Origin of the sequence: Pseudomonas sp. A-R-19 (assembly GCF_019956575.1) — a bacterium.
Classification (GTDB): Bacteria; Pseudomonadota; Gammaproteobacteria; order Pseudomonadales; family Pseudomonadaceae; genus Aquipseudomonas.
This window is the reverse complement of the sequence record NZ_JAHBDR010000082.1, coordinates 1-55,988: the sequence shown is the minus strand read 5'-3', so window position 1 is coordinate 55,988 and position 55,988 is coordinate 1. Positions and strand designations below refer to the sequence as shown.

Below are 55,988 nucleotides of genomic sequence, written 5' to 3'. Positions count from 1 at the left end.
GCGATGGCACTGGTGTAGCTACTGTTGTCCAGGTCATTTTGAGCCTGTTGGTACAGCTCGACTTCACTGAGGTTTTCGTCTACGACTTCCTTCGATGAGCAAGCAGCGGTCAATGCGAGGATGGCGATCAGCAGCAGGTGTTTCACTTGCATGGCGGCTTGCGTCCCTATGACGGCCGCTGTCTTGGGCGTGGCCGTCCTGTTATGATGAGCGCCCCGTTGAATAGCCTCGGGGCAAAAGACGCCGTATTTAACCACAAGCGCGCAGCCGAAACCAAAGGCTGTGCCGACGCCTAGTCTGAGCATGTCCGATAAAATTGAACTTCGCGCAGAGGTGCCGTCCGAATTGGGCGGCCAACGCCTCGATCAAGTCGCCGCACAATTATTCGCTGAGCACTCGCGCTCGCGCCTTTCCGCCTGGATCAAAGACGGCCGCCTGACTGTGGATGGGGCGGTTATCCGCCCGCGAGACATCGTCCATGGCGGCGCCATCCTTGAGTTGACTGCCGAGCAGGAAGCTCAGGGCGAATGGGTCGCTCAAGACATTGCCCTGGACATCGTCTACGAAGACGACGACATCCTGGTGATCAACAAGCCTGCGGGCCTGGTGGTGCACCCGGCTGCCGGTCATGCCGACGGCACCTTGCTCAACGCCTTGCTGCACCACGTGCCGGACATCATCAATGTGCCCCGCGCCGGTATCGTGCATCGCCTGGACAAGGACACCACCGGTCTGATGGTGGTGGCCAAGACCATTCAAGCGCAGACGCAGCTGGTTACACAGTTGCAGAGCCGCAGCGTCAGCCGGATCTACGAGTGCATCGTGATCGGTGTGGTGACAGCCGGTGGCAAGATCAACGCGCCGATCGGTCGTCATGGCCAGCAACGCCAGCGCATGGCCGTGATGGAAGGTGGCAAGCAAGCCGTCAGCCATTACCGCGTGCTCGAGCGTTTCCGCTCCCACACCCATGTGCGGGTGAAGCTGGAAACCGGCCGTACGCACCAGATTCGCGTGCACATGGCGCACATCAACTACCCGTTGGTCGGAGATCCTGCCTACGGTGGTCGTTTCCGTATCCCGCCGGCAGCCAACCCAACCATGGTCGAGTCGCTGAAAAACTTCCCGCGTCAGGCGCTGCATGCGCGTTTCCTGGAACTGGATCATCCGACCACCGGTCAGCGCATGAGCTGGGAGTCGCCATTGCCGGAAGATTTCGTCTGGTTGCTGACCCTGCTCAAGCAAGACCGTGAGGCGTTCATCGGATGAGTGACTGGCTGATTCCTGACTGGCCCGCGCCGGCCGGGGTCAAAGCCTGCGTCACCACCCGTGCGGGCGGCGTCAGTGTGGCGCCGTTCGACAGCCTCAACCTCGGTGATCACGTCGACGACAGCCCTGAAGCTGTTGCCGAGAATCGCCGTCGTCTTACCGATCATTTCTCGATTCAACCGGCCTGGCTGCAGCAGGTCCACGGCATCGTCGTGGCCCATGCCGACCCTGGCCGGGTGGATACGGCTGATGCCAGTTGGACATCAACGCCAGGCGTCGCCTGTGCGGCGATGACCGCCGATTGCCTGCCTGCGCTGTTTTGCGACCGTGCCGGCACCCGTGTCGCTGCAGCTCATGCCGGTTGGCGCGGGTTGGCGGCTGGTGTGCTGGAAGCCACCCTCGACAGTCTGGCGGTGCCACCTGCCGAGGTATTGGTCTGGCTCGGCCCGGCCATCGGTCCGCAAGCCTTCGAAGTCGGCCCGGAAGTTCGCGAAACCTTCGTGCAGCAGTTGCCGCAAGCGGCTGAAGCCTTCGTGCGGAGTCAAAACCCCGGCAAGTTCATGGCCGACATCTATATGCTGGCGCGTCTGCGCCTGGCAGCTCGTGGCGTCACAGCTGTCTACGGTGGCGGTTTCTGCACCGTGACCGATCCACGTTTCTTTTCCTATCGCCGCGCCCCTCGCACTGGCCGATTTGCCTCTCTTATCTGGCTCGCCCGCTAAGCTTCCCTGACCTGCATCAACGTCACGACGCTTGAAACTCCCAGAATCGACCACATCTATTGTGGTATCTGGCAGGTTTCTTCATTCAGGATGTTTTATAGGTCCGGCCTGCTCAAAAGGAAGGTGACCCATGCGTATAGACCGTTTAACCAGCAAATTGCAGTTAGCGTTGTCCGATGCCCAATCCCTGGCTGTCGGCCTCGATCATCCGGCCATTGAACCGGCGCACTTGATGCAAGCCTTGCTCGAACAGCAGGGCGGCTCGATCAAGCCCCTGCTGATGCAGGTGGGCTTCGACGTCAACAGCCTGCGTAAAGAGCTGACCAAAGAGCTCGACCAGCTACCGAAAATCCAGAATCCGACCGGTGACGTGAACATGTCGCAGGATCTGGCGCGGTTGCTCAACCAGGCCGACCGTCTGGCCCAGCAAAAGGGCGACCAGTTCATCTCCAGTGAGCTGGTGCTGCTCGCGGCCATGGACGAGAACAGTAAGCTCGGCAAGCTGTTGCTCGGCCAGGGTGTGAGCAAGAAAGCCCTGGAAAATGCGATCAACAACCTGCGTGGTGGCGAGGCCGTCAATGATCCGAACCACGAAGAAGCGCGACAGGCGCTGGATAAGTACACCGTCGACCTGACCAAGCGCGCCGAAGACGGCAAGCTCGATCCGGTGATCGGCCGTGACGACGAAATTCGCCGGACCATCCAAGTGCTGCAACGTCGCACCAAGAACAACCCGGTGCTGATCGGTGAGCCTGGCGTGGGTAAAACCGCCATCGCCGAAGGCCTGGCCCAGCGCATCATCAATGGTGAAGTGCCGGACGGCCTCAAGGGCAAGCGCCTGTTGTCCCTGGACATGGGGGCGCTGATCGCCGGTGCCAAGTATCGCGGTGAGTTCGAGGAGCGCCTGAAATCCCTGCTCAATGAACTGTCGAAGCAGGAAGGGCAGATCATCCTGTTCATCGACGAACTGCACACCATGGTCGGCGCCGGTAAGGGCGAAGGCTCGATGGATGCGGGCAACATGCTCAAGCCGGCATTGGCGCGCGGAGAGCTGCATTGCGTTGGTGCGACCACGCTCAACGAGTACCGCCAATATATAGAGAAGGACGCCGCTCTCGAGCGACGCTTCCAGAAAGTGCTGGTGGATGAGCCTAGCGAAGAGGACACCATCGCCATCCTGCGTGGCCTCAAAGAGCGCTATGAGGTTCACCACAAGGTGGCGATCACCGACGGCGCGATCATTGCCGCGGCCAAGCTCAGTCATCGTTACATCACTGACCGGCAGCTGCCCGACAAGGCCATCGACCTGATCGACGAGGCCGCCAGCCGCATCCGCATGGAGATCGACTCCAAGCCGGAAGTGCTGGACCGTCTGGAGCGTCGCCTGATTCAGTTGAAGGTGGAATCCCAGGCGCTGAAGAAAGAAAGCGACGACGCGGCGAAGAAGCGTCTGGAAAAATTGCAGGAAGAAATCGCTCGTCATGAGCGTGAGTACTCGGATCTCGAAGAAATCTGGAACTCGGAAAAAGCCGAAGTCCAGGGTTCTGCGCAGATCCAGCAGAAAATCGAACAGTCCCGTCAGGAGCTGGAAGCGGCCCGTCGCAAAGGCGACCTGAACCGCATGGCCGAGTTGCAGTACGGGGTCATCCCGGACCTGGAGCGCAGCCTGCAAATGGTCGACCAGCATGGCAAAGCCGAAAACCAGTTGCTGCGCAGCAAGGTGACTGAAGAAGAGATCGCCGAAGTGGTGTCGAAGTGGACCGGTATTCCGGTGTCAAAGATGCTCGAAGGCGAGCGCGACAAGCTGATGAAGATGGAAAGCCTGTTGCACCAGCGTGTGATTGGCCAGGATGAAGCGGTCGTGGCGGTCTCCAACGCGGTGCGGCGTTCCCGCGCCGGGTTGTCCGACCCGAACCGGCCGAGCGGCTCGTTCATGTTCCTCGGCCCGACCGGTGTCGGTAAAACCGAGCTGTGCAAGGCCCTGGCCGAATTCCTCTTTGATACTGAAGAGGCGATGGTGCGGATCGACATGTCCGAGTTCATGGAGAAACACTCCGTGGCTCGCTTGATCGGTGCGCCACCAGGGTACGTGGGGTATGAAGAGGGCGGTTACCTGACCGAGGCCGTACGTCGCAAGCCGTATTCGGTGATCCTCATGGACGAAGTCGAGAAGGCGCACCCGGATGTGTTCAACATTTTGCTGCAAGTGCTCGAGGATGGTCGTCTGACCGACAGCCATGGCCGCACGGTGGATTTCAAGAATACCGTGATTGTCATGACTTCCAACCTGGGGTCGGTGCAGATCCAGGAGCTGGTCGGTGACCGTGAGGCGCAGCGTGCAGCGGTGATGGATGCGATCTCCACGCACTTCCGGCCGGAGTTCATTAACCGGGTCGACGAAGTGGTGATCTTCGAGCCGTTGGCGCGGGATCAGATTGCCGGTATCACCGAAATCCAGCTGGGTCGTCTGCGCAGCCGCCTGACCGAGCGCGAGCTGAAGCTCGATCTCAGCCCTGAGGCGATGGACAAGCTGATCGCGGTCGGTTACGACCCGGTATACGGCGCACGGCCGCTCAAGCGAGCGATCCAGCGCTGGATCGAGAACCCGCTGGCGCAGTTGATCCTGTCCGGTCGATTCATGCCGGGCGATACCGCTCACGGTGTGGTGGAAAACGACGAAATCGTCTTCGTCTGATCCATTACGGCGGCAAAATCGAAAAGGCCTCGCATAACGAGGCCTTTTTTTCGTTAGGCTGTTGAACTCAAAGGAAAAGGCTTGTAAAGTGCGCCCCGCAGTAAGTCACCCGCCAGGGTTTCCGCTCCCCAAGCAGGAATCCAAAATAAGTTGCAAATCATTAACTTGAAAGCAATTTAGGGGGTTGACAGAGGTGCTGAAGATTGTAGAATAGCGCGCCTCAGACACACGAACGCAGCGATGCGAACGGGTCGAAGAGAACGCAGTAAAGCTTCAAAGTTGTAAATTGAAATGTGTAGTTCCGTGATAGCTCAGTCGGTAGAGCAAATGACTGTTAATCATTGGGTCCCAGGTTCGAGTCCTGGTCACGGAGCCAATTTCAAACCGGGGTATAGCGCAGTCCGGTAGCGCGCCTGCTTTGGGAGCAGGATGTCAGGAGTTCGAATCCCCTTACCCCGACCATTTTTGGGTCGTTAGCTCAGTTGGTAGAGCAGTTGGCTTTTAACCAATTGGTCGTAGGTTCGAATCCCACACGACCCACCATTTTTGAAACCAGTTAACGCTGGAATCGAATCTTAAGATCAGAGGCCAAAAGCGCTGATCGAAGAAGGCGCCTTCAAGGGTGCCTTTTTTTTACCGGGGTATAGCGCAGTCCGGTAGCGCGCCTGCTTTGGGAGCAGGATGTCAGGAGTTCGAATCCCCTTACCCCGACCATATTAAAAATCCTCGTATCGAAAGATACGGGGATTTTTTTTGTCCATAGGAAACTCAAGAACGCCGCAAAGCCAATGTGGGAGCGGGCTTGCTCGCGAAGGCAGTGTGTCAGTCGACATAAAGTTGAATGACACGGCCTCTTCGCGAGCAAGCCCGCTCCCACAAGGTTCGTTTAGTGCAGTTTCAAGCGTGGCTCAGTCCCGCGCCCAATCTTGCTGCCCAGCATCAGCATTGCCGTGCGGAACGGCCCGTACAACGCCATCTGGTGCATGCGGTACAGCGACACGTAGAACATCCGCGCCAGCCAGCCTTCGAGCATCACGCTGCCGGTGAGGTTGCCCATCAAGTTACCCACAGCCGAAAAACGCGACAGCGAGATCAGCGAGCCGTAGTCGGTGTATTTGTACTCCGGCAGTGCCTTGCCTTCGATGCGCAGTTTCAGCGATTTGGCCAGCAACGACGCCTGTTGATGCGCGGCCTGGGCACGTGGCGGCACATTGCGGTCGGTGCCTGGTTGCGGGCAGGCGGCGCAGTCACCGAATGCAAAGATATTTTCGTCACGGGTGGTTTGCAGGGTCGGCAGCACCTGCAGCTGATTGATGCGGTTGGTTTCCAGGCCATCGATGTCCTTGAGGAAACCCGGTGCGCGAATCCCCGCGGCCCAGACCTTCAGGCTAGCGTTGATCACTTTGCCATCGGCGGTGATCAGGCTGTCGGCCGTCACTTCGCTGACCGCAGCATTGGTCATGACGTTGACCCCGAGTTTCTCCAGGGTTTTATGCACAGGTCCGCCAATCCGCTCGGGCAGCGCCGGCAGGACGCGTGGACCGGCTTCGATCAGGGTGATGTGCATGTTTTCCGGTTTGATCCGGTCCAGGCCATAGGCTGCCAATTCATGGGCGGCGTTGTGCAGTTCGGCGGCCAGTTCGACCCCGGTGGCGCCGGCGCCGACGATGGCCACGCTGATTTGCTCGATCGTGTCGGTCTGACCAGCGTGAGCGCGTAAATAGTGATTGAGCAGTTGCTGGTGGAAGCGCTCGGCCTGTTTGCGGGTGTCGAGGAACAGGCAGTGCTGCGCCGCGCCCTGGGTGCCGAAATCGTTGGTGGTGCTGCCGACGGAAATCACCAGCGAGTCGTAAGGCACTTCGCGGGCCGGTACCAGTTCCAGACCGGCTTCGTCATAGGTAGCGGCCAGCTGGATTTTTTTCTTCGCGCGATCGAGCCCGCTCATGCGCCCCAGCTGGAACTCGAAGTGGTTCCATTTGGCCTGGGCCACATAGTTGAGTTCGTCTTCGGAAGAGTTCAGGGAGCCGGCCGCCACTTCGTGCAACAACGGTTTCCAGATGTGGGTCAGGTTCGCGTCGACCAGCATCACACTGGCCGTGCCGCGTTTGCCCAGAGTCTTACCCAGACGGGTAGCCAACTCCAGACCGCCGGCGCCGCCGCCGACAATGACAATACGATGGGACATGGGGATAACTCGCAAGGCTAAAGGAAATCGGTACGGTTACCCAAGCGAGCGCAAGGCAGCTCATAGCGTCAGGTAACTGATAAGTCGGCTCAACAGGCCCAGACCAATGGTCACTGCCAATACCAGTACAAGGAGCATCCACGGCCGGAAAGGCCGGCGCTCGACTTGGTGCTGGGACAACTGCAGGTACTCTTCGACATGCTTTTGGTCGTCGGGGTTCAGGCGGCTGGTCATATCGGGCCTCGTCAGGGGTAGACGTTGCTGAATGTGTAGAAGCTACAGTGTTTTTATCCGGGATTGAACGCAGCATAGCCGCTGTCCGCAATGGGTTCGACGCTGACGATATCGTCCAGGCGAATGATTCCACTTTGTAACACCCGGGCGGTGATTCCGCCATGTCCGCGCACGGCCTGAAAGGTGCCGATGCCCAGGTTGCTTTCAAGGCGTGCACAGGGTTGGCACCAGCCAGTGGTTTCGAACGTTGCCTGGCCAATCCGGAAGCGACGGCCCTTGAGGCTGAATAGATTGATGCCACTGATAACGAGATTGCGCCGCAGATCTTCAGGCCGGACCGGATGATCCTGCGCTCGCCCCATCAATGAGCTGATCACAGCCAGGTGCTCCCACTGAATCAGCGTCACCTGCCGCGCATTGCGCACGCCGGCGCGGGCGTGGTCGCCGGTCAGGCCGGCCTCCAGGCGCGCTTCCACGGCATCGAGTTCAAACATCTGCGAACGTGATTGCGGGCGCACGCCGATCCAGCGCACACGACCTTGTTGCGGCACCTCGGCGATCAGTTCCTGCAGCGGGCTCACAAACTGATCCCGACGTCGAACACAATGCTGCGCCCCAGGTTGCTGCGCAAGAAGTCCGGTGCATCCGGGTGGGCGAACAGCACGCGGGCGAAGGTCGGTCCGACCAATGACAACGAACGCCAGCCCTGGCGCAGGTATTCGGTCGGCGGCGGGAAATGGCTGTTGAGATCCAGCACTTCGCGTTTGAGGCTGGCGAAGGCAATGATGTCCAGCTCACCCAGATCCATGCCGCGTTCTTTGTAGTTGTGCGCTTTTTTGCGCAAGGTCGGCGCCAATCGCAGCAAGAACTCGTTGGCGGGGATGCGTCGGGGCTTGGCCTCTCGGCGCACCAGCTGGCTTAGGGAAAAGGCGCTGCGGCGGCGCTGCAGTTCGTCGCGCCATTCGTCGTTGAGGCGCCGGCCTTCGTCGAGGACGAAGAACACCTCGAAACTGGCATCGCGAAACAGTACGTCCGGTGGCTCCCCGGCGGGGGCGAACTCATCGGCACGGTAGGGGATGTTCAAGCCTTGCAGCAGGCGCTGGCACACCCAACGCTCCCGCTCCCATTTGCGGGCATTGGACAGGAAGGCGTTGGCTTGCTCGGCCGCGATGGTCAGCAGGCGTAAGTAATCTGAGTCATCCATAGGCCCAAGCTTAGCGTTCAAATGTGATCGCAAAGAAGACAATTTGTCGGAGAGGCTCATGGCCTTCCGTTCCCATGCCCGTTTCAGGGCCCTGCACAAAACGGATAGTGATCTGCGCGCACTGGCTATTGCCACGTGTCGGGCGGCTCTACCCTCGGCTGTACGGACGTAAGCCGTGTTACCGACGCTCTAAAAAAACAACAACAAGAGATATATGCCATGCGCAAGATCGACGTACATGAGGTTATCGATAACGCTCGTTTCAACCGCTTTCACTGGATGGTGCTGTTCTGGTGTGCCCTGATCATCATCTTCGACGGTTACGATCTGGTGATCTACGGCGTGGTCCTGCCGATGCTGATGAAAGAGTGGGGGCTCAGTCCTTTGCAAGCGGGTGCATTGGGCAGCTATGCACTGTTCGGCATGATGTTCGGCGCGCTGTTCTTCGGCCCGTTGTCGGACAGGATCGGTCGCAAAAAAGCCATCACGATCTGCGTGATGCTCTTCAGTGGCTTCACCGTGCTCAACGGTTTCGCCCGCAACCCCACCGAGTTCGGACTGTGTCGCTTCATTGCCGGGCTCGGCATTGGCGGCGTGATGCCTAACGTCGTGGCACTGATGAACGAGTACGCGCCGAAAAAAATCCGCAGCACGCTGGTCGCGATCATGTTCAGCGGTTACTCGGTGGGCGGCATGCTGTCCGCCGGCCTGGGCATTGTGCTGATCCCGAGTTTCGGCTGGCAGTCGGTGTTTTACGTGGCGATCCTGCCGTTGCTGTTGTTGCCTCTGATCATGTATTTCCTGCCCGAATCGGTGGGCTTCATGTTGCGTCAGGGGCGTAATGAAGAGGCGCGCAACATTCTTCAGCGCATCGATCCGGCCTACGTCGCGCAAACCTCTGATCAATTGCACATGGCCGAAGTGAAAGGCACCGGCACACCAGTGTTGCAGCTGTTCCGTGAAGGCCGTGCGCTGCGCACGCTGATGTTGTGGCTGGCGTTTTTCTGCTGCCTGTTGATGGTGTACGCGCTGAGTTCCTGGTTGCCGAAACTGATGGCCAACGCCGGTTACAGCCTGGGTTCGAGCCTGTCGTTCCTGCTGGTGTTGAACTTCGGGGCGATCTTCGGCGCGGTCGGTGGCGGGGTGCTGGGTGACAAACTCAATCTGCCGCGGGTGCTGTCGGTGTTTTTCGCCATGGCAGCGGTGTCGATCACGCTGTTGGGCTTCAACAGCCCGATGCCGGTGTTGTACCTGCTGATCGCCATTGCGGGTGCCACCACCATTGGCTCGCAGATTCTTTTGTACGCCTGCGCCGCGCAGTTTTATTCCATGACGATTCGTTCTACCGGCCTGGGCTGGGCGTCGGGCATTGGGCGCAACGGGGCCATCGTCGGTCCGCTGCTCGGTGGTGCCTTGCTCGGGATCAGCTTGCCCTTGCAACTGAACTTCATGGCGTTTGCCTTGCCCGGTGCGGTGGCGGCCCTGGCCATGACCGTGTTCACCATCAGCAGCCGACGCAGCGCTGCTGGCGTCAACCCAGCGTTGTCAGCGACCGGTGCCTGAATCATGAAAGCGTTTTTCCAGGACTTCTCGTTGTCAGCCGCCGTGGCTGGATTGATTGCCGCGGTGATTTCCTATGCCGGCCCGTTGGTGATCATCTTTCAGGCGGCAGAAGCGGCACATTTTTCGCGGGAAGTGTTGTCGTCCTGGATCTGGGCGATCTCCATTGGCAGCGCCGTGCTCGGTATTGGTTTGAGCCTGCGCTACCGCGTTCCGGTGATCATCGCCTGGTCGGCACCGGGCTCGGCGTTGCTGGTGACGCTGTTGCCGGACATCTCCATGGCAGAGGCGGTGGGGGCATATCTGGTCAGCAGCCTGATCATTTTCGTGGTTGGCGTCTCGGGGGCCTTCGACCGGATCATCAGCAAGCTGCCCGCCGCCATCGCGGCGGCGATGCTGGCGGGGATCCTGTTCAGTTTCGGCAGCGGCTTGTTCGTGTCGATGCAGCACAAGCCGTTGCTGGTCCTGGCGATGTTTGCCTGCTACCTGATCTGCAAGCGTGTGATGCCACGTTATGCAGTGATGATGGTGCTGCTGGTGGGGTGTTCGATTGCCGCGTTCACCGGTGAATTGCATCGTGAAGCGCTGGTGATCGGCCTGGCCACGCCGGTGTGGATCGCGCCCGAGTTCAGCCTGGGTGCGATCCTGAACATCGCCTTGCCGCTGGTGATGGTGGCGCTGACCGGTCAGTTCGTGCCCGGCATGGCGGTGCTGCGCGCCAGTGGATATCCAACGCCGGCGAGCCCGATCATCGCCAGTAGCGCGCTGGGCACGGCACTGCTGGCACCGTTCGGGTGCCATGGACTGAATCTGGCGGCCATCACCGCTGCGATCTGCACCGGTCGCGAAGCCCACGAAGATCCTCGCAAACGCTACGTGGCCGGAGTTGTCGGTGGCCTGTGCTATCTGCTGTTGGGGATCTTCGGCGCCACGCTAGTCTCGCTGTTTTCAGCGTTCCCCAAGGAGTTGATCGCGGCGCTGGCCGGGCTGGCCTTGTTCGCCGCCATTGCTGGCGCGTTGACGGGCGCGATGGCGGTGCCGAGCGATCGCGAAGCCGCGCTGGTGACCTTCCTGGTCACGGCTTCGGGCATGTCGTTGTTCGGTTTGTCCGCAGCGTTCTGGGGGCTGATTTTCGGCATGGTCACCCATGTGCTGTTGAGCGCCCGTCGTCCCGTTCCCCTTCGAAAATCCACTGCAACTGAAGTCCTTCAACCCGTCGATCAAAAACAATAAGAGAAAAACGATGAAACAGATTCTCCCAACAACCGGTTCGGTGTTGTCCCTGGCTGTCGTCTCGAGTTTATCCACAGGCACGATGGCCGCTGAAAAAGGCTTTGTCGAAGACACCACCGCGACGTTGCAGGCGCGCAATTACTACTTCAGCCGCGACTATTCCGACATCGTCGGTGCCAACCAGCAATCGAAGGCTGAAGAGTGGGCCCAGGGTTTCATCCTCAACGTGAAGTCCGGATACACCCCGGGCACCGTTGGGTTTGGAGTGGACGTCATCGGCTTGCTCGGCCTTAAGCTCGACAGCGCTCCGGACCGGACCAATACCGGTTTGCTGCCGGTGCAGGACGACGGCCGCGCGGCGGACAACTACAGCCGCCTGGAAGGCGCGTTGAAGATGCGCTACTCCAAAACCGAGCTGAAAGTCGGTGAGCTGCAACCCAACCTGCCAGTGTTGGCCTTCAGCGATATTCGCTTGCTGCCACCGAGTTATCAGGGCGCAAGCATCACCTCCAACGAGATCAATGGCCTGACGCTGCAGGGTGGTCACTTGAGTTCGACCAGCCTGCGCAACGAGGCTGGCGACGAAAAGATGCAAGCGATGTTGGGCCATGTGCCGCAGCGCCAGGTCAGCAGTGACGGTTTCAATTTTGCCGGCGCTGATTATGTCTTCAACGACAAGCGCAGCTCGGTCAGCGCCTGGTACGGGCAACTGGAAGATATCTACAACCAGCGTTTTCTGGGTTTAAAACACAGTGAGCCGGTGGGCGACTGGGTCCTCGGTGCCAACCTCGGTTACTACGATTCGCGCGAGGACGGCAAGAAACTGCTGGGCAACATCGACAACCAGGCGTTCTTCTCGTTGCTGTCGGCCAAGCGTGGCGGCCATACGTTTTACGTCGGCTATCAGGGCATGTTCGGTGACAGTGCGTTCCCACGGGTGTTTGCCAACATCTCGCCACTGGGCAACGAAGTGCCGACCTACGAGTTCGCCTTCACCGATGAACGTTCCTGGCAGGCGCGCTACGACTACGACTTCGCGGCGCTCGGCGTACCTGGGCTGACCAGCACCGTGCGCTACATCAGCGGCAATAACGTCGATACCGGCAAGGGCTATGAAGGCAAGGACCGCGAGCGAGACCTGGACATCGGCTATGTGTTGCAGAGCGGCAGCCTCAAAGGCCTGGGCATCCGTGTGCGCAACGCGATGGCGCGTTCAAACTATCGCAGTGATATCGACGAGAACCGCTTGATCCTCAGCTACACGTGGACCTTGCTGTGAGCCATTGATCACAGGTTGCTGGTGCAATCACCCATGACGTTGTAGGTCACGCGGTGGGTCTGGCCCTGATGATCGACATACACCATGGTTGCCGGCACGACTCCGCACGCGGTCGCGGTGTCCGACACAGAAACCACGCTGGCGATGTCCAGTGGCTGCTCCGGGTTGTACAGGACCGCGAGGGGTTCGTTGTCGGCGGCCATGGCCGAGGTGGCGATAACGGTCAGCAACAGACTGATCAACGTTTTCATGTTGGCGTGCTCCGTGTCGGTTTTGATGTCTGAATTTTAGTCTTTGCCACCGAGGGATAAAGGGGCGAACGGCGGATGCAGCCTTACATAAAACGTAACAGTGATCGCCCGAGGGGGGCTTATGGACGTGCTTAATAACTTGCGCGTATTCATCCGCGTGGTGGACTGCGCCAGTTTCACCGGGGCTGCCGATGCGCTGGATCTGTCGACCGCGCAGGTCTCCCGATTGGTCGCGGATCTGGAGGAGCATGTTCAGGCGCGTCTGCTGCAACGCACCACGCGGCGCTTGAGCCTGACCGACGCCGGCGAGCGCTTCCTGCTGCGCAGCCGGCAAATCGTCGACGCCATGGATGAGGCGACGGCCGAGGCCCGTGGTGCTCATATCAATCCGGCCGGACGCCTGCGGGTGCACAGCATGAACGGCCTGGGTGTGCTGCTCACGCCCTTGATCGCCCGCTACAGCGAGCTTTATCCCGATGTGGTGTTCGAGCTGACCTTGTCGCAGCGCAATCCCGACCCGCTGGAAGAGGGGCACGATGTGGTGATTTCGATCGCTCCCGAACTGGCCGACTCGCAAATGGTTGCGCAAGCCGTCGGGCAGATCTACAGCGTGCCCTGTGCCTCCCCGGACTATCTGCAGCGTCGGGGCGTGCCGCAGCAGCCGCTGGCGCTGAGCGATCATCAATGCCTGCGCATGCTCGACCCGTTGTACAGCGATCAATGGCTTTTCCAGGACGAGCACGGCGAGCACGCCGTCTGCCCGGCCAAGACCTTTCAGTGCAATGTTGCCGAGTCGATGGTCAAGGCTTCGGAAGCGGGCATGGGCATCAGCCTGCTGCCGTTCTACACCGCGACGCGGCCCTTGAGCGACGGCACTTTGCTGCGCGTGTTACCAGCATGGCGCCTGCGCGAACGCAATGTGTATGCGCTGTATCCTTCGCGACGCTTTCTCGATGCCAAGGTGCGCACCTGGGTGGACTTTCTCAAGTCAGAGCTACCGAAGCTGTTCGCCGAACATGACGCGGTGATGAACGATTCGCGGCATTGGGCTTGAAGTCGAAGGGCAGGCGAGCGGCGGTGTAGACTGAGTGCCTGTTGTCTTTCGCCAAGGAGTCGCGCGTAGCCATGATCGGTGCAGAGTTGCTGTCATCGCAAACCCTTGCGGTCGGCTGGCTGATCTATGTGCCGGTGTTGATCTGGGCGATCTGTCGCGCGCCGTGGGTTGAACTGTTCACCGACAGCCGCCGTCAGCATCTGCTGTTCGGAACGGTGTTTGCGCTGTTTTTGCTGTGGCTGGTGCGGCGCGACTTTGATACCGGCGTGTCTTACCACTTCATCGGCATGACAGCGGTAACGCTGTTGCTGGACTGGCCGCTGGCGCTGATGGGCGGCTTGGTGGCGCAGATGGGGCTGGTGTTGCTCGGCCGACAGGATCTGGCGGCGGTCGGGGTCAATGGCGCGCTGTTGATTGCCCTGCCGGTGCTGGTTACCGAGTGCTGCGCCATTCTGGTGGAGCGCGCGCAACCGCGAAATCCCTTCGTGTATATCTTCGTTTCCGGATTTTTCGCCGCCGCGCTGTCGGCGCTGCTGTGCCTGCTGCTGGCACTGTGGTTGCTGTGGTTCGATGAGCGTTTCGAGATGCCGTATTGGCTGGAGGATTTTGTCGGTTACCTGTGGCTGATCATTTTCCCCGAAGCGTTTATCAACGGCATGATCGTCAGTGCGCTGGTGGTGTTCTGCCCGGAATGGCTGGAGACGTTCAACCGCACCCGCTACCTCTCGGCCCCCTGGAAAGATGACGATCCCAAGCCTTGATTCGCATCAAGGCCTGGCATCGCCATGATCGGGATCAGTGACGCGGGTCGAAGTCACCGCTGAACATCTCGTCCTCGGCATCGGGAGCCACTGGAATCTTGTGTTCTTCGGACGCCCAGGCGCCCAGGTCGATCAGTTTGCAGCGGTCGGAGCAGAAGGGCCGGAATTTGCTCTCGGCGGTCCATTCCACGGGGGCGCCACAGGTAGGGCATTCGACGGTTGTTGGTTGGCTCATGACTGGCCTCCACGCAAAGTAAGATAAAAGTGATGCAGGCGTTCGACCTCGCTGTGCAGCCAGGCAAGGTCGCGGTCATTGACCACGACGTCGTCGGCATGGCTCACGCGATCCTGGCGGCTGGACTGGGCCTTGAGGATCGCCTGGACTTGCTGTTCGCTGGTCTGGTCTCGTTGCAGGGTGCGTTCAATCTGCAATTGTTCCGGGGCATCGATCACCAGCACCCGTTGGGTCATGGCGTATTGTCCGGACTCGATCAGCAGCGGCGAAACCAGAATCGCATAAGGCGATTTTGCCAGCGCCAGGTGGTGAGCGATTTCCTCGCCGATCAGTGGATGCAGGAGGGCCTCCAGCCAGCGGCGCTCTTCAGGCACTTCGAAGATCAATTTGCGTAGCGCGGCGCGGTCCAGTTGCCCGTCGACCTGCAACACGCCTGGGCCGAAGTGCCCGGCGATTTGTGCCAGTGCCGGGCGACCAGGTTCAACTACCCAGCGCGCGGCATGGTCGGCGTCGACCACATGCACGCCCAGGTCGATGAAGTGTTGGGCGGCGGCACTTTTGCCGCTGCCGATGCCGCCGGTCAGGCCGAGAATCCAGGGTTTTTCCACAGGGGTATTCATTTCAAACCGACAAACTGCCAATAGAGATCGGTTATTTGACCACCCCAGAGCAACGCAATCCAGCCGGCAATGGCCAGATAGGGACCGAAAGGGATCGGCGTCGAGGTTTTTGCATTGCGCCAGCGCAGCATCATCAAGCCGATAATGGCACCCACCAGCGAAGACAGCAGGATGGTCAGCGGCAAAATCTGCCAGCCACCCCAGGCGCCCAGCATCGCCAGCAGCTTGAAATCACCGTAGCCCATGCCGTCCTTGCCCGTGATCAGCTTGAACAGCCAGAACACCGCCCACAGCACGCTGTAGCCGGCAATCGCCCCCCAAAGCGCCTCGTGCAACGACGCGAATAGGCCGAAACTGTTGATGATCAACCCCAGCCATAGCAATGGCAGCACCAGCACGTCTGGCAATATCTGATGTTCGGCGTCGATCAGGCTCATCGCCAGCAAACCCCAGCTCAGGACCATCACCAGGCAGGCTGGCCAACCGAAGCCGAAGTGCCAGGCGACAAACGCCGATAGCGCGCCACAAGCCAGTTCGGTTAACGGATAGCGCGGGCTGATCGCCGCCGCGCAGGCTGAACAGCGGCCGCGCAAAAACACATAACTGAGCAGCGGAATGTTTTCCCAGGCGCGGATCCGGTGAGCGCAGTGCGGGCATTGGGAATGGGGCAGCAGCAGGTTGTAGGTGGGCACCGGCGTTTCGCCAGGCAGCCCGAGAATGTCATGAGCCTGCTCACGCCAGTCGCGTTCGAGCATTTTCGGCAGGCGCCAGATCACGACATTGAGGAAACTGCCGACCAGCAGGCCGGTGATGCCTGCGAGAAGGACAAAGGCCAGCGGAAAGTGGGTCAGAATTTCATTCAAGGGCATGTCAGATCGCTGAGCCAAGTTGGAAGATGGGCAGGTACATGGCAACTACCAGTCCACCGACGATAACACCCAGCACCACCATGATGAACGGTTCCATCAGGCTGGTGAGGTTATCGACCATGTTATCGACGTTGTCTTCGTAGAACCCCGCGACTTTGTCGAGCATAGCGTCCAGGGCGCCTGACTCTTCGCCGATGGCGGTCATCTGTATCGCCATGTTCGGAAAGACGCCGGAGGTACGCATGGCGAAATTCAATTGCATGCCGGTCGAAACGTCCTGGCGGATGCGCAATACCGCACGCTTGAAAACGATGTTGCCGGTCGCGCCGGCCACTGATTCCAGGGCCTCTACCAGTGGCACGCCGGCCGCGAAAGTAGTCGACAGCGTACGGGCGAATCGGGCCACGGCGGACTTGTACATCAATGTGCCAACCAGCGGCAGTTTAAGCAGCCAGGTGTCCGTCCGGTCACGGCAGGCCGGGGATGTCCTGAGGGCGTGACGCATGCCGAAGGCCATCGTTACCAGCGCGCCGAGGACCACCCACCACCAGGCCTGCATGAATTGCGACAGGCCAATGACCATCACGGTGAAGGCCGGCAGTTCGGCGCCGAAGCCTTTGAACACCGACTCGAACTGCGGCACGACATTGACCAGCAGAATCCCGGTGACAATCGCCGCGACGAACACCACCACCAGCGGGTAGGTCATGGCTTTCCTGATCCTGGCCTTGAGACTTTCGCTTTTTTCCTTGTAGGTCGCGACCCGCTCCAAAAGGGTATCGAGGGCACCGGCCTGCTCGCCGGCATCCACCAGGTTGCAATACAGTTCATCGAAATACCGGGGTTTCTTGCGCAGGGCGGCGGCGAAACTGCTGCCTGCCGCGACTTCCTGTTTCAGTTCGTCCACCAGCGTGCGCATGGCCGGATTGTCAAAGCCTTCGCCGATGATGTCGAACGACTGCAGCAACGGCACGCCGGCCTTCATCATCGTCGCCATTTGCCGGGTGAACAGGGCAATGTCCTGGGCCTTGATGCGCTTGCCCATGTTGAAAACCGACTGGTTCTTTTTGCGAACCTTGCCGGGACTGATGCCTTGCCTGCGCAGTTTCGCCTTGATCAGCGCGGGGTTTTGAGCGCTGAGCTCACCGGTTACCTTTGTGCCTTTGCGGTCAATGCCTTCCCATGCATACACGCTGATTTTCGCTGCCTTGACCGCCATGTTCAGTCCTGGGTAATCCGCTTGAGTGGGTCTTATAGCCTAGTCAAACGATGGAGCCAAACCGGCAAGGGTGAGGTGACAAAAAACGTCAGATAGTGCTGATCCTAGTTGTGGGAAAGGGCTTTGCAGCCGCCCAGCCCCCTGCCAACAGGGGCTTCCGGCCTTGGCACAGGCTGTGCTGCCATGGGGCAGGTCATGAGCCTTCGACTCATGCATGGAGTCTGTATATGAATCAAAAAGGTTTTACCCTGATCGAGTTGCTCGTCGTGGTGGCGATCATCGGGATCCTGGCCACGCTGGGTTTGCCGATGTATTCCAAATACCAGGCTCGGGCCAAGGTCACTGCGGCGCTGGCCGAACTGACGGCGATGAAGGTGCCGTTCGAGGATGTGATCAATCAGGGGGACACTCCGACAATTACCAACGTGGCGCCTGCTGGCGAGACCTCAACCAACCACTGCGCCCTCGCTGTCACGGATACAACTGCGGCCGGAGGGGGATCAATCGTTTGTACGTTGCACAATGCCCCGGGGGTGGTCCAGGGCAAAACCGTCACCCTGACACGGGATGAAACCAAAGGCTGGTCATGCAAGAGCAGCGTTTCCGTGGATTACTTGCCTAAAGGGTGTTCCGGTTCTGGGGCATGAATGGCTGAATCAAATCCCCGCTTTGGCGGGGTTTTTCCTGTTTGTCGACCCATCGTCAAATGCCGCAGACAAAGCTCAGAAATTTCAGCATCTTAGGAACTTTCCATAAACCCGCAACTTGCATGCAGTGTTTGTGCTTCTCGTGCATTTTGCATGATTTCGAAAATTGACTGATTTTATAACTTATTGATTTATAAGGTTTTATCTTTTGTTTCAAAGTTGGCACAGCGTTCGCAATATCCCTGGTAACCCTGCCGACATGACACCCGGCAGACTTTTCAGAAAAACAGGAGTTACTCGTATGAAGAAGTTCGCTATCGCTGCCGCTACTGCTACCGCGCTGACCCTGACCATGGCAAACGCGGCATTCGCCCAGACCACTCAAGCCACCCAGGCTCCAATGACCCTGGCGGCGGGTGAAATGACCAAGGCTGAAGAAGCTACTTCCGATACCTGGATCACCACCAAAGTCAAAAGTGACCTGATGACCGAAAAAGGCATTCCTGGCACCGACATCAAAGTCGAAACCAACAAAGGCGTCGTATCGCTGTCGTCCACCGTGGCGGTCACCGAAGCGCAGAAAACCACCGCCGTGGCCATTACCAAGAAAATCAAAGGCGTCAAAGCGGTTTCCGCTGACGGCCTGAAAGCCGAGTAAGGCTAAGGCTTCTCGCCTGGACCGGGAGAAGGTGCGACAGACGGGCAGAGTCATACGTCTGTTGCAACCTGAGTGTTCATGCGAAAGGCCAAAAGGAGTTTGGCCAGCACAGGCCCCGCGCATTTTTGCCGGGGCCTGTTCTATGTGGGACGCTGAAAACCCAATGTGGGAGCGGGCTTGCTCGCGAAAGCGGTGTGCCATTCAACCAACAAGTTGACTGATCTATCGCCTTCGCGAGCAAGCCCGCTCCCACATTGGATAGTGCTAATCAATTGCCGCGCTTGCTGGTGATCTGTTTCAGCCGGTTGCCTTCAAATCGCAAGTATTGATACATGCCACCCTTCGGTCCGTAGGTCCATTCCTCGACCTGAAACTCCTCGCGCCGATCTGCACTGCGCTTGTAACCCAGCAGGTCGCGACTGATCGGCTCGCCGCATTTCTGCAGGACCTCACTCGAGCGGTCGCCGATGCTGATCAATTGGCTGCCACAGCGCAGGGTATCGGTCGCCCAGGCCTGACTGGCCGACAGCGCCAGAACCAGGCCTGTCAGCCACCACCGGATCATCACTCGGCATCCAGATGCATCGGCGTTACCACGCGGCCGTCACTTTCTGCCTCGCCCAGATTGGCGTCGATGAAGTACACCCGGTCGTCTTCCAGCTGGGCCTTGTCGACCAGGTAATCCTTGATGCTGCTGGCGCGCTCCTGGCCCAGTTGGCGTAACAACACGTCACTGGAGCTCCAGAACTTGATCACCTCGGCCCGCATTTTCGCGGTGCGATCTTCCTTGCCCAGATCCTTCCATTCGGCAGGGGGCTGGGCTTTCAGACGGGTGCGGTAGATACCTTCGAGCAGCGGGCCTTTTTCCCCGTCCGGCACTTCCAGCAACGAAGCCTGGGCCGGGACCTTGTCACCGCGGCGCTGGAGCATTTTGTAGTAGTTGTACTGGTATTCACGTTCCAGGCGTTGTTCGGCGATCAGCGGGCCATCACTGCTCTGGGCGGCGGTGCCTTCGATTTCCAGGCGCAGGGCCGGGCGTTCCTTGAGCGCCTTGGAGAGTTTGTCCAGAGCGCCTTCGGCGTCCTTGCTCAGGTCGCTGGAACCCGCTGCGAAGGAAACACTACCCAGGTCTTCCGCCCCACCACCGTTGACCAGCCCACCAATGAGCTTGAACGGCGCTGCCGCGGCTTTGACGATCAGGTTACGCAGGGTCTGCCAGACAATCGGCATGATGCTGAATTGCGGGTTGTTCAGGTCGCCGGTGACCGGCAGTTCGATGGAAATCTTGCCGTCGACGTCCTTGAGCAAGGCAATGGCCAGTTTCAGCGGCAGGCTCACGGCATCCGGGCTGTCTACTTTTTCACCCAGTTGCAACTGTTCAACCACCACTTTGTTTTCAGCTTTGAGTTGGCCCTTGGTGATCTGGTAGTGCAGGTCGAGATTGAGCCGGCCCTTGCGGATACGGTAGCCGGCGAACTTGCCGGAGTAGGGCGTCAGCGTGGTCAGTTCCACGCGTTTGAAGCTGGTGGCGATGTCGAGGCTGGCCATCGGGTCGAACGGATTGACGGCGCCCTTGATGGTCACCGGCGCGTAGCGATCGACCTTGCCCTTGATGTCGACACCGGCCGGTTTTGGCTGGCGGCTGTCGATGGTGCCGATCTGCCCGTTGAGTTGCTGGATGGCGGTGGCGAAGTTCGGTGTCAGGCTGAAGTCGGCGAAGTTGGCCGAACCGTCATTGATGAAAATGCCGCCGATGTGGATGCCCAGCGGCTTTTCCTTGCTGGCCGGTTTGCTCGCCGCGGTTTTTGCTCCGGAGTCCGCCGGCTGCGGAATCAGCAGGTCATCGATATTGGTGGTGCGATCATCGTTGATCATGAGGCGCGCATAGGGCTGGAACAGGTTGATCTTGTCGATCGACAGGCTGTCCCCATGCTGATAGTTCAGGCCTTCGACCACGACCTGTTGCCACTTGAGGAAGTCGCGGGTCTTCAGGGTGTCCAGGGTGTGCAACTGATCGACCTGGGCGCGGCCGGTGACGTTGAAGGCCAGGGGCTCGGTGCTTTTCAGGTTGACCGCCAGGTCACTGCCGAGCATGCCGCTGCGCAGTTCCAGGCGAATGAACGGCGTGATGTAGGACTGGGCAACCCGCAGGTCGATGTCCTTGGTCTGTACCTTCAGCGTGGCGCTGACAGGGGCCAGGTTAACCTCGCCATCGGCCATGATCTTGCCTTGCTTGCCCACGCCGGTATCGAGCTTGAGGGTAAAGGGCGAGCCGTTGAGGCTGTCGAAGTTTTGCAGGTCGAGGTTCAGCGGGCTCAAGTCGAGGGCGACGGCGGGTTGTGCCTTGCGGTCAGCCAGATGCACCGTGTAATCGCGCAACTGCACATCCTTGAGCAGCACCTGCCAGGGTTTGTCTGGCGCGGCCGGTTCAGGTTTCGGCGAGTCTGCCGCTGCCGGAGCACTGGCCGGTTCGGCATCCGCCTTGGCCTTGGCTTTGGCTGCGGGTTTGGATGGCTGGCTGGCGAACAGTTTCTGCCAGTCGAGCTGGCCGTCCGATTCCAGTGCGGCCCAGGTCTCCAGTTTGTTGCTGCGGATCTTGCCGACCACCACTTTCTGTTTGGCCAGATCCACCGTGGTTTCGCTGATGTCCAGGCGCTCAAGTTTCACCAGTGGCCGGCCATCCGGGGCCTTGATCGCGAAGGGGGCGATGTTGACCGCTACATTGTTCAGCAGCAGCTCGGTTTCCTTGGCCAGGTTGAGTTTGTAGTCGGTACTGATGCTCATCACGCCATGTTCGAGGTCCAGTGGTACGGCATCGCGCACATAGGGCCAAAAGGCTTTCATCTTGCCATCAGTGATTTTCAGCTTACCTTCGGAGGCAATCGGGATCAGGCTGAAGTTGCCGGTCCAGTCGATCTGTCCGCCGTTGGGACCGATGGCCACCAGGGTCATGTCGGCGCTGTCTTCGGGCAGGGTGCTGAGGTTTTTCAGCTCGAAATCGAGTGTGTCGTAGAGAAACTCGATGGGCTCGCTGGGCCGGGCGTCTTCAAAGTGTACGGCGCCGCCGGCCAGTTTGATCCGCTCGATGCGCAGCGGAAATGGCTTGGCATCCGGGTCGGCCGGTGTGGGTTCGCTCTCTGGCAGTTTGAACAGCCCAAGCAGATTGAGTTTGCCGTCCTTGCTGAAGAGGATCTCGGTCTTGGGCTTGTCCAGTTCGATATCGGCCAGGTGCACCGCCTTGGTCCACAGACTGTCGAGTTGCAGGTTGGCGTACAGGCGTTCGAAAGCGACCTGCTCCTTGCCGGGCTCGCCGATGTTCAGGCCCCAGAGGGTCAGTTCGAGGCTGAACGGATTGAACTCGATCCGCTGGATTGTGGCGGGGGTGGTGGCGTAGTTGGCCAGTTGCTGGTTGGCAACGCGCAACGCGACCCCCGGTAAAATCAGAAAGCCCAGCAAGCTGTAGAGGGCCAGAGCAGTCAACAAGGCGCCGATGGCGCGTATCAATCCTTTGTACATGTGTGGCTTCATCTGTCTGAATCGGAGTGCCTTGGAGTATGGCACGCGTTTCCGGTTCCGAAGTGATCGGCCTGTTCAGGAATTTTCAGATTTCTCCGACCACGGTCAGAGCTGCAGGATCAGGGTTTTCAGTGGTGGTTGCTGATCCATCGACGGAAAGTCGCCGCCCGGCTTCATCACGGTGCACTCACGCACTGGTCGTCCGGCTTTCTCTGCACAACGCAACACCTGCTCGCGCCAGTCGTCCATGCTGACTTTCGCCAGGTTGTTGCAGCAGATCAACACGCCGTTGTCGGCGGTGGTCAGCAAGGCTGGCTTGAGCAGGCTCTGGTAGTCGCGTAGCAGGTCGACGGTGCCGAATGCGCTCTTGGCCCAGGCCGGTGGGTCGAGCAGCACCAGATCGTACTGGCGCTGTTCCAGGCGCTGATAACTTGGCAGTTTTTGCCCGCGGCGCTGGCTGATCGGCAAGCCGGCCAGTTGGCGTATGGCCGGGAAGTAGTCGGACTGGATAAATTCCATGGTCGGCAACTGCGGGTTGAGCAAACCGTTCTCCCGACCGACCGCCAGGTTGCCTTCGGCGAAGTCCAGGTTACAGACCTCGCGCGCTCCGCCCGCAGCCGCACTGAGGCCGACACCACAGGTGTAGGCGAACAGGTTCAGTACGCTTTTGTTCTTGCTGTGATCCTTGACCCAGCCACGGGTGTTGCGCAGGTCGAGGAACAGCAGCGGGTCTTGTCCGGCATGGCGGCCACGGACCCGATAGTTCAGGCCCCATTCGTGGCCGACCAGGTCTTGCAGGGCGGCTTCGTCGGCACGGTAGACGATGTCTTCGCGGTCGATGCGCGAGTTGCCCCGGGAGCGGTCGTTGTAGACCAGCAGGGTTGCAAAACCCAGATGTTGATTGATCGTTTCGTGCAGTTGCAGCAGCGTCTCTCGCTCCAGCGCCTGGTGGAAACTTTGCACCAGCAACTGCGGGCCGTAACGGTCGATGGTCAGGCCACCGGCACCTTCCTGGCTGCCGTGGAACAGGCGATAGCAATCGGTGCCTTGCTGGTGCAGTTCGGCGAGCAGGTCCTGGCGTTGATCGAGGGCGGCGCGCAGCGCCTGATTCAAGGAAGACATGCTGGGCGCCTTGCAGGAGAGAATTGGGCGCGGGAGTTTAACAGTTTGAAGCTGAGATGAGGGGCTTGCCTGTGGCGAGGGAGCTTGCTCCCGCTGGGCTGCGAAGCGGCCCCACAATCCTGGTACGTTTCGATTTATAGGCGAGTGCTGCGCACTCGAACGGGAGCAAGCTCCCTCGCCACAGAGTGATCACATTCAAGAAGTTGTATTCAGGTCAGTAAACCCATCCGCCGCTTGGCCCGCTGCACCGAGCCATTACGCACCGCCCAGCGCAGCATAGGCGCGCTGCGATTGACGCTGGCGCGGATCAGCTTGCGTTGCAACGGGCTCTGGCTGACGCCGAGCATGTCGCTGGCCCAGTCCGGCAGCAGATCGATTCCAGCCTGCATCATCAACCCGCCGAATGGCTTGGCCAAACGACTGGGGGAGGGAGCGTTCAGCAACAGGCGCAGGACTTCCCGGCTGCGTTCGTCGCATAGTAACTGTGGGCGCATGCGCTCAAGGTAGTCGGCAATTTCCTGCCGCGAACGGGGCACATCCCGGGCGCCGAGGCGCTCGGCGATCATGGCAATTTCAGCGTAATAGCGATCCTGGTCGGCCGGGGACAGGTGCGGATTGCGATAGCGCAAATGCGCGGCGAGGAAGTTGCTGACTTCCGCCACATGCACCCACGTCAGCAATTGGGGATCGCTGGCGGCGTAGGGGCGTCCATCCGGCGCCGTGCCGGTAATCTGCAAATGAATGGTGCGGACTTTTTCGATCAGCCAGTCGGCGTCCTGCCGCGAACCGAAAGTGGTACCGGAGATGAACTGCCCGGTGCGGCGCAGGCGACCGAGCATGTCTTCACGAAAGTTCGAATGGTCCCAGACCCCGGCCAATGCCAGCGGGTGCAGGGCTTGCAGCATCAAGGCGCTGATGCCACCTATCAGCATGCTGCTGAAATCACCATGGACTTGCCAACTCACCGAGTCCGGCCCGAACAGGCCGGGGTCGCCCTTGGGGTTTTCCAGGTCGAGCTTGCCCAGGGACAGACCGGTCAGGCTCATGATCTGGGTTTCGATGCGGGTGCGAATGAATTCCATGGCCACTCTGTAGGCGCGAGCTTGCTCGCGATGGTCGTTAACGGTAACGCGTTTCTCCTGAATACACGCGGCGCGCTTGAGTTCATCGCGAGCGAGTTCGCTCCTACAAAGGCACGTTATTGATTCAGGCGTTTATCGATCAAGCCTTGTACCACGCTTGGATCGGCCAGGGTCGAAGTGTCGCCCAGGCTGTCGAGTTCATTGCAGGCGATCTTGCGCAGAATGCGTCGCATGATCTTGCCTGAGCGGGTTTTCGGCAAGGCCGGCGCCCACTGGATCAAGTCCGGCTTGGCGAAACTGCCGATTTCCTGGCTGACAAGGGCCAGCAATTCTTTCTTCAGTTCATCATTGGTTTCGACGCCGTTCATGGGCGTGACAAAGACATAGATGCCCTGGCCCTTGATGTCGTGGGGATAACCGACCGCAGCGGCCTCGGCGATGCTCTCGTGCAGCACCAGGGCGCTTTCCACTTCGGCGGTGCCGATGCGGTGGCCGGAAACGTTGATCACATCGTCGATGCGCCCGGTGATCCAGTAATCACCATCCTCATCGCGCCGCGCGCCATCGCCGGTGAAGTAGTAGCCGGGGTAGGGCTTGAAGTAGGTGTCGATCATGCGCTGCGGATCGCCGTAGACACTGCGGATCTGTGCTGGCCAACTGGACTTGATGGCCAGTACGCCACTGCCGGCGCCTTTGATTTCCTTGCCCTGCTCGTCGAGCAGTACCGGCTGCACGCCGAACATCGGTTGTGTCGCACAACCAGGCTTGATCCGCTGCGCACTGACCAAAGGGCTGAGCATGATGCCGCCGGTTTCGGTCTGCCACCAGGTATCGACGATCGGGCAGCGCTCTTCTCCGACCTCATGGAAGTACCACTCCCACGCTTCCGGGTTGATCGGCTCACCCACCGTACCGAGTAGCCTGATGCTGGCGCGGGATGTTTGCTGCAACGGTCCGGGGCCTTCGCGCATTAACGAGCGCAGGGCCGTCGGGGCGGTATAGAAAATGTTTACCTTGTGCTTGTCGATCACCTGCCAGAAACGCGAGGTAGTCGGGTAGCTTGGCACGCCTTCGAAGATCAGCGTGGTCGCGCCGTTGGCCAGCGGGCCGTAGACGATGTAGCTGTGGCCTGTGACCCAGCCGACATCGGCGGTGCACCAGAAGACTTCGCCGTCGCGGTAGTCCAGCACGTACTTGAAGGTCATTGCGGCTTGCAGCAGGTAGCCGCCAGTGGTGTGCAACACGCCCTTGGGTTTGCCGGTGCTGCCGGAGGTGTAGAGGATGAACAACGGGTCCTCGGCGTCCATCGGCTCGGGCGGGCAATCGGCGCTGGCATCGCGCAGGGCCTGCTGATACTTGATGTCCCGGCCTTCGACCCAGTCCACCTCACTCTTGGAGTGTTCGACCACGATGACGGTGCTGACATTCGGACAACTCTGTAGGGCCTTGTCGACCTTTTCCTTGAGCGGTACGGCCTTGCCGCCGCGTACTCCCGCGTCGGCAGTGATCACGGTTTGGCAGTCGGCGTCGAGAATCCGGTCGCGTACGGAGTCCGGGGAGAAGCCGCCAAATACGACTGAGTGCACTGCGCCGATACGGGTACAGGCCAGCATGGCGTAGGCGGCTTCGGGAATCATCGGCATGTAGATGCACACGCGGTCGCCTTTTTTCACGCCACGGCTTTTCAGCACGTTGGCCAGGCGGCAGACGTTTTCATGCAGTTGTTTGTAGGTGATCGAGGTCGAGTCGGCAGGGTCGTCGCCTTCCCAGATGATGGCGACCTGATCGCCGCGTTTTTCCAGGTGCCGGTCGATGCAGTTGTAGCTGACGTTCAGCTTTCCACCGGCAAACCAGCTGGCTTCTCCGGTTTTCAGGTTGTAGCGCTGGACGGTTTCCCAGGGCGTGCTCCAGTCGAGAAAACGCGTGGCCTGTTCGGCCCAGAACGTACTGGGGTGTTCAATGGATTCGCGGTACAGGCGCTGATAGTCGTCTTGACTCAATTGTGCAGCCCGGCGGACGGCATCGGCTTTGGGGAACGTGCTGATATCGAACATGACGGTTCCTTATTCTTGTTTTGCGACAAAGATAAAGATGCGCCAGGAGGTCAATGGGTTCAAGAGGGGAGCGGTGCGACCCTCGTAGGAGCTGGCTTGCCAGCGAAAGCGGTGGATCAGTCAAAATTTATTGGACTGACACACCGTCATCGCTGGCAAGCCAGCTCCTACAGGGGGCCATCAAATCACCCGCGGTGACGACCACGGAAGTAATTGATCAGCCCTTGGGTCGAAGCGTCCTCGGCCGGCGCCTCTTCGCTGCCGACCAGGCGGTTGTAGACGCCTTTGCCCAGCTCTTTGCCCAGCTCCACACCCCACTGGTCGAAGGCGTTGATGCCCCAGATCACGCTCTGCACGAAAACTTTGTGTTCGTACATCGCCACCAGAGCGCCGAGACGACGAGGGCTGATGCGCTCCACAACCAGGGTGTTGCTCGGACGGTTGCCCGGGATCACCTTGTGTGGCGCGAGTTTCTGCACTTCGTCTTCACTCAGGCCCTTGTCACGCAGCTCGGTTTCGGCCTCGGCCAAGGTCTTGCCGAGCATCAGCGCCTGGCTTTGCGACAGGCAGTTGGCGTACAGCCACTGGTGGTGGTCGGACACCGGGTTGAAGCTGACGATCGGCACGATGAAGTCGGCCGGGATCAACTGGGTGCCCTGGTGCAGCAACTGGTGGTAAGCGTGCTGACCGTTGCAGCCGACGCCGCCCCAGATCACCGGCCCGGTGTCGGTGGAAACCGGCTTGCCGTCCTGGCGCACGCTCTTGCCGTTGGATTCCATGTCCAGCTGTTGCAAGTGCTTGGTGATGTTACGCAGGTAGTGATCGTACGGCAGGATCGCGTGGCTTTGCGCGCCCCAGAAGTTGCCGTACCACACGCCGAGCAAGGCCAGCAGCACCGGCATGTTCTGTTCGAACGGCGCGGTCAGGAAGTGCTGGTCCATGGTGTAGGCACCGGACAGCAATTCCTTGAAGTTGGACATGCCGATGGCCAGGGCAATCGGCAAACCGATGGCCGACCACAGCGAGTAGCGGCCGCCGACCCAGTCCCACATCGGGAAGATGTTTTCTTCGCGGATGCCGAACGCTACCGCGGCGGCGTTATTGCTCGATACCGCGATGAAATGGCGATACAGCTCGGCTTCCGAACCACCCTGGGCCAGGTACCAGGCACGGGCGGCTTGGGCGTTCTTCAGGGTTTCGAGGGTGTTGAAGGATTTCGACGAGACGATGAACAGCGTGGTCTCGGCGCGCAGCTTCATGGTCAATTCGTGGAATTCGCTGCCGTCGATGTTTGCCAGGTAATGGCAACGCACGCCTTTCTGGGCGTAGGACAGCAAGGCTTCGGACACCAGTTCCGGGCCGAGGAAGGAGCCACCGATGCCGATGTTGACCACGTCAGTGATCGGCTTCTCGGTGTAACCGCGCCACAGACCATCGTGGATACGGCCCACGAGGTCGGTGATCTGGTTCAGCACCTTGTGCACTTCCGGCATCACGTTGACGCCGTTGACCGACAGCTTGTCGCCTACCGGGCGACGCAGGGCGGTGTGCAGGGCTGGACGACCTTCGGAAGCGTTGACGATTTCGCCGTCGAACAGCGATTTGATCGCGCCCTTGAGATCGACTTCGTTGGCCAGGCCCACCAGCAGATTGCGGGTCTCGGCGTTGATCAGGTTCTTCGAGTAGTCGAGAAAAAGACCGCAGCTGCTGAGGGTGAATTGAGTAAAACGCTGCGGATCGGCATTGAAGGCTTCGCGCATGCTGAAATCCTGCATGGCTTGGCGGTGGTCATTCAGCGCTTGCCAGGCAGGCAGAGCGGTAACGTCGTGAGGAGTGCGGTAATACGCCATCGCTGCGGGTTTCCTTATTACTTGAACGGCCTTTTGAACACTAAAAATCCCGGAGCGCTATGGATGGGCGTTCCGGTCAACTGCGTCGACACGATTTCATGGCGCAGGGCGACTACAGTAAACCCCGCGCAATGATCTGTCTTGACTTTGTCTGACCTGTTTCCGGTACTTTTTTAACATCGAAGTTAGGAATAGTCCGACAAACGGAAGAGACAGGACTCGGATCAGGCGACCTGGACCGGAATGGCGTTGCTGGTGTGACTCAATTCATTGCCCGGTGCCATGTAGAGCATGCGTGGCTTGAAGTTGAGCAGTTCGGCTTCGCTGTAATGGGCGTAAGCGCAGATGATCACGCGATCGCCGACCTTGGCCTTGTGTGCCGCGGCGCCGTTGACCGAGATCATGCGCGAACCTTCTTCGCCACGGATGGCGTAGGTGGTGAAGCGCTCGCCGTTGTCGATGTTGTAGATCTGGATCTGTTCGTACTCACGGATACCGGACAGGTCCAGCCATTCGCCGTCGATGGCGCAGGAACCTTCGTAATCGAGTACGGCGTGGGTGACTTCGGCGCGATGCAGCTTGGCTTTGAGCATGATGGCGTGCATGAGTATTTCCCAGGTCGGCGGGCAAATGGCCCGAAGGGTTTGTGGGGGACGAGCAGATCTGACTGTGGGAGCGGGCTTGCTCGCGATGGACGTTAACGATTACGCGTATTTCCTGAATGTACGCGGCGCGTCGGAGTTCATCGCGAGCAAGCTCGCTCCTACAGGTTTTTTCGGTGTTTAGATTGGCGCGTCGAGGTTCAGGTGCAGGTTGTCGATCAACCGCGTAGTCCCGAGGAACGCCGCCACCAGAATCACCAGGTCACGATCCTGCGCATTTGCCGGGCGCAAGGTCAGGGCGTGGCGGATTTCCAGGTAATCCGGGCGCAGGCCGGCAGCTTCGAGCTGTTGCAGCTTCATGCCGATCAACGCAGGAAAGTCGCGCTCACCTTGTTTAATCGCCCCGGCGATCTCGCTCAACGTGCGATACACCACCGGCGCCACGGCCCGCTGCTCTTCGTTGAGGAAGCCGTTGCGCGAGGACAGCGCCAGGCCATCGGCCGCGCGAACGGTCGGCTCTCCGATGATCTGGATCGGCATGTTCAGGTCATGTACCAGCGCGCGAATCACCGCCAGTTGCTGGAAGTCTTTCTCGCCGAAAATCGCCAGGTCCGGCTGGACCATGTTGAACAGCTTGCTGACCACCGTCGCCACACCTTCGAAATGCCCCGGACGACTCGCGCCACACAGGCCTTCGGACAATTGCGGGACGCTGACGCGGGTCTGGCCGGCCATGCCGTCGGGGTACATTTCTTCAACAGCGGGGGCAAACAGCAAATGGCAACCGGCCTGGAGCAGTTTTTCCTGGTCGGCGGCGAGAGTGCGCGGGTACTTGTCGAGGTCTTCACCCGCACCGAATTGCAGCGGGTTGACGAAAACGCTCGCGACCACGAAGTCCGCCCGCTGGGAGGCTTTGGTCACCAGTGCAACGTGGCCGCTGTGCAGGTTGCCCATGGTTGGCACAAAGGCGATGCGCTTGCCTTCGCTACGGGCACGGGCCACGGCGGCCCGCAGTTCGCGTACGGTTTTTACGGTGTTCATGCAGAGAATCCGTGTTCGATCCCAGGGAAGGTCGCCGCCTTGACTTCAGTCACGTAGGCATTCAGTGCAGCTTCAATGCTGGTCTGGCCAGTCATGAAGTTTTTCACGAACTTTGGCACGCGGCCGGTAATGGACAACCCCAGCATATCGTGCAGGACCAGCACCTGGCCGTCGGTACGATTGCCAGCGCCAATACCGATCACCGGAATCTTCACCGCCTGGGTGATTTCTTCTGCCAGTTCGCTCGGGACGCATTCGAGCAGCAGCATTGCCGCGCCAGCCTGTTCCAGGGAAATCGCGTCGGCACGCATTTGCCGCGCCTGGTTTTCATTGCGACCCTGGACCTTGTAGCCGCCAAGGATGTTCACCGATTGCGGCGTCAGGCCCATGTGCGCGCAGACAGGGATGCCACGTTCGGCCAGCAGGCGGATCGAATCGGCCAGCCACAATGCACCTTCAACCTTGACCATGTGCGCGCCGGCCTGCATCAACAGGGCGCTGTTGGTCATGGCTTGCTCGGTGGTGGCGTAGGCCATGAAAGGCAGGTCGGCGAGGATCAGGGCATCGCTGTTACCGCGTTTGACGGCAGCCACGTGGTAAGCCATTTCCGCGGTGGTGACAGGCAAGGTGCTGTCGTGGCCCTGCAAAACCATGCCGAGGGAGTCGCCCACCAGCAGCACTTCGACGCCAGCCTGATTGCAGGCATGGGCGAAGGTCGCGTCGTAGCAGGTCAGCATGGTGATCTTTTCACCTTTTTGCTTCAGACCTTGCAGGGTGGTCAGGGTGATGGCTGGCATGAAAAGTTCCTCATTCAGGCGCTGTGGAAACTACTGCGAGTAACGCGCGTGATTCTTCGTTGAATACAGGCGCACGCTCTTTTGTCGTGCTTTTAAGGCCTGGATTGCGCCCTTGAACGCCGTGTTGGCGGCAGCGGGACGCCTATAGTCGTGAGGAGAACGAGGGAAGTCAATTGCGTGTGTTACCGCATTGTTACGGGTGGGGTGTTACCGGGGTAACTGATGCGATTCAGCAGCAGATCTTGTGCGCGACACAAAACCAATGTGGGAGCGGGCTTGCTCGCGAAGGGGGCATCACATTCAACATTAATGTTGATTGATACACCGCTTTCGCGAGCAAGCCCGCTCCCACAGGGGGATTTGTGTCACATCGGGGGCAGGCGTTCCAGGCCGACGAACGGGCAGGCGGCGAGTAATTCACTTAGCTCGCGGCCATCGGCCAGGCGCAGATCCGCAGGTGCCAGTTCCGCCAGTGGGTACAGCACGAAGGCCCGTTCCTGCATGTGGTAGTGGGGAACCTTCAGGCGCGGTTCGTCGATCAGGCGGTCACCGAACAGCAAGATGTCGAGGTCCAGCGTGCGCGGTCCCCAGCGCTCAAGACGTTCGCGACCCTGGCCGTTTTCAATGGCCTGCAAGGCATCCAGCAGTTCCAGCGGCGTCAGCGTGCTGTCGAGGGCCGCCACCGCGTTGGTATAGCGCGGTTGCCCGGGTAGCAGCGAGTCGCTTTGGTAAAACACGGACACCCCGACCAGTCGTGATTGCGGCAAGTCCGACAGCGCCTCGACGGCGCTGCGCAATTGTTCGGCGGGGTCAGCCAGATTGCTGCCCATGCCGATGTAGATGCGTTCCATGGATTACTCGCCCGTGGTGCTCGAAGCGCCGGCGGCGCGTTTGCGCTTGGAACCACCGCTGCGGCGACGCTTGCGCGGGGCGCCGGTACCTTCTTCCTTGCCGCTGAGGTCGCGGATCATGTCGCGACGCTCGCTTTCGTTGGCGTCCTGATAATCGGTCCACCATTCGCCCAGGCCATCGGTCTGCTCACCGGCGCTTTCACGCAGCAGCAGGAAGTCGTAGCCAGCACGGAAACGCGGATTGTCCAGCAGCAGGTCGGCACGTTTGCCGCTGCGGCGCGGCAGGCGTTCCTGCATGTCCCAGATCTCGCGGATCGGCATGGTGAAGCGTTTTGGAATCGCGATTCGCTGGCACTGTTCGGCAATCAGCTCGTGCGCAGCTTCCTGCATTGCCGGAATCGGCGGCATGCCACGCTCCTGCAGGCGCAGGACGCGGGCCGGCAGGGCAGGCCAGAGCAGGGCCGCAAACAGGAACGCCGGGGTGACCGGTTTGTTCTGCTTGATCCGCAGGTCGGTGTTGATCAGGGCTTCGCTGATCAGGGTGTGGGTGTACGTCGGGTTGTACTCCAGTGCTTCGGCGCTGGCCGGGAACAGTGGATCGAACAATTGCAGGTCGACCAGCATTTCAAACGTATCGGCGGCGTGGCCGGAGAGGAACAGCTTGAGCACCTCTTCGAACAGGCGGGCCGACGGGATCTCGCGCAACATCGGCGCCAGGTCGCGGATCGGCATGGCGCTGTGTTTTTCGATGCCGAAGTTCAGCTTGGCGGCGAAACGCACGGCCCGCAGCATGCGTACCGGATCTTCCTGGTAGCGTTGCTTCGGATCGCCGATCAGGCGGATCAGGTGATTGCGGATGTCGTGTACGCCGTTGGCGTAGTCGAGGATGCGTTCACTGACCGGATCGTAATACAGGGCATTGATGGTGAAGTCACGACGTTGCGCGTCTTCTTCCAGGGTGCCATAGACGTTATCGCGCAGGATGCGCCCGCTTTCGTTGCGAGAAGACTGGTTGCTGTCTTCCTCGTCTTCGTTTTGCGGGTGGTTGGCGCGGAAGGTCGCGACTTCGATGATTTCGCGACCGAAGTGGATATGCACCAGTTTGAATCGACGCCCGATGATTCGCGCGTTACGGAATTCGGCCCGCACCTGCTCGGGTGTGGCGCTGGTGGCAACGTCGAAATCTTTCGGTGTGATGCCCAGCAACATATCGCGCACGCAACCGCCAACCAGGTAAGCCTGATAACCGGCGCTCTGCAGGCGTTCAACGATATTCACCGCATAACGGCTGAATTGCGCCTTTTGCAGCGAATGTTGGCCGCTGTTGAGCACTTCAGGCGTGCTGCGAATGTGTTGCGTAGGACGCTTGGGAGAACGGAATGACTGGAACAGCTTCTTCAGCATGGGATGCACTGTTTGAAGGAATATTCGGCCATAACAGAAGAATGACCGCATGATGGGCGGGGATTCTAGCATTTAGTCGGGGGATGGTGTAGGACACTGTAGGAGCGAGCTTGCTCGCGATGGTCGCGAACGATAACTCGTACATCCAGATACCCAACGACGTCCTCAGGTTCTTCGCGAGCAAGCTCGCTCCTACAGGAAGCGGGGGGATGGGGGGGTAGAAACTACAAGGGGAGCCGAAGCTCCCCAAGAAGTAGTTGCATGCTCTATTTTTATTTTTGGTTTCGGGCTTTTTGTTTTTGTTGAGTGCCCTCGCCATGAAGCTTCCTTCATGACCCTCCCAATCGGGAGCCAAGAGCAAACGGATTGCTTTGGTCGCTGAATTGCAGTGATCTTTCGATCCAACCAGTACAGGCTCTGTCTTAGGACAGTTTTTGTTGTTCTCGGCCTGGTCGTGGGGCTAGCCCCAAATACAACGCCTCTCCAAAAGAATCAGTTAGCTGCGCCTCTCGCCGTCTTGTTTTTATTGTGCGTGAGTCGATTCGTCTTATTTTTATTGTCTTGTGCATTGCTTGTTATTGTTCTTGTACCAAACATATAGCAGGGTGCGTGCCAACTTTTGCGAAACCCAATAAAACAAGGGGTTAGGCCGGCTGGCAGGTATTTCGAGGGCCAAAAAAAGCCGGGGCTTCGTTACCGTAAGCCCCGGCTTCTGTTACGTGAAAACGCTGAGGTAACAGTTTTTTCACAAAGTCACGTGTTACCCGCACATGTGACAGGTGCGGTTCAGCTTTCGCTGGCCACCCCGGTCTTGCGCCGCGGAATGCCCAGGCGTTGACGGCGCTCCCACAAGCATTTGCGGCTGACCCCGAGTTTGCGGGCCAGTTCGGTTTCGGTCATATGGTCCTGATGCTCAAGGACGAAATGCTGGAAGTAGTCTTCCAGGGAGAGGTCTTCGGTCGGCTCGTGGTTGTTGTTACTGGCGTTGCCGTTGCCCTGTTGTGGGGGCAGGCCAATGAACTCGTCGTCGTCCAGGTCGCCCAGCTCGATGTCGATGCCCAGCAGCTCGGCGGAGATTTCCGGGCTTTCGCACAGGATAACGGCGCGCTCGACAGCGTTTTCCAGTTCACGAACGTTGCCCGGCCAGGAGTAGTGACGAATGGCTTGCTCGGCATCCGCGGCGAATTTCAGGTCGGTGCGGTTGACTCGCGCACTTTGCCGCGCCAGGAAGGCGTTGGCGATTTCGTTGACGTCCGCACCGCGTTCGCGCAGGGCTGGCAGCTTCAGCGCGATAACGTGGAGTCGGTAATACAAGTCTTCGCGGAACTGGCCGATCTTCGCCAGGCTCTTGAGGTCGCGGTGAGTCGCGGCGATCAGGCGCACATCGACTTTCTGCGACTGCACGGAACCTACACGACGAATTTCGCCTTCCTGCAATACGCGCAGCAGGCGAGCCTGGGCTTCCAGTGGCAGTTCGCCGATTTCGTCGAGGAACAAGGTGCCGCCGTCCGCCGCTTCCACCAGGCCGGCGCGCCCGGCGCTGGCGCCGGTGAATGCGCCTTTTTCGTGGCCGAACAGTTCGGACTCGATCAGGCTTTCCGGAATGGCCGCGCAGTTCACTGAAATCATCGGTGCCTTGGCGCGCCTGGACAGGTTGTGCAGGGCGCGCGCCACCAGTTCTTTACCGGTACCCGATTCGCCCTGGATCAGAACGTTGGAGTCGGTCGGTGCCACTTTGCGAATCTTGCCGTACAGGTCCTGCATCGGCGGGCACGAGCCGATAATGCCGATTTCACCGTTGCTGTTGTCGGCACCGGATTTCGCCGCACCGTTGGTGGCTTTGCCGGTAACCACTTCACCACCGGTTTGTGCCGTTTGCCGGTCACGCAGGATTCGCGCGGCGGCTTGCAGCATTTCGTCGTGGTCGAATGGCTTGGCAATGTAATCAACCGCACCCATTTTCATCGAGTCAACCGCCGAGCGCAGGCTGGCGTAGCTGGTCATGATCAGCACCGGCGTGCCCTGGGCGAGCTTGATCAGCTCGGTGCCAGGCGCGCCCGGCAGACGCAGGTCACTGACGATCAGATCGAACGAGGGAATGGTGAAGCGTTCTTGTGCTTCCTGCACTGAACCGGCTTCGCTGACCTGGTACTGGTTACGTTCCAGCAGGCGGCGCAAGGCGGAGCGGATAATGGTTTCGTCTTCGACGATCAAAATGTGCGGCATTGATTCGATACTCTCGACGGTCTCAGTTCACAGCGGACGTCGCTTCGACATGACGCGGCAAGGTAACCCTGATTCGGGTGCCGCGTTGGCTTTGAACATCAGCCGGGCTGTCGATGGTGATTTGTCCATAATGCTCTTCAACGATGGAATAGACCAGTGCAAGGCCCAGACCGGTGCCTTCGCCAGGATCCTTGGTGGTGAAGAAAGGTTCGAACAATCGGTCCATGATGCTCGACGGAATACCGCTGCCTTCGTCCTCCACGATCAGGTCGACCGTGTGTTCGCCGGCTTCGCTCTTGACCCGTACCGCACTGCCGGGAGGCGAGGCGTCACGGGCGTTTGAAAGCAGGTTGATCAATACCTGGGCCAGCCGTTGCGGGTCGCCTTCGACCCAGTGTTCGGGGTCGCACAGGTTGTAGAACTGCACTTCGAAATTGCGTCGGTTCAAGGCCAGCAGGCCGATGGCATCCTGAGCCACTTCGGCCAGACAGACGGGCTCGTCGCTGTGCTGATGACTGCCGGCATGGGCAAAGCTCATCAGCGACTGGACGATGCGCGACACACGTTTGGTCTGCTCGAGGATCTGCCCGCTGATTTCCTTCAGCTCGCCGTCTTCTTCCCGCTCTTCGCGCAGGTTCTGCGCCAGGCACGCGATACCGGTAATCGGGTTGCCGATTTCATGGGCCACGCCGGCCGCCAGTCGACCGATGCTGGCCAGGCGCTCGGAGTGCACCAGTTTGTCTTCGAGCATCTGGGTTTCGGTCAGGTCTTCCACCAGCAGAACCAGGCCACTGTTGCCCGGCGCGAGCGGTTCGTCGATCGCCGCCTTGTGCAGGTTCAGCCAGCGGGTCTGGCCGTCGAGGGCCAGGTGCTGCTTGTGCAAGTGCTCGTCCGGCAGATTGATGAAGCCTTGCAGCAGTTCTTTCCATGGGTCGGCAATAGTACTCAGGCGCGAACCGACCACGCGCTGCGCGGCGATGCCGGTCAACTCCTCCATGGCCTTGTTCCACATGAGGATTTCCTGGTCCTTGGCCAGTGAGCAAACGCCCATCGGCAATTCCTGCAGGGTCTGGCGGTGATAGCGGCGCAGGGCGTCGAGTTCAGCGGCCAGGCCGGTCAGGCGCGAGTGGTAATCCTCGAGGCGGCTTTCGATGAAGTGAATGTCTTCGGTGACGTAGTTTTCACCGCCAGCCTTGTACGGCAGGAAGGTCTCGACCATGTCCTGGGCCACGCTCGGGCCCATCAGGCCGGAGAGGTTGGCCTCGATGCGGTCGCGCAGACGGCGCAGGGCATAAGGCCTTCGTTCATCGAAAGGCAGGTAGAGATCGCGCAGCGCTTGCTCGACTTCCTTCTGCGCAGCCTTGGCGCCCAAGGGTTTTGCCAGCTGCGTAGCGAATTCCTGAGGCGAGGCAGCGTGCAGTTCCCGGCGCTGCGGGCGGCGCACGTTATCCACGGCGCAGGCTTCGGCGGCGCTGGCCTCTTCGGTGCTGGCGTTGGTGAACAGCGAGATCAGGGTGAACATGAGTACGTTGGCTGCCAGCGAGGCAATCGCAGCCATGTGCCAACTGGTGTCGTCCAGCACGTAGATCATGTTCAGCAGCGGAATATAGAAGCCCTGGAGGTTGCCAACCAGTGGCAACAGCATGGTCACCAGCCACACCAGGATCCCCGCCAGCAAGCCGGCGATGAAGCCGCGACGGTTGGCGGTCGGCCAATACAGGACAGAAAGCACGCCCGGCAGGAACTGCAACGTGGCGACGAACGCGACAATACCGAGGTTGGCCAGGTCCTGCTCGGCACCGAGCATCAGGTAGAAGCCGTAGCCGGCCATGATGATCGCGACAATCAGCGCCCGGCGGGTCCACTTCAGCCAGCGGTAGATGTTGCCTTCGGCCGGTGGCTGATAAAGCGGCAGCACCAGGTGGTTCAAGGCCATCCCGGACAGCGCCAGCGTGGTGACGATGATCAGGCCGCTGGCGGCGGACAGTCCGCCGACATAGGCCAGCAACGCCAAAGCCTTGCTGTTGGCGGCGATGCCGATGCCCAGGGTGAAGTATTCCGGATTGGTGGTGGCGCCTAGCTTCAGGCCAGCCCAGAGAATCAGCGGCACCGCCAGGCTCATCAACAGCAGGAACAGCGGCAGGCCCCAGCTCGCACTGACCAGCGAGCGCGGATTGAGGTTCTCGGTAAAGGTCATGTGATACATGTGCGGCATCACGATCGCCGAGGCGAAGAACACCAGCAGCAGCGTACGCCACGGGCCTTCCTGCAAAGGCGTGTGCAGGGCAGCAAGGGCGGTCTGGTTTTGCAGCAGCCACAGTTCAAGCTGTTGCGGACCGTCGAACACGCCGTACAGCGCATACAGCCCGACACCGCCGAGGGCGATCAGCTTGATCACCGACTCGAAGGCAATCGCGAACACCAGGCCTTCATGCTTTTCGCGGGTGGCGATGTGGCGGGAGCCGAAGAAAATCGTGAACAACGTAATCAGGGCGCAGAAGCTCAGGGCCACGCGATGCTGCACCGGTTCGCGGGTGAGGATGCCGATGGAGTCGGCCACCGCCTGAATCTGCAGCGCGAGAAGCGGCAACACGCCGATCAGCATGAAAATCGTGGTCAGCGCACCGGCCCAGGTGCTGCGGAAGCGGAAGGCAAACAGATCCGCCAGCGAAGACAGTTGATAAGTGCGGGTGATCTTCAGGATCGGGTAGAGCAGCACCGGCGCCAGCAGAAATGCCCCGGAAACACCGAGGTAGCTGGACAAAAAGCCGTAGCCGTACTGATAGGCCAGGCCCACGGTGCCGTAAAACGCCCAGGCACTGGCATAGACGCCCAGTGACAGGGTGTAAGTCAGCGGGTGGCGAATGATTGCCCGGGGAATCATGCCCCGTTCACTGATCCAGGCCACACCGAACAGCACCGCCAGGTAGGCGGCGCTGATCAGGATCATCTGGGTCAGGCTAAAGCTCATCGGCATCTTTTTGGCTCTGCAGGATGAAGGTCACGACGATCAGAATCAGCCAGAGCAGATAAGGGCGATACCAGGCGCCAGTGGCGTCGATCCACCAATCCATGATGGCCGGGGAAAACAGGTAAATCCCCACTACCAAAAGCAGGACCAAGCGATAAATGTACATCCCGGCCTCTCTTTTTATGCGCGTGCCCGAAAACGTGCGGCGATGGTAACGGATGGGTGCGCCACTGCAAGTGCGATCACAATAGCTGTGCCTCGGGCAGGCTCAGTGTGCGCGGGATCAGCGAGGCATCCCAGTGGGCAATGCCCCAATTGAGCACTTCCCGTGGCGTTGCGTAAGTCAGTTCGGTTCCAGGGTTCTGCCCCAGCGCCCGCAGCGCCCGCAGCAATAGCGGCGTTGCCTGATCCTCGGTCAATGGCGGCGAACGGTAGGACTTACCGAGTTTATTGCCATCTGGCTGAGTGATCAGCGGGATATGCAGATAACGTGGCTGCGGCAGGCCGAGCAATTCCTGCAGGTAGAGCTGGCGGGGGGTGGAATCCAGCAGGTCGGCACCGCGAACGATATCGGTGATGCCCTGCCAGGCATCGTCCAGGACCACAGCCAATTGATAGGCGTAGAGCCCGTCCCGGCGGCGAATCACAAAATCGCCAACTTCCCGGCCCAGGTGCTGGCGGTATCCGCCCTGCACCCGGTCGAGGAAATGGTATTCCAGTTCCGGTACGCGCACGCGGATGGCAGCATCATCGGTGCCATGGCCGGCATTGCGGCACAGCCCCGGATAAATCCCGTGATATGGCTCCAGCTGTTTGCGCGAGCAGGTGCAGGCGTAGGCCAGGCCGTGACTGAACAGGCGATTGAGCACCTCGGCGTAGGCATCGTGCCGCTCGCTTTGGCGCACCAGGTCGCCATCCCACTCGAAGCCATAGCTTTCCAGAGCCTTGAGAATGGCTGCCTGGGCGCCAGGTTCCTCGCGGGGCGGATCAAGGTCTTCCATGCGCATCAGCCAGCGTCCGCCGACCGAGCGTGCGTCGAGGTAGGAGGCCAGTGCGGCGACCAGCGAGCCGAAGTGCAGATGGCCGCTGGGCGTGGGGGCGAAGCGTCCGATGTAGGTGGGGGAGGTGGCGGTCATGAATGCAATGTCACTTGTTCCGGGCTTGCGCACCCCTCCTGTGGGAGCGGGCTTGCTCGCGAAGGCGGTGTGTCAGCTAACGCTAATGTTGAACCACATGGCCCCTTCGTCGGAACGCCGCCCGGAGCAAGTCCGCTCCCACAGGTTTGCCGCCGGGGCGAATATCAGAAACAAAAACGGAGCGTTCGCACGCTCCGTTCTTCATTCAAGTCGCAATTATTTGCCGACTTGCTTTTCCTTGATTTCCGCCAGGGTCTTGCAGTCGATGCACAGGTCAGCGGTAGGACGCGCTTCGAGGCGTTTGACGCCGATCTCGATGCCGCAGGATTCACACCAGCCGTATTCTTCGTCTTCGATCAACTGAAGTGTCTTGTCGATCTTCTTGATCAACTTGCGTTCACGATCGCGGGCACGCAGTTCGAGGGCGAATTCCTCTTCCTGGCTGGCACGGTCTGCCGGGTCAGGAAAGTTGGCCGCTTCGTCCTTCATGTGGTCCACGGTCTTGTCGACCCCTTCCATCAGCTCTTTTTTCCACTGATTCAGGACCTTGGTGAAGTGCTTGCGCATGGGCTCGCCCATGTACTCTTCGCCGGCTTTCTGAACATAGGGCTCGAAGCCGCTGATCGTCTGGTTTTGCTGCTTTGCTTGGGTGGACATGAAATAGACCGCCTCTACTCTTGTAATCCATCTGCGCAGGATTGCTCCATCACCGACACCTGCCGGCCCTGCGGCTGCAAGCGGGCGAACTTACCAGATCAACTCGGGCCGCGCTACTCCCGGATGTCGAGCTCACGGCGCATGATGCTTGCAAATGATGGCAAACCGTTGTCTGGCGGCTCTGGAGTCCTGCTCAATTATTGATTTTAGTCAAACCTTGCGCGCGCGCTTGAGTCGTTTGTGTTCGGGGTTACAAGGCCTCTGACCGCTTTAGGTTCTCGCTCGTTCCTGCGCTTGGGTAGAATCGGTTCTTTTTCCGTTGAAGGAAGGCCAATGGCTCAGCCCTACAGTGCCCGCAGTCGTGCAATCGAACCTTTCCATGTCATGGCGCTGTTGGCGCGGGCCAATGAATTGCAGGCCGCCGGGCACGATGTGATCCACCTGGAAATCGGCGAGCCGGACTTCACCACCGCCGAACCTATCATCCAGGCCGGCCAGGCTGCACTGACAGCGGGGAAGACCCGTTACACCGCCGCGCGCGGCATTCCGGAGCTGCGCGAGGCTATTTCGGGCTTTTATCAGCAGCGTTATGGTTTGAACATCGACCCTCGACGCATTCTCATCACGCCCGGCGGGTCCGGCGCGTTGCTGCTGGCCAGCGCTTTGCTGGTCGACCCCGGTAAACACTGGCTGCTGGCGGACCCGGGCTATCCGTGCAACCGGCATTTCCTGCGGTTGGTCGAGGGTGCGGCGCAATTGGTGCCGGTCGGTCCGGATGTGCGCTATCAATTGACGCCAGGCCTGATCGAGCGTCATTGGGATCACGACAGCGTCGGTGCATTGGTGGCGTCGCCAGCCAATCCGACCGGCACGATCCTGACTCGCGACGAGCTGGCGAAGCTGTCTGTCGCGATCAAGGAGCGCCACGGTCATCTGGTGGTCGACGAGATTTACCACGGCCTGACTTACGGCACTGATGCGGCCAGCGTGCTGGAAGTCGACGACAGTGCATTCGTCCTGAACAGTTTTTCGAAGTACTTCGGAATGACCGGGTGGCGGCTCGGATGGCTGGTGGCCCCTGACGCTGCCGTCGGTGAGCTGGAAAAACTCGCGCAGAATCTCTACATCAGTGCTCCAAGCATGGCGCAGTATGCGGCGCTGGCCTGTTTTGAGCCGGCAACCATCAGCATTCTCGAGGAGCGTCGCGCCGAATTTGGCCGGCGTCGGGATTACCTGCTGCCGGCCTTGCGTGAGTTGGGTTTCGGCATTGCCGTGGAGCCGGAAGGGGCTTTCTACTTGTATGCCGATATCAGCAAGTTCGGCGGCGATGCCTTCGCGTTCTGTAAGTATTTTCTTGAAACCGAACATGTGGCGTTCACTCCGGGGCTGGATTTCGGGCGATATCAGGCCGGACACCATGTGCGGTTCGCCTATACGCAAAACCTCGAGCGTTTGCAGGAGGCGGTGGAGCGCATTGCCCGCGGATTGCGGAGCTGGCAAGGCTGATGCGATTCCATCCTCCCCTCGAAGAAGGGCGCCTGATTCGACGTTACAAGCGGTTTCTCGCCGATATCGAAACCGTTGGCGGCGAGTTGCTGACGATTCACTGCCCGAACACCGGCTCGATGCTCAATTGCCAGGTCGAAGGCGGGCAAGTCTGGTTCAGTCGCTCCAACGACCCTAAACGCAAGTTGCCTGGCACCTGGGAGATCGGTGAAACCCCGCAAGGGCGGCTGTTTTGCGTGAACACCGCCCGGGCCAATGGATTGGTCGAAGAGGCGCTGCGAGCGGGCGTCATCACCGAACTTAACGGTTTTACCGGGCTCAAGCGCGAAGTGGCTTATGGCCAGGAAAACAGCCGCATCGATTTCCGCCTTGATTATCCCGATGGGCCGGCCTACGTCGAAGTCAAAAGCGTGACCCTGGGCTTTGACGGTACGGCGGTGGCGGCGTTTCCCGATGCGGTCACCCAGCGTGGCGCCAAGCATCTGCGGGAACTGGCCCACTTGGCCAGGGACGGTATTCGCGCGGTGCAGTTGTATTGTGTGTGCTTGACCGACATCGAGGCCGTGCGCCCGGCGCAGGAAATCGATGCGGTTTATGCACAGGCCTTGCGTGAGGCTATCGCCTGTGGGGTCGAGGTATTGGCTTACGGTGTGCGGTTGAGCCACGAAGGGATGTTGGTCGAACGGCGCCTGGATGTGTTGCCGGGTGTCTAAAGGCTGATCCAGATCCCTTGTTCATCCTCGCGGCAAGCCACGCTGCTCAAGGATTGCCCCGCGCAAGGGCCGGCGACGCATTCGCCGTCTTCGATCAGGAACAGTGCGCCATGGGTGGCGCACTGGATCAGGCTGTTACTGGGGTCGAGAAATTGGTCGGGATGCCACTCCAGGGCGACGCCCCGGTGCGGGCAGCGATTGATGTAGACATATACCTGGCCGCTGCGGCGCACCGCAAAAAGCTTTTGGCCATCAATGTCGAAACCGCGGCTGCTGTCATTGACCAGCTCGGCACCTTTGCAAAGCAACTTCATGTCTATCCTCGGTCCCGCCGCTCGTGACCGGATATGTCCAAGCTTGACGGTTAAATACTTTCAATTGGCCGTCTTGCCCGCCGGGGACAAGTGCCTGTCGTCGAGGATACTTGGCCTGATCATTCGATGCCCGGGAAACCTTCAAGGGAAGCTGTTTATGCGCCTGGCCAGCGTGTCAGCGTGATCGGCATGGAGCATCCCGCCAGTACTTTCCACAGGCAAAAAAAGACCCGGCAAGAGCCGGGTCAAATAACCGTGATTAGCCTGATGAGGAGATAATCTGAGAGTCCGAACCAAGGGCTTTTCAGAAGATCTGACCAGTCTCGCGACCAGTTGTGATAATCATAGCGATTCTCATTACCAAGTCAACCGCTGTTTTCCGGTTTCTTTGCGATATGTCGATTTTTCGCCTGCAGGCCCTGTATTCATTGGGTTACAGGTTGAAAAGCTTCAGCGTTATTTGTCGGATCAGTTTTTGTGGCGTGAAGAGATGGCTTCCAGTTGTTTGTTTAGCGCTTCCTTGCGCTCTGCGGGAATGTCATTCCAGTGAACATCCATCAGGGCACCTTCAATTGCGTACAACAACACCTTGGACGCCCGGAAACCGCGCGTGCGCACGGCCCGATAAGCATCCACCGCCCCGAGGCGACGCAAGTCCGAAGCGCTATGGATGCCCACGGCATGCAGCCATTGCGCTGACGTCTTGCCAAGATTCTTCAGGTGTTGCAGTTCATCATTCATCAAGCCTCCTTGCGATGGCCGAATGGAGAGCGTGGGCAATCTTCTGAGGAGTGTAGCCATCAGTAGGAAAAGCGTGTTTGTTTGCTCGATTACGACGCAAATGCTTCTAAGAAACGAGTATTGGCAGCGTGTGAAAAGTCTGCGAACGCGGGAGGAGGCGGGGAAGAGCAAGGAATTATGGGTGAACATCCCTGTAGTCCAGCGCAAGGGGCGCTGGACGTGTCAGTCATCGATGATGATCAGCGGGTGCGATAACGCAATCGCGTGCCGAAGTTCATCGACATCAGGATTTCGTCGGCACTGAGTTCCACCGGAAAGTACGTACCGGAGATTTGCGCGTGGGCCAGGCTCGCGCCTTCAAGGTTCGCCTTGCGAAAATCGATGCCGCGCAGGTCGGCGGAGCGGAAGTAGGCGTCGCTGAAATCCACACCGTCGGCATTCAGCTCGCGCAGGTCCAGCCCCCGGAAGTCTCCACCCACCATATCGATGGGGGCATCCTTGGGGCGTTCACTGTTGAAGCCTCTGATGTCGTCTTTGTGCAGCAGGGCATAAAGCGGAGTGTCGAGAAGTTTCGGCTGGCTCATGTCGCATCACCTGATGGTTTTATGACGCCAGTATAGTGCCACTATTTGACGGACGTGAAGCCAGTGCGGCTTCACGACTGAAATAGTTTTTTACAGGCCTGGCAGGCGCTGGCGAATTTGCTCCACAACTGTATCGAGCGTTCCGCTTTCATTGGTCTGGACGCGCTTGCTGCAGAGGATTTCCGTGGGTGTCAGCGCTTCGCGGCTGGCTTGTTGGGCTGCGATAACAGCCAGGGTGGCGTCGGATGGGTCCTTTTTGTCTGCCTGGCGCGTGGCCAGCCAGCTTTCGATGACGGCTTGTGGCGCATTGCAATCGAGGATCAGGAAGGGTGCACCTGTGGCCTCGGCCACCTTCGCGGCACTGTCACGCTGATCATGCTTGAGGTAAGTGGCGTCGACCACTACCGGAAAGCCCGCACGCAGGATGACGTCGGCGATTTCGTGCAGGCGGGCATAGGTCGCCGCGCTGGCGTCGGCACTATAGATTCCGGCCTTTACGTCATTTTCGACGGTTTGTTCGCCGAACAGACGCTTGCGCTCGACATCGGAGCGCAGGCGAATCGCTCCCAGGGCTTCGACCAGGCGCATGGCGACATGGCTCTTGCCGACGGCGGAAACACCGTGGGTAATGGCCATGAAGCGCGAAGGAATAGTGCTGTAGCTTTCCGCCAGGTTGGCGTAGTTGCGGTACTGACGCAGGGTCGTGGCGCGCTGCACTGCAGTGGCGTCGGCCGGCATGCTGAACAGGGCAACCTTGGCGCGAACCAGTGCGCGGTAGGCTTTATAGAAGTTCAGCAGTTCGAGGCCGCGATAGTCACCGGTCAGCTCCAGGTACTGGCTGATGAAACGACGGGCGAGGCACTTCAGGCCGCGATCTTCCAGGTCCATCGCCAGGAAGCCGGTGTCGGCATAAACGTCGGTGAAGCGAAACGGTTCATTGAATTCGATGCAGTCGAAGATCACGATCTTGCCGTCGATCACTGTGGCGTTACCCAGGTGGATGTCACCGTGGCATTCACGAGTGAAGCCTTCGGCCTTGCGCTGGGCGAGCAGCGGCTTGAGGCGTTCGAAACTGCTTTCGGCCCAGGCTTGCAGGGCGTCGAGTTGCAGCAGGTCGGCTTTGTCGCTGAGGAACGGACGGATCTGTTCGAAGTTCTGCCGCACCGGTGCCATGACGCTGTCCGGTGTGCCGGCTTCGTGCCCGGCCGGCACTTTCGGTGCGCTGAGGTGGAAGCGGGCGATTTGCTCGGCCATCTCGTCGATGTGTGCGGTGGTCAGTTCGCCATTGGCTTGAAGGGTGCTGAGCAGACCGGTTTGCGGGAACTGGCGCATCTTCAGTACGTATTCGATGGCGGGGCCTTCGCCGCCCAGTTGCGGAGCCTCGGCGCTGCCGGTGACGGGCAGTACTTCGATGTACAAGTCGTCGGTCAGGCGCTGGTTCAGGCGCAGCTCTTCAGCGCAAAAGTGTTCGCGCGCCTCAAGGCTGGTGAAGTCGAGAAAACCGAAATTGACCGGCTTCTTCACTTTATAGGCATAGGGGCCGGTGAGCAGTACCCAGGAAATATGGGTCTCGATGACCTGGAATCCCTCTACAGGATGCGGGTAGAGGGCAGGGTTTTGCAGGGCAGCGATCAGGGACTGGCTCACAGGCGATCCTTCAGAGTCTGGGAAATTCAAGGCCGTCATTATGGCCGCAAGTCCGCTCGACGCAAACCTCGGAGCGCTCCTGTTGAGTATGAATAAAGTGCGTATAATCCGCCGCCATGACTCGTACCCGAACTCCCCGTACCCCAAAAAAACCACCCTCCAGAGGCCTGCGCCCTTGGTTGGGCTGGGCCATTAAACTCAGTCTGGTCGGCCTGGTAGTGCTGGCCGGATTCGCCGTTTACCTTGATGCGATCGTCCAGGAGAAGTTTTCCGGCAAGCGCTGGACCATTCCGGCCAAGGTTTACGCGCGCCCGCTCGAACTGTTCGTCGGACAAAAGCTGAGCAGGGACGATTTCCTGACCGAGCTCGATGCCCTGGGCTATCGCCGTGAAAGCGTGGCCAATGGTCCGGGTGCGGCGTCGGTCAACGGCAATACCGTTGATCTGAATACCCGTGGCTTCCAGTTCTATGAAGGCATGGAGCAAGCGCAACCGGTGCGGGTGCGTTTCTCTGGCGATTACGTGGCCGAGTTGGCGGGGGCAAAAGGTTCGAAACTTTCGGTAGTGCGCCTGGAGCCGTTGCTGATCGGCGGCCTGTACCCGAAAAACCTCGAAGACCGGATCCTGATCAAGATCGATCAGGTGCCGCCGTACTTGCTGGAAACGCTGGTGGCTGTCGAGGACCGCGATTTTTATCATCACTTTGGTGTTTCGCCGAAGTCGATCGCCCGTGCAATCTGGGTCAACGGTTCGTCCGGCCGCATGCGTCAGGGCGGCAGTACCCTGACTCAGCAGTTGGTCAAGAACTTCTACCTGACCAACGAGCGCAGCCTGAGCCGCAAACTCACCGAAGCGATGATGGCGCTGTTGCTTGAGCTGCATTACGACAAGCGTGAAATCCTCGAGGCTTACCTCAACGAAGTGTTTATCGGGCAGGACGGTCAACGCGCGGTGCACGGTTTCGGCCTCGCCAGCCAGTTCTTCTTCAGCCAGCCGCTGGCCGAGCTCAAGCTGCACCAGGTCGCACTGCTGGTGGGAATGGTCAAGGGGCCTTCCTCCTATAACCCGCGTCGTTATCCGGAGCGTGCCCTCGAGCGGCGCAACCTGGTGCTCGATGTCCTGCAAGAGCAGGGCGTCGCAACTGCCGAGCAGGTTGAAGCCGCGAAGAAAATGCCACTGGGTGTGACCAAGCGCGGCAGTCTGGCGGACAGCTCGTTCCCCGGCTTCCTCGATCTGGTCAAGCGTCAGTTGCGCGAAGACTATCGCGACGAAGACTTGACCGAAGAAGGTCTGCGTATCTTCACCAGTTTCGACCCGATCCTGCAGATGAAGGCTGAGGCCTCGGTCAACGACACCTTCAAGCGTCTGGCGGGGCGCAAGGGTTCCGATGACGTCGAAGCGGCCATGGTCGTGACCAACCCGGAAACCGGTGAAGTGCAGGCCATGATCGGCAGTCGCCAGGCCAGTTTTGCCGGGTTCAACCGGGCGCTGGACGCTGTGCGACCGATCGGCTCGCTGATCAAGCCGGCGGTTTACTTGACCGCGTTGGAGAAACCAAGCCAGTACACATTGACCAGTTGGCTGTCGGACGAGTCCTTCTCGGTCAAGGGCGCCGACGGCCAAGTCTGGAAACCGCAGAACTATGATCGCCGTTCTCACGGGACCGTCTTCCTCTATCAAGGCCTGGCGCACTCCTACAACCTGTCGACCGCACGGCTCGGGTTGGCGGTCGGTGTGCCGAACGTCCTGAAGACGGTGGAGCGCCTGGGTGTTTCTCGTGAATTCCCGGCCTTCCCGTCGATGTTGCTCGGCGCTGGCGGCATGACGCCCATCGAAGTGGCGACCATGTACCAGACCCTCGCCAACGGCGGCTTCAATACGCCGATGCGCGGGATTCGCAGCGTGCTGACTGCTGAAGGCGAACCGCTCAAGCGTTATCCGTTCCAGATTCAGCAGCGTTTCGATCCGGCCTCCATTTACCTGATCCAGAGCGCCATGCAGCGGGTGATGCGCGAAGGTACCGGCAGCTCGGTTTATAACGTGTTGCCAAGAACCCTGACCCTGGCGGGTAAAACCGGTACCAGTAACGATTCGCGGGACAGTTGGTTTGCCGGTTTCAGCCAGGACTTGCTGGCGGTGGTCTGGCTGGGGCGCGATGACAACGGCAAGACCCCATTCACTGGTGCCACCGGGGCCCTGCAGGTCTGGACCAGCTTCATGCGCAAGGCCGACCCGTTGCCGCTGGACATGCCGCAGCCGGATAATATCGTTCAGGCCTGGGTGGATTCGCGTACCGGGCAAGGTTCTGACGCCGGTTGCCCGGGTGCCGTGCAGATGCCGTATATTCGCGGCAGCGAACCGCCTCCCGGCGCTGCTTGCGGTGGCGAAAGCCCTGCCGAGTCGGTGATGGATTGGGTCAAGGGCTGGATGAATTAAGCAAAGAGGGTTTCAAGTGAACAAGTGGCTGATTCCAGCGATTACCGCCGTGGCTTTGCTCAGCGGTTGCTCCACCGTACAACGTGGCTCGATTCCGGTCGTGGATTCCGGCACCGCCGTGTCCAACAGTGAACGTATCTCGGCCAATGGCGGCTTCCGCCAGACGACCGTCAAGCGCCCTGCGCAAGGTCAGTCGCAGACCCAGGCGATTCCGCAAGGTGACAGCGGCGTCGTGGTGATGGTGCCAGGCGCTGCAACGACTTCAACGCCGATCAGCACCACACCCATTACTCCGGGGCCGATCACGCCGGGGCCGATTGACACGTCGCCGATCCAGTCGGCGCCGATCAATCAGGGCAACTACAGCATGCCGTCGTCGCCAAGCGGGATTCCGTCGGCCAGTTCGGGCGGACTGTCTGCCGACGAGCAACTGGACGGCCCGGTACTGGCTTTGCTGACCACTGCTCAGCAGCAACAGGCGAGCGGTGATCTCAATGGTGCCTCCTCCAGCCTCGAACGCGCCCAGCGCGTTGCCCCGCGTGAACCGCAGGTGCTTTACCGCCTGGCACAGGTGCGGATGGCTCAAGGCGATGCGGCCCAGGCCGAGCAGTTCGCTCGCCGTGGCCTGACCTTGGCCAATGGCCGTCCGGCCCTGCAGGCCAATTTGTGGGAACTGATTGCCCAGGCGCGCGAAAAGCAGGGTGACTCCCAGGGCGCGTCGCTGGCGCGCCAGAAGGCCAAGGTAACGCTGTGATGGATGCGCGCTTTCTGAAAATCGCCGATCAACTGCTGTTGATCGAGCGCGAGTTGCGGGTGCAAGGATGGTGGGATGAAGTCTCGCCATCCGCTGAAGCGCTTTCCAGTGTCGAGCCGTTTTCGGTCGATACCCTGGATTTCGAGCAATGGCTGCAGTGGATCTTCCTGCCACGCATGAAGATGATCCTCGAGCAGGATTTGCCGCTACCCAATGCGTCGGGCATTCAGGAAATGGCTGAAATGGTCTTTGCCGGACGCAATGTCCAGGGCAAGGATCGGCAGTTGCAGGTATTGCTCAAACAGTTTGATCAGTTGATCACGGCGTCTCGCTGAGCCAGAAGCTGCCAGCGTCCGCTGGCAGTTGTTCACAATCTCTCTCTATTTTGTCGGCCATTGCAGGGTAAGCGCATGCGCGTGCCAATTTTTTGCCAAAACTTGCGCAATCGAAGCTAACACACGGCGGATTTACAGGTTTTTTCTTGCGTTCTCATGTGCTTACTAGAATAAAGCTCATAGACGACTTGACTTGCGAGGGGCGAAACAGAAGAATCCAAAGTCCGCTGTACAGGGACTGCCAGAAGCAGACCCTCTCAGCAGATCATGAGGCGCATATCCGCGTCGACCTGTTACACCCGCAACGCGTTACCTCGCGCTGGGTGGGAAAGGCCCGCAACACTTGGGACGATCCCAATACTTGCTCAGTCAGTGCTGACGTAGTCGGCGACCACCGTCGCTCATGCTCTGCTGAGAAGTAAACCTATTAAGACCCGTCCCATTTTTCGTGGGCGGTATTCTGGCGTTTTAGAGGTGAGCAACGTGGAGCTTTTATCTGGCGGTGAGATGCTCGTCCGCTTTTTGCGCGACGAAGGCGTCAAATATATCTACGGGTACCCGGGTGGTGCTCTTCTTCATGTATACGATGCCCTGTTCAAAGAACCGGAAGTGACCCACATCCTGGTTCGTCACGAGCAAGCGGCTACCCATATGGCTGACGGCTACGCCCGTGCCACCGGTAAAGCCGGCGTGGTACTGGTGACGTCCGGTCCTGGCGCAACCAACGCCATCACCGGTATCGCCACGGCGTACATGGACTCCATTCCAATGGTGGTCATTTCCGGCCAGGTGCCGAGCACCATGGTTGGCACCGACGCATTCCAGGAAACCGACATGATCGGTATCTCCCGGCCGATCGTGAAGCACAGCTTCATGATCAAGCACGCGTCGGAAATCCCGGAAGTCATGAAGAAAGCCTTCTACCTGGCGCAATCCGGTCGTCCTGGCCCGGTCGTTGTCGATATCCCGAAAGACATGACCAACCCGGCCGAGAAGTTCGAATACGTCTTCCCGAAAAAAGCCAAGCTGCGTTCCTACAGCCCGGCTGTTCGTGGTCACTCCGGTCAAATCCGCAAGGCAGCAGAAATGCTCCTGGCGGCCAAGCGTCCAGTGTTGTATTCGGGCGGCGGCGTGATCCTCGGCGGTGGTTCCGCACCACTGACCGAACTGGCGAAAATGCTCAACCTGCCAGTGACCAATACCCTGATGGGCCTCGGCGGTTTCCCTGGCACCGATCGTCAGTTCATCGGCATGCTCGGCATGCACGGCAGCTACACCGCCAACCTGGCGATGCACCATGCTGACGTGATCCTCGCCGTCGGTGCGCGTTTCGACGACCGTGTCATCAACGGTGCCTCGAAGTTCTGCCCGAACGCCAAGATCATTCACATCGACATCGACCCGGCTTCGATCTCCAAGACCATCAAGGCCGACGTGCCTATCGTTGGTCCGGTCGAGAGTGTCCTGACCGAAATGGTCGCGATCCTCAAGGAAATCGGCGAGACCCCGAACAAGGAGTCCGTTGCCAGTTGGTGGAAGCAGGTTGATGAGTGGCGTGGTGATCGCGGCCTGTTCCCTTATGACAAGGGCGACGGCAGCGTTATCAAGCCGCAGGCCGTGATCGAAACCCTGTGCGAAGTGACCAAGGGCGATGCCTTTGTAGCTTCCGATGTGGGTCAGCATCAGATGTTCGCGGCGCAGTACTACACGTTCAACAAGCCGAACCGCTGGATCAACTCCGGTGGCCTGGGCACCATGGGCTTCGGTTTCCCGGCGGCCATGGGCATCAAGTTGAGCTTCCCGGATGACGACGTCGTTTGTGTCACCGGCGAGGGCAGTATCCAGATGAACATTCAGGAACTGTCGACCTGCCTGCAATACGGTTTGCCGGTAAAAATCGTCATCCTGAACAACGGTGTGTTGGGCATGGTTCGCCAGTGGCAGGACATGAGCTACGGCAGCCGTCACTCTCATTCCTACATGGAATCGCTGCCTGATTTCGTCAAGCTGGCGGAGGCTTATGGTCACGTTGGTGTGCGCATCACCGATTCGAAAGATTTGAAGTCGAAGATGGAAGAGGCGTTCGCCATGAAGGATCGTTTGGTGATCATCGATGTTTCGGTCGACACCAGCGAGCACGTCTACCCGATGCAGATCAAAGACGGCTCCATGCGCGATATGTGGCTGAGCAAGACGGAGCGTACTTAATCATGCGGCACATTATTTCCTTGCTTCTGGAAAACGAACCCGGCGCTCTGTCTCGTGTGGTTGGCCTGTTCTCGCAGCGCAACTACAACATCGAAAGCCTGACCGTGGCCCCGACCGAAGACCCGACCCTGTCGCGTCTGACGCTGACCACCGTTGGTCACGATGAAGTCATCGAGCAGATCACCAAGAACCTGAACAAGCTGATCGAAGTGGTAAAACTGGTCGACCTGTCGGAGAGTGCTCACATCGAGCGCGAACTGATGCTGGTCAAGGTCAAGGCCACCGGCGCCCAGCGCGCCGAGATCAAGCGTACTACCGATATTTACCGTGGACAGATCGTCGATGTCAGCGCCAGCGTGTATACCGTTCAACTGACCGGTACCAGCGACAAGCTCGACAGCTTCATTCAGTCCATTGGCACCGCATCGATTCTGGAAACCGTCCGTAGTGGCGTGACCGGTATTGCCCGCGGCGACAAAGTACTCAGCATCTAAACCAAATTAGCGAACGGCCTGAACGGCCTGATATAGGGGAAATTCATGAAAGTTTTCTACGATAAAGACTGCGACCTGTCGATCATCCAGGGCAAGAAAGTTGCCATCATCGGTTACGGTTCCCAGGGCCACGCTCAAGCGTGCAACCTGAAAGACTCCGGCGTTGACGTTACCGTTGGCCTGCGTAAAGGTTCGGCTACCGTTGCCAAGGCTGAAGCCCACGGCCTGAAAGTGACCGACGTTGCTTCTGCCGTTGCAGCTGCCGACCTGGTCATGATCCTGACCCCGGACGAGTTCCAGTCCTCCCTGTACAAGAACGAAATCGAGCCGAACATCAAGAAAGGCGCCACCCTGGCCTTCTCCCACGGCTTCGCGATCCACTACAACCAGGTAGTGCCGCGCGCTGACCTCGACGTGATCATGATCGCGCCGAAGGCTCCGGGCCACACCGTGCGTTCCGAGTTCGTGAAGGGCGGCGGTATCCCTGACCTGATCGCTATCTACCAGGACGCCTCGGGCAACGCCAAGAACGTCGCTCTGTCCTACGCTGCTGGCGTTGGCGGTGGTCGTACCGGCATCATCGAAACCACTTTCAAGGACGAGACCGAAACCGACCTGTTCGGCGAACAAGCCGTTCTGTGCGGCGGTACCGTTGAACTGGTCAAAGCCGGTTTCGAAACCCTGGTTGAAGCTGGCTACGCGCCGGAAATGGCCTACTTCGAGTGCCTGCACGAACTGAAGCTGATCGTTGACCTCATGTACGAAGGCGGTATCGCCAACATGAACTACTCGATCTCCAACAACGCCGAATACGGCGAGTACGTGACTGGCCCTGAGGTCATCAACGCCGAATCCCGTCAGGCCATGCGCAACGCCCTGAAACGTATTCAGGACGGCGAATACGCCAAGATGTTCATCAGCGAAGGCGCTACCGGCTATCCTTCGATGACCGCCAAGCGTCGTAACAACGCCGCTCACGGTATCGAAATCATCGGCGAGCAACTGCGCTCCATGATGCCGTGGATCGGTGCCAACAAGATCGTCGACAAAGCTAAAAACTAAGTCACGCGCTTGTACGAAAAACGCGGCTTAGGCCGCGTTTTTTCGTTTGGGAGGCCGGTTCTGGTATAAAGCTGCATCGTTTGTGGCCGAACCGTCGTCCCAGACACCTGTCCAAACTTTCCACCCCCGTTGCAAGGTAATGTCCATGAGCGAACGCCCCGAAGAGCCAAACCAGGCTTCTGACGCCGAAAGCCTGCTGCCCATCGATGAACATGTCGAGGAGGGCCATGACGCTGAAGGTCGTAAAGTCCGGCATCGTGGTATCTATCTTCTGCCGAATCTGTTCACCACTGCGAACCTGTTCGCAGGGTTCTATTCCATCATCAACTCGATGAGCGCCCAGGCGGCCTTGAGTGCTGGTGATTCGGCCAATGCGAGCAAGTATTTCGCCTTCGCGGCCATCGCGATCTTCGTCGCCATGGTGCTCGATGGCCTCGATGGTCGCGTGGCCCGCATGACCAATACCCAGAGCGCCTTTGGTGCCGAGTACGACTCGCTGTCCGACATGGTTGCCTTTGGTGTCGCGCCGGCATTGCTCGCATTTGGCTGGGCCTTGGGTGACATGGGCAAGGTTGGCTGGATGGTCGCCTTCATTTATGTCGCGGGTGCGGCATTGCGTCTTGCACGCTTCAACACGCAGGTCGGCACCGCGGACAAACGCTACTTCATCGGCCTGGCCAGTCCTGCCGCAGCGGGTGTGGTTGCAGGTATCGTCTGGGCATTCAGCGACTATGGCATTCAGGGTTCCAAGATGTCCTTCCTGGTTGCGCTGATGGTTGCTGCGGCCGGCATGCTGATGGTCAGCAACATCAAGTACAACAGCTTCAAAGAGCTGGACCTGAAGGGGCGGGTGCCTTTCGTGGCGATTCTCGCTGTGGTGCTGGTGTTCGCAGTAGTGTTCAGTGACCCTCCGCGCATCCTGCTGCTGGTGTTTCTCGCCTATGCAGCCTCCGGCCCTGTTCAATACCTGTTACGTCTTCGTCGTAACAAGAGCGCGTAATTTCCCTCATACTCCGCAGTCTATGGGTGCATCTGTCCTCCAAAGCTGCGGAGTAACCATGCTGATCAAAGTCTCCAGAGCGTCCGACTGCCACGAGTCGGACGTCACGCCTGAATCCCTCTATCTTTCTCGACGCAAAGTGCTTGGCGCCACGGTTGCCGGCTTTGCTCTGAGCGGCCTGCCGCAATGGGCTAGTGCTGGCGATGCTGCGCGTTACCCGGATGTCGAGCCTGGCAAGGCGCCTGCCTGGTTCAGCGAAAAACTCCCGGCTACCCAGTGGGGTGTGGTCAGCGTCAAGGATGAGGCGATCACGCCGTTCAAGGATGCGACCCACTACAACAACTTCTATGAGTTCGGCACCGACAAGGGGGATCCAGCTGCCAATGCCGGTGCGCTGAAGACCGAGCCATGGAGCGTAGTCGTGGATGGAGAAGTGGGTAAACCAGGGCGATATGCGCTGGAAGACTTCATGAAGCCTTACCAGCTGGAGGAGCGCATCTACCGACTTCGTTGTGTGGAGGCGTGGTCGATGGTCATTCCCTGGATAGGTTTTCCTCTCTCGGCGTTGCTCAAGGAAGTCGAGCCGACCTCGAAAGCCAGATTCATCCGCTTCGAAACCCTGCAGGATCCCAAAAGCATGCCGGGGCAGCGCTCCGGTTTTGCCTTGATCGACTGGCCTTATATAGAAGGGCTGCGTCTGGACGAGGCGATGAACCCGTTGGCGATTCTTGCGGTGGGTATGTATGGGCGCGAGTTGCCGAATCAGAACGGTGCACCACTGCGTCTGGTGGTGCCCTGGAAGTATGGCTTTAAAAGCATCAAGTCGATCGTGCGGATCAGTTTGGTGAGTGAGCAGCCAAAAACCACTTGGCAGAGTATTGCTTCGGACGAGTACGGCTTCTACGCCAATGTGAATCCGACTGTCGACCATCCGCGCTGGACTCAGGCCCGGGAACGGCGCCTGCCGAGCGGCCTGTTCAAGCCGAATGTGCGTGACACGCAAATGTTCAATGGCTATGCGGATGAAGTCGCTTCTCTATATACAGGGCTCGATCTGCGGAAGAACTACTGATGCGATATCCGCTTTGGCGTGCGGCCGTTTTTGTTGCAACGATGGTGTGGCCGCTGTTGTGGTTGTATCAGGCCTGGGCGGATGTGCTCGGGCCGGACCCCGGCAAGGTGCTGGTTGATCGGTTGGGATTGGGCACACTTGTTCTGTTGCTTATTACATTGAGCATGACGCCGCTGCAGAGGCTTACTGGTTGGGCGGGGTGGATTGTGGTCCGGCGGCAACTGGGGTTGTGGTGCTTCACTTATGTAGTGCTGCACTTGAGCGCCTATCTGGCCTTTATCCTTGGTTTCGATTGGTCGCAGCTTGGGGTGGAGCTGCGCAAGCGTCCGTACATCATTGTCGGGGCGTTGGGATTTTTGTGTTTGCTGGTATTGGCGTGCACTTCCAATCGATACAGTCAGCGACGTTTGGGGGCCCTCTGGAAGAAGCTGCATCGTCTGGCTTATCTGGTTCTCGTGCTTGGGTTGCTGCATATGCTGTGGATTGTGCGCGCCGACCTGAAGGAGTGGGCGATCTATGCAACTATAGGTGCGCTGCTTTTAGTGCTGCGGCTACCGTCGTTAGCCCATCGAATCCCGCGTTTGATGGCTAAAAAGGCCTCTTCTGCCAAAAAGGCGTAATTAGTGGTTGACGGCAGATTCTGGAGGCCTATAATTCGCCCCACTTCCGGCGCAGTCGAAACGGAAAACTCCTTGGTAAACAACGAGTTACGTAGTTTTCGGCAGCAGATTGCTTCAGTTCATCGAAGCCAAAAGGAAGTTGAAAAAGAGGTGTTGACAGCAGCGTGTAACGCTGTAGAATTCGCCTCCCGCCGATGAGAGATCTGAAGCGCAAGTGGTTGAAGTTGTTAAGGAAATCCTTGAAAGCTTCTGAAAAATACCACTTGACAGCAAATGAGGCTGCTGTAGAATGCGCGCCTCGGTTGAGATGAAAGATCTTAACCAACCGCTCTTTAACAACTGAATCAAGCAATTCGTGTGGGTGCTTGTGGAGTAAGACTGCTAGTCAACAGATTATCAGCATCACAAGTTACTCCGCGAGAAATCAAAGATGTAACCAACGATTGCTGAGCCAAGTTTAGGGTTTTCTCAAAACCCAAAGATGTTTGAACTGAAGAGTTTG

General features: G+C 59.3%; 51 protein-coding genes and 4 tRNA genes (1 of these 55 running past the window's edge). 25 read left to right on the top strand and 30 right to left on the bottom strand.

The features are described from left to right. Positions 1-152, bottom strand: the 5' portion of a protein-coding gene (locus KGA88_RS23430; RefSeq protein ID WP_110657273.1) for an outer membrane protein assembly factor BamD. Its footprint begins 871 nt before the window's first position; the window shows 152 of its 1,023 coding nt (coding positions 1-152); it begins with the start codon at positions 150-152; the stop codon falls past the left edge of the window. Positions 153-303: 151 nt separating this feature from the next. Here KGA88_RS23430 and rluD point away from each other — a divergent pair, with 151 nt between their 5' ends. From rluD to KGA88_RS23395, 7 genes are all read left to right on the top strand, one after another. Then, positions 304-1,266, top strand: coding sequence for a 23S rRNA pseudouridine(1911/1915/1917) synthase RluD (gene rluD / locus KGA88_RS23425; RefSeq protein ID WP_008052092.1), 963 nt, complete (start codon positions 304-306; stop codon positions 1,264-1,266). Continuing rightward, positions 1,263-1,988 (top strand): peptidoglycan editing factor PgeF, encoded by a 726-nt coding sequence (gene pgeF, locus KGA88_RS23420; RefSeq protein WP_223594590.1) that lies wholly within the window; start codon positions 1,263-1,265, stop codon positions 1,986-1,988. Before rluD ends, pgeF begins: the two co-directional genes overlap by 4 nt. Before the next feature lie 130 nt (positions 1,989-2,118). After that, on the top strand, positions 2,119-4,683 hold the full coding sequence (clpB, locus tag KGA88_RS23415) for an ATP-dependent chaperone ClpB (protein ID WP_110657277.1): 2,565 nt from the start codon (positions 2,119-2,121) through the stop codon (positions 4,681-4,683). A gap of 300 nt (positions 4,684-4,983) precedes the next feature. Continuing rightward, positions 4,984-5,059: transfer RNA gene (locus KGA88_RS23410), tRNA-Asn, on the top strand. A 9-nt stretch (positions 5,060-5,068) separates the two neighbouring features. After that, positions 5,069-5,145: transfer RNA gene (locus KGA88_RS23405), tRNA-Pro, on the top strand. Between the two features lie 5 nt (positions 5,146-5,150). Next, positions 5,151-5,226, top strand: a tRNA-Lys gene (locus tag KGA88_RS23400). 94 nt (positions 5,227-5,320) lie between these two features. After that, positions 5,321-5,397: transfer RNA gene (locus KGA88_RS23395), tRNA-Pro, on the top strand. 172 nt (positions 5,398-5,569) lie between these two features. Here the strand turns inward: KGA88_RS23395 and KGA88_RS23390 are convergent. Genes KGA88_RS23390 through KGA88_RS23375 form a run of 4 tightly spaced genes read right to left on the bottom strand, consistent with a single transcriptional unit; the run spans position 5,570 to position 8,306 of the window. Beyond that, positions 5,570-6,868, bottom strand: coding sequence for an NAD(P)/FAD-dependent oxidoreductase (locus KGA88_RS23390; protein ID WP_223594588.1), 1,299 nt, complete (start codon positions 6,866-6,868; stop codon positions 5,570-5,572). Positions 6,869-6,928: 60 nt separating this feature from the next. After that, on the bottom strand, positions 6,929-7,102 hold the full coding sequence (locus KGA88_RS23385; protein WP_007970531.1) for a DUF3094 domain-containing protein: 174 nt from the start codon (positions 7,100-7,102) through the stop codon (positions 6,929-6,931). A 53-nt stretch (positions 7,103-7,155) separates the two neighbouring features. Further along, positions 7,156-7,683 (bottom strand): MOSC domain-containing protein, encoded by a 528-nt coding sequence (locus tag KGA88_RS23380; protein WP_223594586.1) that lies wholly within the window; start codon positions 7,681-7,683, stop codon positions 7,156-7,158. Next, positions 7,680-8,306: a DUF1780 domain-containing protein gene (locus KGA88_RS23375; protein WP_007970534.1), complete on the bottom strand. Its 627-nt coding sequence runs from the start codon at positions 8,304-8,306 to the stop codon at positions 7,680-7,682. The genes KGA88_RS23380 and KGA88_RS23375 overlap by 4 nt, the downstream gene beginning before the upstream one ends. Before the next feature lie 219 nt (positions 8,307-8,525). Between KGA88_RS23375 and KGA88_RS23370 the strand changes: the two genes are divergently transcribed. From KGA88_RS23370 to KGA88_RS23360, 3 genes are read left to right on the top strand one after another with little or no spacing between them, the layout of a single operon-like run. Beyond that, positions 8,526-9,869 carry an aromatic acid/H+ symport family MFS transporter gene (locus KGA88_RS23370; RefSeq protein ID WP_223594584.1) on the top strand — a complete coding sequence of 448 codons (1,344 nt, stop codon included), beginning with the start codon at positions 8,526-8,528 and terminating at the stop codon, positions 9,867-9,869. A gap of 3 nt (positions 9,870-9,872) precedes the next feature. Then, entirely contained in the window at positions 9,873-11,099 is a 1,227-nt protein-coding gene (locus KGA88_RS23365; RefSeq protein ID WP_223594582.1) for a benzoate/H(+) symporter BenE family transporter, read from the top strand. A gap of 10 nt (positions 11,100-11,109) precedes the next feature. Further along, on the top strand, positions 11,110-12,378 hold the full coding sequence (locus KGA88_RS23360; protein ID WP_110657287.1) for an OprD family porin: 1,269 nt from the start codon (positions 11,110-11,112) through the stop codon (positions 12,376-12,378). A gap of 8 nt (positions 12,379-12,386) precedes the next feature. Here the strand turns inward: KGA88_RS23360 and KGA88_RS23355 are convergent, their stop codons facing one another. Continuing rightward, complete coding sequence (locus tag KGA88_RS23355) at positions 12,387-12,629, bottom strand: DUF2790 domain-containing protein (RefSeq protein ID WP_223594580.1); 243 nt, start codon at positions 12,627-12,629, stop codon at positions 12,387-12,389. A gap of 121 nt (positions 12,630-12,750) precedes the next feature. On the opposite strand from KGA88_RS23355, the gene KGA88_RS23350 reads away from it, so the two are divergent. Next, positions 12,751-13,683 carry a LysR family transcriptional regulator gene (locus KGA88_RS23350; protein ID WP_110657291.1) on the top strand — a complete coding sequence of 311 codons (933 nt, stop codon included), beginning with the start codon at positions 12,751-12,753 and terminating at the stop codon, positions 13,681-13,683. A 71-nt stretch (positions 13,684-13,754) separates the two neighbouring features. Beyond that, a complete protein-coding gene (locus tag KGA88_RS23345; RefSeq protein WP_223594705.1) occupies positions 13,755-14,444 on the top strand; it encodes an energy-coupling factor ABC transporter permease in 690 nt (229 codons plus the stop codon). A 34-nt stretch (positions 14,445-14,478) separates the two neighbouring features. Here the strand turns inward: KGA88_RS23345 and yacG are convergent, their stop codons facing one another. From yacG to KGA88_RS23325, 4 genes are read right to left on the bottom strand one after another with little or no spacing between them, the layout of a single operon-like run. Continuing rightward, positions 14,479-14,679 carry a DNA gyrase inhibitor YacG gene (yacG, locus tag KGA88_RS23340; RefSeq protein ID WP_007970539.1) on the bottom strand — a complete coding sequence of 67 codons (201 nt, stop codon included), beginning with the start codon at positions 14,677-14,679 and terminating at the stop codon, positions 14,479-14,481. After that, on the bottom strand, positions 14,676-15,299 hold the full coding sequence (gene coaE, locus KGA88_RS23335; RefSeq protein WP_223594578.1) for a dephospho-CoA kinase: 624 nt from the start codon (positions 15,297-15,299) through the stop codon (positions 14,676-14,678). Before coaE ends, yacG begins: the two co-directional genes overlap by 4 nt. Then, positions 15,296-16,168: a prepilin peptidase gene (locus tag KGA88_RS23330; RefSeq protein ID WP_110657297.1), complete on the bottom strand. Its 873-nt coding sequence runs from the start codon at positions 16,166-16,168 to the stop codon at positions 15,296-15,298. Before KGA88_RS23330 ends, coaE begins: the two co-directional genes overlap by 4 nt. 1 nt (position 16,169) lies before the next feature. Then, the gene (locus KGA88_RS23325; protein WP_110657299.1) at positions 16,170-17,387 is read right to left on the bottom strand and encodes a type II secretion system F family protein; all 1,218 of its coding nucleotides are present in this window, start codon (positions 17,385-17,387) and stop codon (positions 16,170-16,172) included. 227 nt (positions 17,388-17,614) lie between these two features. On the opposite strand from KGA88_RS23325, the gene KGA88_RS23320 reads away from it, so the two are divergent. Further along, positions 17,615-18,034: a pilin gene (locus KGA88_RS23320; protein ID WP_223594575.1), complete on the top strand. Its 420-nt coding sequence runs from the start codon at positions 17,615-17,617 to the stop codon at positions 18,032-18,034. A gap of 301 nt (positions 18,035-18,335) precedes the next feature. Continuing rightward, the gene (locus KGA88_RS23315) at positions 18,336-18,692 is read left to right on the top strand and encodes a BON domain-containing protein (protein ID WP_223594573.1); all 357 of its coding nucleotides are present in this window, start codon (positions 18,336-18,338) and stop codon (positions 18,690-18,692) included. 268 nt (positions 18,693-18,960) lie between these two features. On the opposite strand, the gene KGA88_RS23310 is transcribed toward KGA88_RS23315, so the two are convergent. The 16 genes from KGA88_RS23310 to dksA all read right to left on the bottom strand — a co-directional run bounded on the left by KGA88_RS23310 (position 18,961) and on the right by dksA (position 40,001). Beyond that, positions 18,961-19,257 carry a DUF2845 domain-containing protein gene (locus KGA88_RS23310; RefSeq protein ID WP_223594571.1) on the bottom strand — a complete coding sequence of 99 codons (297 nt, stop codon included), beginning with the start codon at positions 19,255-19,257 and terminating at the stop codon, positions 18,961-18,963. Further along, positions 19,257-22,220 carry a DUF748 domain-containing protein gene (locus KGA88_RS23305; protein WP_223594568.1) on the bottom strand — a complete coding sequence of 988 codons (2,964 nt, stop codon included), beginning with the start codon at positions 22,218-22,220 and terminating at the stop codon, positions 19,257-19,259. The genes KGA88_RS23310 and KGA88_RS23305 overlap by 1 nt, the downstream gene beginning before the upstream one ends. Positions 22,221-22,313: 93 nt before the next feature. Beyond that, positions 22,314-23,330 (bottom strand): class I SAM-dependent rRNA methyltransferase, encoded by a 1,017-nt coding sequence (locus tag KGA88_RS23300; protein WP_223594567.1) that lies wholly within the window; start codon positions 23,328-23,330, stop codon positions 22,314-22,316. A 209-nt stretch (positions 23,331-23,539) separates the two neighbouring features. Further along, on the bottom strand, positions 23,540-24,412 hold the full coding sequence (locus tag KGA88_RS23295; RefSeq protein ID WP_110662501.1) for an oxygenase MpaB family protein: 873 nt from the start codon (positions 24,410-24,412) through the stop codon (positions 23,540-23,542). Positions 24,413-24,528: 116 nt separating this feature from the next. Beyond that, complete coding sequence (gene acs, locus KGA88_RS23290) at positions 24,529-26,466, bottom strand: acetate--CoA ligase (RefSeq protein ID WP_110662500.1); 1,938 nt, start codon at positions 26,464-26,466, stop codon at positions 24,529-24,531. A 185-nt stretch (positions 26,467-26,651) separates the two neighbouring features. After that, a complete protein-coding gene (gene pgi, locus KGA88_RS23285; RefSeq protein ID WP_223594561.1) occupies positions 26,652-28,316 on the bottom strand; it encodes a glucose-6-phosphate isomerase in 1,665 nt (554 codons plus the stop codon). A 224-nt stretch (positions 28,317-28,540) separates the two neighbouring features. Further along, positions 28,541-28,921 carry an aspartate 1-decarboxylase gene (gene panD, locus KGA88_RS23280; protein ID WP_008153310.1) on the bottom strand — a complete coding sequence of 127 codons (381 nt, stop codon included), beginning with the start codon at positions 28,919-28,921 and terminating at the stop codon, positions 28,541-28,543. Positions 28,922-29,098: 177 nt separating this feature from the next. Continuing rightward, positions 29,099-29,959 (bottom strand): pantoate--beta-alanine ligase, encoded by an 861-nt coding sequence (gene panC / locus KGA88_RS23275; RefSeq protein WP_110661772.1) that lies wholly within the window; start codon positions 29,957-29,959, stop codon positions 29,099-29,101. Beyond that, positions 29,956-30,756, bottom strand: a complete 801-nt coding sequence (gene panB / locus KGA88_RS23270) for a 3-methyl-2-oxobutanoate hydroxymethyltransferase (protein WP_110661771.1) — start codon at positions 30,754-30,756, stop codon at positions 29,956-29,958. The genes panC and panB overlap by 4 nt, the downstream gene beginning before the upstream one ends. A 365-nt stretch (positions 30,757-31,121) precedes the next feature. Continuing rightward, positions 31,122-31,607 carry a 2-amino-4-hydroxy-6-hydroxymethyldihydropteridine diphosphokinase gene (gene folK, locus KGA88_RS23265; RefSeq protein WP_223594560.1) on the bottom strand — a complete coding sequence of 162 codons (486 nt, stop codon included), beginning with the start codon at positions 31,605-31,607 and terminating at the stop codon, positions 31,122-31,124. A 3-nt stretch (positions 31,608-31,610) separates the two neighbouring features. Then, positions 31,611-33,011, bottom strand: coding sequence for a polynucleotide adenylyltransferase PcnB (locus KGA88_RS23260; protein WP_223594559.1), 1,401 nt, complete (start codon positions 33,009-33,011; stop codon positions 31,611-31,613). A gap of 786 nt (positions 33,012-33,797) precedes the next feature. Next, the gene (locus KGA88_RS23255; protein WP_223594558.1) at positions 33,798-35,237 is read right to left on the bottom strand and encodes a sigma-54-dependent transcriptional regulator; all 1,440 of its coding nucleotides are present in this window, start codon (positions 35,235-35,237) and stop codon (positions 33,798-33,800) included. 22 nt (positions 35,238-35,259) lie between these two features. Then, a complete protein-coding gene (locus tag KGA88_RS23250) occupies positions 35,260-38,214 on the bottom strand; it encodes a sensor histidine kinase (protein WP_165798740.1) in 2,955 nt (984 codons plus the stop codon). Next, positions 38,198-38,374 carry a hypothetical protein gene (locus tag KGA88_RS23245; RefSeq protein WP_003176118.1) on the bottom strand — a complete coding sequence of 59 codons (177 nt, stop codon included), beginning with the start codon at positions 38,372-38,374 and terminating at the stop codon, positions 38,198-38,200. Before KGA88_RS23245 ends, KGA88_RS23250 begins: the two co-directional genes overlap by 17 nt. A 76-nt stretch (positions 38,375-38,450) precedes the next feature. Further along, entirely contained in the window at positions 38,451-39,344 is an 894-nt protein-coding gene (gene gluQRS / locus KGA88_RS23240) for a tRNA glutamyl-Q(34) synthetase GluQRS (RefSeq protein ID WP_223594556.1), read from the bottom strand. 216 nt (positions 39,345-39,560) lie between these two features. Further along, positions 39,561-40,001 (bottom strand): RNA polymerase-binding protein DksA, encoded by a 441-nt coding sequence (dksA, locus tag KGA88_RS23235; protein ID WP_007995322.1) that lies wholly within the window; start codon positions 39,999-40,001, stop codon positions 39,561-39,563. Between the two features lie 333 nt (positions 40,002-40,334). Between dksA and KGA88_RS23230 the strand changes: the two genes are divergently transcribed. Beyond that, positions 40,335-41,507 (top strand): pyridoxal phosphate-dependent aminotransferase, encoded by a 1,173-nt coding sequence (locus KGA88_RS23230; RefSeq protein WP_223594555.1) that lies wholly within the window; start codon positions 40,335-40,337, stop codon positions 41,505-41,507. After that, positions 41,507-42,220 carry a DNA/RNA nuclease SfsA gene (sfsA, locus tag KGA88_RS23225; RefSeq protein WP_223594554.1) on the top strand — a complete coding sequence of 238 codons (714 nt, stop codon included), beginning with the start codon at positions 41,507-41,509 and terminating at the stop codon, positions 42,218-42,220. The genes KGA88_RS23230 and sfsA overlap by 1 nt, the downstream gene beginning before the upstream one ends. Here the strand turns inward: sfsA and KGA88_RS23220 are convergent. The 4 genes from KGA88_RS23220 to KGA88_RS23205 form a co-directional block, all read right to left on the bottom strand. Further along, positions 42,217-42,534 (bottom strand): Rieske (2Fe-2S) protein, encoded by a 318-nt coding sequence (locus tag KGA88_RS23220; RefSeq protein ID WP_223594553.1) that lies wholly within the window; start codon positions 42,532-42,534, stop codon positions 42,217-42,219. The genes sfsA and KGA88_RS23220 overlap by 4 nt on opposite strands. Before the next feature lie 468 nt (positions 42,535-43,002). Further along, on the bottom strand, positions 43,003-43,275 hold the full coding sequence (locus tag KGA88_RS23215) for a TfoX/Sxy family protein (RefSeq protein ID WP_007971093.1): 273 nt from the start codon (positions 43,273-43,275) through the stop codon (positions 43,003-43,005). Positions 43,276-43,514: 239 nt separating this feature from the next. Continuing rightward, positions 43,515-43,859 (bottom strand): pentapeptide repeat-containing protein, encoded by a 345-nt coding sequence (locus KGA88_RS23210; protein ID WP_110658670.1) that lies wholly within the window; start codon positions 43,857-43,859, stop codon positions 43,515-43,517. 90 nt (positions 43,860-43,949) lie between these two features. Beyond that, positions 43,950-45,506 (bottom strand): AAA family ATPase, encoded by a 1,557-nt coding sequence (locus KGA88_RS23205; protein ID WP_223594552.1) that lies wholly within the window; start codon positions 45,504-45,506, stop codon positions 43,950-43,952. A 116-nt stretch (positions 45,507-45,622) separates the two neighbouring features. Between KGA88_RS23205 and mrcB the strand changes: the two genes are divergently transcribed. The 9 genes from mrcB to msrQ all read left to right on the top strand — a co-directional run bounded on the left by mrcB (position 45,623) and on the right by msrQ (position 55,486). After that, positions 45,623-47,941: a penicillin-binding protein 1B gene (mrcB, locus tag KGA88_RS23200; RefSeq protein ID WP_110658666.1), complete on the top strand. Its 2,319-nt coding sequence runs from the start codon at positions 45,623-45,625 to the stop codon at positions 47,939-47,941. Positions 47,942-47,957: 16 nt separating this feature from the next. After that, entirely contained in the window at positions 47,958-48,695 is a 738-nt protein-coding gene (locus KGA88_RS23195) for a tetratricopeptide repeat protein (protein ID WP_110658664.1), read from the top strand. Continuing rightward, positions 48,695-49,030, top strand: coding sequence for a YqcC family protein (locus KGA88_RS23190; protein ID WP_104451440.1), 336 nt, complete (start codon positions 48,695-48,697; stop codon positions 49,028-49,030). Before KGA88_RS23195 ends, KGA88_RS23190 begins: the two co-directional genes overlap by 1 nt. 483 nt (positions 49,031-49,513) lie before the next feature. Further along, positions 49,514-51,238: an acetolactate synthase 3 large subunit gene (locus tag KGA88_RS23185; protein WP_110658681.1), complete on the top strand. Its 1,725-nt coding sequence runs from the start codon at positions 49,514-49,516 to the stop codon at positions 51,236-51,238. A 2-nt stretch (positions 51,239-51,240) separates the two neighbouring features. Further along, the gene (ilvN, locus tag KGA88_RS23180) at positions 51,241-51,732 is read left to right on the top strand and encodes an acetolactate synthase small subunit (protein WP_003176102.1); all 492 of its coding nucleotides are present in this window, start codon (positions 51,241-51,243) and stop codon (positions 51,730-51,732) included. A 45-nt stretch (positions 51,733-51,777) separates the two neighbouring features. Then, positions 51,778-52,794 (top strand): ketol-acid reductoisomerase, encoded by a 1,017-nt coding sequence (gene ilvC / locus KGA88_RS23175; protein WP_003228216.1) that lies wholly within the window; start codon positions 51,778-51,780, stop codon positions 52,792-52,794. A gap of 145 nt (positions 52,795-52,939) precedes the next feature. Then, positions 52,940-53,794 carry a CDP-diacylglycerol--serine O-phosphatidyltransferase gene (gene pssA / locus KGA88_RS23170; protein WP_007971084.1) on the top strand — a complete coding sequence of 285 codons (855 nt, stop codon included), beginning with the start codon at positions 52,940-52,942 and terminating at the stop codon, positions 53,792-53,794. Between the two features lie 58 nt (positions 53,795-53,852). Further along, positions 53,853-54,866: a protein-methionine-sulfoxide reductase catalytic subunit MsrP gene (gene msrP, locus KGA88_RS23165; RefSeq protein WP_223594550.1), complete on the top strand. Its 1,014-nt coding sequence runs from the start codon at positions 53,853-53,855 to the stop codon at positions 54,864-54,866. Continuing rightward, positions 54,866-55,486, top strand: coding sequence for a protein-methionine-sulfoxide reductase heme-binding subunit MsrQ (gene msrQ, locus KGA88_RS23160; RefSeq protein ID WP_223594542.1), 621 nt, complete (start codon positions 54,866-54,868; stop codon positions 55,484-55,486). Before msrP ends, msrQ begins: the two co-directional genes overlap by 1 nt. Positions 55,487-55,988: the final 502 nt, after the last annotated feature.

What these genes read in the sequence shown, in the direction of transcription:
- rluD (WP_008052092.1), top strand. Translation starts at nt 304, where the DNA reads ATGTCCGATAAAATTGAACTTCGCGCAGAGGTGCCGTCCGAATTGGGC.
- pgeF (WP_223594590.1), top strand. Translation starts at nt 1,263, where the DNA reads ATGAGTGACTGGCTGATTCCTGACTGGCCCGCGCCGGCCGGGGTCAAA.
- clpB (WP_110657277.1), top strand. Translation starts at nt 2,119, where the DNA reads ATGCGTATAGACCGTTTAACCAGCAAATTGCAGTTAGCGTTGTCCGAT.
- KGA88_RS23390 (WP_223594588.1), bottom strand. Translation starts at nt 6,868, where the DNA reads ATGTCCCATCGTATTGTCATTGTCGGCGGCGGCGCCGGCGGTCTGGAG.
- KGA88_RS23385 (WP_007970531.1), bottom strand. Translation starts at nt 7,102, where the DNA reads ATGACCAGCCGCCTGAACCCCGACGACCAAAAGCATGTCGAAGAGTAC.
- KGA88_RS23375 (WP_007970534.1), bottom strand. Translation starts at nt 8,306, where the DNA reads ATGGATGACTCAGATTACTTACGCCTGCTGACCATCGCGGCCGAGCAA.
- KGA88_RS23370 (WP_223594584.1), top strand. Translation starts at nt 8,526, where the DNA reads ATGCGCAAGATCGACGTACATGAGGTTATCGATAACGCTCGTTTCAAC.
- KGA88_RS23365 (WP_223594582.1), top strand. Translation starts at nt 9,873, where the DNA reads ATGAAAGCGTTTTTCCAGGACTTCTCGTTGTCAGCCGCCGTGGCTGGA.
- KGA88_RS23360 (WP_110657287.1), top strand. Translation starts at nt 11,110, where the DNA reads ATGAAACAGATTCTCCCAACAACCGGTTCGGTGTTGTCCCTGGCTGTC.
- KGA88_RS23355 (WP_223594580.1), bottom strand. Translation starts at nt 12,629, where the DNA reads ATGAAAACGTTGATCAGTCTGTTGCTGACCGTTATCGCCACCTCGGCC.
- KGA88_RS23350 (WP_110657291.1), top strand. Translation starts at nt 12,751, where the DNA reads ATGGACGTGCTTAATAACTTGCGCGTATTCATCCGCGTGGTGGACTGC.
- KGA88_RS23345 (WP_223594705.1), top strand. Translation starts at nt 13,755, where the DNA reads ATGATCGGTGCAGAGTTGCTGTCATCGCAAACCCTTGCGGTCGGCTGG.
- yacG (WP_007970539.1), bottom strand. Translation starts at nt 14,679, where the DNA reads ATGAGCCAACCAACAACCGTCGAATGCCCTACCTGTGGCGCCCCCGTG.
- coaE (WP_223594578.1), bottom strand. Translation starts at nt 15,299, where the DNA reads ATGAATACCCCTGTGGAAAAACCCTGGATTCTCGGCCTGACCGGCGGC.
- KGA88_RS23330 (WP_110657297.1), bottom strand. Translation starts at nt 16,168, where the DNA reads ATGCCCTTGAATGAAATTCTGACCCACTTTCCGCTGGCCTTTGTCCTT.
- KGA88_RS23325 (WP_110657299.1), bottom strand. Translation starts at nt 17,387, where the DNA reads ATGGCGGTCAAGGCAGCGAAAATCAGCGTGTATGCATGGGAAGGCATT.
- KGA88_RS23320 (WP_223594575.1), top strand. Translation starts at nt 17,615, where the DNA reads ATGAATCAAAAAGGTTTTACCCTGATCGAGTTGCTCGTCGTGGTGGCG.
- KGA88_RS23315 (WP_223594573.1), top strand. Translation starts at nt 18,336, where the DNA reads ATGAAGAAGTTCGCTATCGCTGCCGCTACTGCTACCGCGCTGACCCTG.
- KGA88_RS23310 (WP_223594571.1), bottom strand. Translation starts at nt 19,257, where the DNA reads ATGATCCGGTGGTGGCTGACAGGCCTGGTTCTGGCGCTGTCGGCCAGT.
- KGA88_RS23305 (WP_223594568.1), bottom strand. Translation starts at nt 22,220, where the DNA reads ATGAAGCCACACATGTACAAAGGATTGATACGCGCCATCGGCGCCTTG.
- KGA88_RS23300 (WP_223594567.1), bottom strand. Translation starts at nt 23,330, where the DNA reads ATGTCTTCCTTGAATCAGGCGCTGCGCGCCGCCCTCGATCAACGCCAG.
- KGA88_RS23295 (WP_110662501.1), bottom strand. Translation starts at nt 24,412, where the DNA reads ATGGAATTCATTCGCACCCGCATCGAAACCCAGATCATGAGCCTGACC.
- acs (WP_110662500.1), bottom strand. Translation starts at nt 26,466, where the DNA reads ATGTTCGATATCAGCACGTTCCCCAAAGCCGATGCCGTCCGCCGGGCT.
- pgi (WP_223594561.1), bottom strand. Translation starts at nt 28,316, where the DNA reads ATGGCGTATTACCGCACTCCTCACGACGTTACCGCTCTGCCTGCCTGG.
- panD (WP_008153310.1), bottom strand. Translation starts at nt 28,921, where the DNA reads ATGCACGCCATCATGCTCAAAGCCAAGCTGCATCGCGCCGAAGTCACC.
- panC (WP_110661772.1), bottom strand. Translation starts at nt 29,959, where the DNA reads ATGAACACCGTAAAAACCGTACGCGAACTGCGGGCCGCCGTGGCCCGT.
- panB (WP_110661771.1), bottom strand. Translation starts at nt 30,756, where the DNA reads ATGCCAGCCATCACCCTGACCACCCTGCAAGGTCTGAAGCAAAAAGGT.
- folK (WP_223594560.1), bottom strand. Translation starts at nt 31,607, where the DNA reads ATGGAACGCATCTACATCGGCATGGGCAGCAATCTGGCTGACCCCGCC.
- KGA88_RS23260 (WP_223594559.1), bottom strand. Translation starts at nt 33,011, where the DNA reads ATGCTGAAGAAGCTGTTCCAGTCATTCCGTTCTCCCAAGCGTCCTACG.
- KGA88_RS23255 (WP_223594558.1), bottom strand. Translation starts at nt 35,237, where the DNA reads ATGCCGCACATTTTGATCGTCGAAGACGAAACCATTATCCGCTCCGCC.
- KGA88_RS23250 (WP_165798740.1), bottom strand. Translation starts at nt 38,214, where the DNA reads ATGCCGATGAGCTTTAGCCTGACCCAGATGATCCTGATCAGCGCCGCC.
- KGA88_RS23245 (WP_003176118.1), bottom strand. Translation starts at nt 38,374, where the DNA reads ATGTACATTTATCGCTTGGTCCTGCTTTTGGTAGTGGGGATTTACCTG.
- gluQRS (WP_223594556.1), bottom strand. Translation starts at nt 39,344, where the DNA reads ATGACCGCCACCTCCCCCACCTACATCGGACGCTTCGCCCCCACGCCC.
- dksA (WP_007995322.1), bottom strand. Translation starts at nt 40,001, where the DNA reads ATGTCCACCCAAGCAAAGCAGCAAAACCAGACGATCAGCGGCTTCGAG.
- KGA88_RS23230 (WP_223594555.1), top strand. Translation starts at nt 40,335, where the DNA reads ATGGCTCAGCCCTACAGTGCCCGCAGTCGTGCAATCGAACCTTTCCAT.
- sfsA (WP_223594554.1), top strand. Translation starts at nt 41,507, where the DNA reads ATGCGATTCCATCCTCCCCTCGAAGAAGGGCGCCTGATTCGACGTTAC.
- KGA88_RS23220 (WP_223594553.1), bottom strand. Translation starts at nt 42,534, where the DNA reads ATGAAGTTGCTTTGCAAAGGTGCCGAGCTGGTCAATGACAGCAGCCGC.
- KGA88_RS23215 (WP_007971093.1), bottom strand. Translation starts at nt 43,275, where the DNA reads ATGAATGATGAACTGCAACACCTGAAGAATCTTGGCAAGACGTCAGCG.
- KGA88_RS23210 (WP_110658670.1), bottom strand. Translation starts at nt 43,859, where the DNA reads ATGAGCCAGCCGAAACTTCTCGACACTCCGCTTTATGCCCTGCTGCAC.
- mrcB (WP_110658666.1), top strand. Translation starts at nt 45,623, where the DNA reads ATGACTCGTACCCGAACTCCCCGTACCCCAAAAAAACCACCCTCCAGA.
- KGA88_RS23190 (WP_104451440.1), top strand. Translation starts at nt 48,695, where the DNA reads ATGGATGCGCGCTTTCTGAAAATCGCCGATCAACTGCTGTTGATCGAG.
- ilvN (WP_003176102.1), top strand. Translation starts at nt 51,241, where the DNA reads ATGCGGCACATTATTTCCTTGCTTCTGGAAAACGAACCCGGCGCTCTG.
- ilvC (WP_003228216.1), top strand. Translation starts at nt 51,778, where the DNA reads ATGAAAGTTTTCTACGATAAAGACTGCGACCTGTCGATCATCCAGGGC.
- pssA (WP_007971084.1), top strand. Translation starts at nt 52,940, where the DNA reads ATGAGCGAACGCCCCGAAGAGCCAAACCAGGCTTCTGACGCCGAAAGC.
- msrP (WP_223594550.1), top strand. Translation starts at nt 53,853, where the DNA reads ATGCTGATCAAAGTCTCCAGAGCGTCCGACTGCCACGAGTCGGACGTC.
- msrQ (WP_223594542.1), top strand. Translation starts at nt 54,866, where the DNA reads ATGCGATATCCGCTTTGGCGTGCGGCCGTTTTTGTTGCAACGATGGTG.